50 protein-coding genes, 5 tRNA genes and 2 pseudogenes (1 of these 57 running past the window's edge) are annotated in these 55,685 nt (G+C 73.9%); 31 read left to right on the top strand and 26 right to left on the bottom strand.

Going from position 1 to position 55,685, the window contains the following annotated elements; genetic code table 11:
- Nucleotides 1–767 carry the 5' portion of a hypothetical protein gene (locus AC07BS_RS24080; protein WP_478645330.1) on the bottom strand. It extends 25 nt beyond the left edge of the window, so 767 of the gene's 792 nt are visible here — the first part of the coding sequence; the start codon lies at nt 765–767; the stop codon falls past the left edge of the window.
- A 217-nt stretch (nt 768–984) separates the two neighbouring features.
- Between AC07BS_RS24080 and AC07BS_RS24075 the strand changes: the two genes are divergently transcribed.
- Complete coding sequence (locus tag AC07BS_RS24075; RefSeq protein ID WP_478645332.1) at nt 985–1,467, top strand: ATP-binding protein; 483 nt, start codon at nt 985–987, stop codon at nt 1,465–1,467.
- Between the two features lie 106 nt (nt 1,468–1,573).
- On the opposite strand, the gene AC07BS_RS24070 is transcribed toward AC07BS_RS24075, so the two are convergent.
- Complete coding sequence (locus tag AC07BS_RS24070) at nt 1,574–3,043, bottom strand: aminopeptidase P family protein (RefSeq protein ID WP_478645334.1); 1,470 nt, start codon at nt 3,041–3,043, stop codon at nt 1,574–1,576.
- A 129-nt stretch (nt 3,044–3,172) separates the two neighbouring features.
- Nucleotides 3,173–4,615, bottom strand: coding sequence for a PP2C family protein-serine/threonine phosphatase (locus AC07BS_RS24065; RefSeq protein ID WP_478934401.1), 1,443 nt, complete (start codon nt 4,613–4,615; stop codon nt 3,173–3,175).
- A gap of 835 nt (nt 4,616–5,450) precedes the next feature.
- On the opposite strand from AC07BS_RS24065, the gene AC07BS_RS24060 reads away from it, so the two are divergent.
- Together AC07BS_RS24060 and AC07BS_RS24055 are read left to right on the top strand one after the other, a co-directional pair.
- Nucleotides 5,451–6,176 (top strand): bifunctional DNA primase/polymerase, encoded by a 726-nt coding sequence (locus AC07BS_RS24060; RefSeq protein WP_478645339.1) that lies wholly within the window; start codon nt 5,451–5,453, stop codon nt 6,174–6,176.
- Between the two features lie 371 nt (nt 6,177–6,547).
- On the top strand, nt 6,548–7,264 hold the full coding sequence (locus AC07BS_RS24055) for a hypothetical protein (RefSeq protein ID WP_478934400.1): 717 nt from the start codon (nt 6,548–6,550) through the stop codon (nt 7,262–7,264).
- 809 nt (nt 7,265–8,073) lie between these two features.
- Here AC07BS_RS24055 and AC07BS_RS24050 read toward each other — a convergent pair.
- The 3 genes and pseudogenes from AC07BS_RS24050 to AC07BS_RS24040 all read right to left on the bottom strand — a co-directional run bounded on the left by AC07BS_RS24050 (nt 8,074) and on the right by AC07BS_RS24040 (nt 10,870).
- Nucleotides 8,074–9,042, bottom strand: a complete 969-nt coding sequence (locus tag AC07BS_RS24050) for a DUF5926 family protein (protein ID WP_478645344.1) — start codon at nt 9,040–9,042, stop codon at nt 8,074–8,076.
- 187 nt (nt 9,043–9,229) lie between these two features.
- Nucleotides 9,230–9,874 (bottom strand): annotated as a pseudogene (locus AC07BS_RS24045) (ATP-binding protein).
- A 150-nt stretch (nt 9,875–10,024) separates the two neighbouring features.
- The gene (locus tag AC07BS_RS24040; protein ID WP_478934398.1) at nt 10,025–10,870 is read right to left on the bottom strand and encodes a glycerophosphodiester phosphodiesterase; all 846 of its coding nucleotides are present in this window, start codon (nt 10,868–10,870) and stop codon (nt 10,025–10,027) included.
- Nucleotides 10,871–11,068: 198 nt separating this feature from the next.
- Between AC07BS_RS24040 and AC07BS_RS24035 the strand changes: the two genes are divergently transcribed.
- The 3 genes from AC07BS_RS24035 to AC07BS_RS24025 all read left to right on the top strand — a co-directional run bounded on the left by AC07BS_RS24035 (nt 11,069) and on the right by AC07BS_RS24025 (nt 13,251).
- Nucleotides 11,069–12,643 (top strand): S1C family serine protease, encoded by a 1,575-nt coding sequence (locus AC07BS_RS24035; protein ID WP_478934396.1) that lies wholly within the window; start codon nt 11,069–11,071, stop codon nt 12,641–12,643.
- A 165-nt stretch (nt 12,644–12,808) separates the two neighbouring features.
- Nucleotides 12,809–13,024 carry a hypothetical protein gene (locus tag AC07BS_RS24030; protein WP_478645349.1) on the top strand — a complete coding sequence of 72 codons (216 nt, stop codon included), beginning with the start codon at nt 12,809–12,811 and terminating at the stop codon, nt 13,022–13,024.
- A 140-nt stretch (nt 13,025–13,164) separates the two neighbouring features.
- Nucleotides 13,165–13,251 (top strand) — tRNA-Ser (locus AC07BS_RS24025).
- Between the two features lie 74 nt (nt 13,252–13,325).
- On the opposite strand, the gene AC07BS_RS24020 is transcribed toward AC07BS_RS24025, so the two are convergent.
- Nucleotides 13,326–14,174 (bottom strand): FG-GAP repeat domain-containing protein, encoded by an 849-nt coding sequence (locus AC07BS_RS24020; RefSeq protein ID WP_478645350.1) that lies wholly within the window; start codon nt 14,172–14,174, stop codon nt 13,326–13,328.
- A 724-nt stretch (nt 14,175–14,898) separates the two neighbouring features.
- Here AC07BS_RS24020 and AC07BS_RS24015 point away from each other — a divergent pair.
- The 4 genes from AC07BS_RS24015 (at nt 14,899) to AC07BS_RS24000 (ending at nt 17,241) form a co-directional block, all read left to right on the top strand.
- Nucleotides 14,899–15,441, top strand: coding sequence for a GntR family transcriptional regulator (locus AC07BS_RS24015; protein WP_478934393.1), 543 nt, complete (start codon nt 14,899–14,901; stop codon nt 15,439–15,441).
- The gene (locus tag AC07BS_RS24010) at nt 15,438–16,217 is read left to right on the top strand and encodes a GntR family transcriptional regulator (protein ID WP_478934391.1); all 780 of its coding nucleotides are present in this window, start codon (nt 15,438–15,440) and stop codon (nt 16,215–16,217) included. The genes AC07BS_RS24015 and AC07BS_RS24010 overlap by 4 nt, the downstream gene beginning before the upstream one ends.
- A gap of 110 nt (nt 16,218–16,327) precedes the next feature.
- Nucleotides 16,328–17,095, top strand: coding sequence for an ALF repeat-containing protein (locus AC07BS_RS24005; RefSeq protein ID WP_478934389.1), 768 nt, complete (start codon nt 16,328–16,330; stop codon nt 17,093–17,095).
- 72 nt (nt 17,096–17,167) lie between these two features.
- Nucleotides 17,168–17,241: transfer RNA gene (locus tag AC07BS_RS24000), tRNA-Lys, on the top strand.
- Nucleotides 17,242–17,299: 58 nt separating this feature from the next.
- Here the strand turns inward: AC07BS_RS24000 and AC07BS_RS23995 are convergent.
- From AC07BS_RS23995 to AC07BS_RS23980, 4 genes are all read right to left on the bottom strand, one after another.
- The gene (locus AC07BS_RS23995) at nt 17,300–17,572 is read right to left on the bottom strand and encodes a hypothetical protein (RefSeq protein WP_478645354.1); all 273 of its coding nucleotides are present in this window, start codon (nt 17,570–17,572) and stop codon (nt 17,300–17,302) included.
- Nucleotides 17,569–18,252: a GmrSD restriction endonuclease domain-containing protein gene (locus AC07BS_RS23990; RefSeq protein WP_478645357.1), complete on the bottom strand. Its 684-nt coding sequence runs from the start codon at nt 18,250–18,252 to the stop codon at nt 17,569–17,571. The genes AC07BS_RS23995 and AC07BS_RS23990 overlap by 4 nt, the downstream gene beginning before the upstream one ends.
- A 135-nt stretch (nt 18,253–18,387) precedes the next feature.
- Nucleotides 18,388–19,326 (bottom strand): SGNH/GDSL hydrolase family protein, encoded by a 939-nt coding sequence (locus tag AC07BS_RS23985; protein ID WP_478934386.1) that lies wholly within the window; start codon nt 19,324–19,326, stop codon nt 18,388–18,390.
- Between the two features lie 349 nt (nt 19,327–19,675).
- A complete protein-coding gene (locus AC07BS_RS23980; RefSeq protein WP_478934384.1) occupies nt 19,676–20,335 on the bottom strand; it encodes a GGDEF domain-containing protein in 660 nt (219 codons plus the stop codon).
- Nucleotides 20,336–20,944: 609 nt separating this feature from the next.
- On the opposite strand from AC07BS_RS23980, the gene AC07BS_RS23975 reads away from it, so the two are divergent.
- From AC07BS_RS23975 to AC07BS_RS23950, 6 genes are all read left to right on the top strand, one after another.
- On the top strand, nt 20,945–21,256 hold the full coding sequence (locus tag AC07BS_RS23975) for a hypothetical protein (protein WP_478645366.1): 312 nt from the start codon (nt 20,945–20,947) through the stop codon (nt 21,254–21,256).
- Between the two features lie 157 nt (nt 21,257–21,413).
- Nucleotides 21,414–22,370, top strand: a complete 957-nt coding sequence (locus AC07BS_RS23970; protein WP_478934381.1) for a bifunctional MaoC family dehydratase N-terminal/OB-fold nucleic acid binding domain-containing protein — start codon at nt 21,414–21,416, stop codon at nt 22,368–22,370.
- Complete coding sequence (locus AC07BS_RS23965) at nt 22,367–22,822, top strand: MaoC/PaaZ C-terminal domain-containing protein (RefSeq protein ID WP_478645371.1); 456 nt, start codon at nt 22,367–22,369, stop codon at nt 22,820–22,822. Before AC07BS_RS23970 ends, AC07BS_RS23965 begins: the two co-directional genes overlap by 4 nt.
- Nucleotides 22,819–23,982, top strand: a complete 1,164-nt coding sequence (locus tag AC07BS_RS23960; protein WP_478934379.1) for a lipid-transfer protein — start codon at nt 22,819–22,821, stop codon at nt 23,980–23,982. The genes AC07BS_RS23965 and AC07BS_RS23960 overlap by 4 nt, the downstream gene beginning before the upstream one ends.
- A gap of 54 nt (nt 23,983–24,036) precedes the next feature.
- Nucleotides 24,037–24,879, top strand: a complete 843-nt coding sequence (locus tag AC07BS_RS23955) for a DUF1906 domain-containing protein (protein ID WP_478645377.1) — start codon at nt 24,037–24,039, stop codon at nt 24,877–24,879.
- A gap of 117 nt (nt 24,880–24,996) precedes the next feature.
- Nucleotides 24,997–25,539, top strand: a complete 543-nt coding sequence (locus tag AC07BS_RS23950) for a SigE family RNA polymerase sigma factor (protein ID WP_478645379.1) — start codon at nt 24,997–24,999, stop codon at nt 25,537–25,539.
- 97 nt (nt 25,540–25,636) lie between these two features.
- Here the strand turns inward: AC07BS_RS23950 and AC07BS_RS23945 are convergent, their stop codons facing one another.
- The gene (locus tag AC07BS_RS23945; RefSeq protein WP_478645382.1) at nt 25,637–27,292 is read right to left on the bottom strand and encodes a long-chain fatty acid--CoA ligase; all 1,656 of its coding nucleotides are present in this window, start codon (nt 27,290–27,292) and stop codon (nt 25,637–25,639) included.
- 234 nt (nt 27,293–27,526) lie between these two features.
- On the opposite strand from AC07BS_RS23945, the gene AC07BS_RS23940 reads away from it, so the two are divergent.
- From AC07BS_RS23940 to AC07BS_RS23920, 5 genes are all read left to right on the top strand, one after another.
- Nucleotides 27,527–27,676, top strand: a complete 150-nt coding sequence (locus AC07BS_RS23940; RefSeq protein ID WP_478645385.1) for a lasso RiPP family leader peptide-containing protein — start codon at nt 27,527–27,529, stop codon at nt 27,674–27,676.
- A 22-nt stretch (nt 27,677–27,698) separates the two neighbouring features.
- A complete protein-coding gene (locus AC07BS_RS23935; protein WP_478934375.1) occupies nt 27,699–29,546 on the top strand; it encodes an asparagine synthase-related protein in 1,848 nt (615 codons plus the stop codon).
- The gene (locus AC07BS_RS23930; RefSeq protein WP_478645391.1) at nt 29,543–29,803 is read left to right on the top strand and encodes a lasso peptide biosynthesis PqqD family chaperone; all 261 of its coding nucleotides are present in this window, start codon (nt 29,543–29,545) and stop codon (nt 29,801–29,803) included. The genes AC07BS_RS23935 and AC07BS_RS23930 overlap by 4 nt, the downstream gene beginning before the upstream one ends.
- On the top strand, nt 29,800–30,216 hold the full coding sequence (locus AC07BS_RS23925; RefSeq protein WP_478645394.1) for a lasso peptide biosynthesis B2 protein: 417 nt from the start codon (nt 29,800–29,802) through the stop codon (nt 30,214–30,216). Before AC07BS_RS23930 ends, AC07BS_RS23925 begins: the two co-directional genes overlap by 4 nt.
- Nucleotides 30,217–30,356: 140 nt before the next feature.
- On the top strand, nt 30,357–31,088 hold the full coding sequence (locus tag AC07BS_RS23920; protein ID WP_478645396.1) for a 3-oxoacyl-ACP reductase family protein: 732 nt from the start codon (nt 30,357–30,359) through the stop codon (nt 31,086–31,088).
- 105 nt (nt 31,089–31,193) lie between these two features.
- On the opposite strand, the gene AC07BS_RS23915 is transcribed toward AC07BS_RS23920, so the two are convergent.
- Nucleotides 31,194–31,655, bottom strand: a complete 462-nt coding sequence (locus AC07BS_RS23915) for a carboxymuconolactone decarboxylase family protein (protein ID WP_478645399.1) — start codon at nt 31,653–31,655, stop codon at nt 31,194–31,196.
- 171 nt (nt 31,656–31,826) lie between these two features.
- Entirely contained in the window at nt 31,827–32,474 is a 648-nt protein-coding gene (locus AC07BS_RS23910) for a TetR/AcrR family transcriptional regulator (RefSeq protein WP_478934372.1), read from the bottom strand.
- A 105-nt stretch (nt 32,475–32,579) separates the two neighbouring features.
- On the opposite strand from AC07BS_RS23910, the gene AC07BS_RS23905 reads away from it, so the two are divergent.
- Nucleotides 32,580–33,008, top strand: coding sequence for an ester cyclase (locus AC07BS_RS23905; RefSeq protein WP_478645404.1), 429 nt, complete (start codon nt 32,580–32,582; stop codon nt 33,006–33,008).
- 20 nt (nt 33,009–33,028) lie between these two features.
- On the opposite strand, the gene AC07BS_RS23900 is transcribed toward AC07BS_RS23905, so the two are convergent.
- Nucleotides 33,029–33,505 carry a nuclear transport factor 2 family protein gene (locus AC07BS_RS23900; protein ID WP_478934369.1) on the bottom strand — a complete coding sequence of 159 codons (477 nt, stop codon included), beginning with the start codon at nt 33,503–33,505 and terminating at the stop codon, nt 33,029–33,031.
- Between the two features lie 164 nt (nt 33,506–33,669).
- Complete coding sequence (locus AC07BS_RS23895) at nt 33,670–34,947, bottom strand: MFS transporter (RefSeq protein ID WP_478934367.1); 1,278 nt, start codon at nt 34,945–34,947, stop codon at nt 33,670–33,672.
- A gap of 92 nt (nt 34,948–35,039) precedes the next feature.
- Between AC07BS_RS23895 and AC07BS_RS23890 the strand changes: the two genes are divergently transcribed.
- On the top strand, nt 35,040–35,639 hold the full coding sequence (locus tag AC07BS_RS23890; protein ID WP_478645412.1) for a TetR/AcrR family transcriptional regulator: 600 nt from the start codon (nt 35,040–35,042) through the stop codon (nt 35,637–35,639).
- A gap of 42 nt (nt 35,640–35,681) precedes the next feature.
- Here the strand turns inward: AC07BS_RS23890 and AC07BS_RS23885 are convergent, their stop codons facing one another.
- Both AC07BS_RS23885 and AC07BS_RS23880 read right to left on the bottom strand, forming a co-directional pair.
- Nucleotides 35,682–39,761 carry a response regulator gene (locus AC07BS_RS23885; protein WP_478934365.1) on the bottom strand — a complete coding sequence of 1,360 codons (4,080 nt, stop codon included), beginning with the start codon at nt 39,759–39,761 and terminating at the stop codon, nt 35,682–35,684.
- Nucleotides 39,762–39,974: 213 nt separating this feature from the next.
- Nucleotides 39,975–40,445 carry an SSI family serine proteinase inhibitor gene (locus tag AC07BS_RS23880; RefSeq protein WP_478645418.1) on the bottom strand — a complete coding sequence of 157 codons (471 nt, stop codon included), beginning with the start codon at nt 40,443–40,445 and terminating at the stop codon, nt 39,975–39,977.
- Nucleotides 40,446–40,664: 219 nt separating this feature from the next.
- Between AC07BS_RS23880 and AC07BS_RS23875 the strand changes: the two genes are divergently transcribed.
- The 7 genes from AC07BS_RS23875 (at nt 40,665) to AC07BS_RS23845 (ending at nt 45,423) form a co-directional block, all read left to right on the top strand.
- Nucleotides 40,665–40,755 (top strand) — tRNA-Ser (locus AC07BS_RS23875).
- A 222-nt stretch (nt 40,756–40,977) separates the two neighbouring features.
- A tRNA-Arg gene (locus AC07BS_RS23870) sits at nt 40,978–41,050 on the top strand.
- Nucleotides 41,051–41,077: 27 nt separating this feature from the next.
- Nucleotides 41,078–41,151 (top strand) — tRNA-Met (locus AC07BS_RS23865).
- Nucleotides 41,152–41,244: 93 nt separating this feature from the next.
- Nucleotides 41,245–42,138, top strand: a complete 894-nt coding sequence (locus tag AC07BS_RS23860; RefSeq protein ID WP_478934362.1) for an amidohydrolase family protein — start codon at nt 41,245–41,247, stop codon at nt 42,136–42,138.
- 63 nt (nt 42,139–42,201) lie between these two features.
- Nucleotides 42,202–42,933 (top strand): response regulator transcription factor, encoded by a 732-nt coding sequence (locus tag AC07BS_RS23855; RefSeq protein ID WP_478934360.1) that lies wholly within the window; start codon nt 42,202–42,204, stop codon nt 42,931–42,933.
- A gap of 89 nt (nt 42,934–43,022) precedes the next feature.
- Nucleotides 43,023–44,549 (top strand): MFS transporter, encoded by a 1,527-nt coding sequence (locus AC07BS_RS23850; RefSeq protein WP_478934358.1) that lies wholly within the window; start codon nt 43,023–43,025, stop codon nt 44,547–44,549.
- A 112-nt stretch (nt 44,550–44,661) separates the two neighbouring features.
- On the top strand, nt 44,662–45,423 hold the full coding sequence (locus tag AC07BS_RS23845; protein ID WP_478645428.1) for a TetR/AcrR family transcriptional regulator: 762 nt from the start codon (nt 44,662–44,664) through the stop codon (nt 45,421–45,423).
- Between the two features lie 299 nt (nt 45,424–45,722).
- On the opposite strand, the pseudogene AC07BS_RS23840 reads toward AC07BS_RS23845, so the two are convergent.
- From AC07BS_RS23840 to AC07BS_RS23810, 7 genes and pseudogenes are all read right to left on the bottom strand, one after another.
- A pseudogene (locus AC07BS_RS23840) lies at nt 45,723–47,288 on the bottom strand (MDR family MFS transporter); the annotation flags it as partial.
- A gap of 97 nt (nt 47,289–47,385) precedes the next feature.
- The gene (locus tag AC07BS_RS23835) at nt 47,386–47,835 is read right to left on the bottom strand and encodes a MarR family winged helix-turn-helix transcriptional regulator (RefSeq protein WP_478934356.1); all 450 of its coding nucleotides are present in this window, start codon (nt 47,833–47,835) and stop codon (nt 47,386–47,388) included.
- A gap of 170 nt (nt 47,836–48,005) precedes the next feature.
- Nucleotides 48,006–48,755: a hypothetical protein gene (locus AC07BS_RS23830; protein WP_478645433.1), complete on the bottom strand. Its 750-nt coding sequence runs from the start codon at nt 48,753–48,755 to the stop codon at nt 48,006–48,008.
- Nucleotides 48,756–48,831: 76 nt separating this feature from the next.
- A complete protein-coding gene (locus AC07BS_RS23825; protein ID WP_362077087.1) occupies nt 48,832–49,665 on the bottom strand; it encodes an RNA polymerase sigma factor SigF in 834 nt (277 codons plus the stop codon).
- A gap of 188 nt (nt 49,666–49,853) precedes the next feature.
- Nucleotides 49,854–50,795, bottom strand: coding sequence for an RNA polymerase sigma factor SigF (locus AC07BS_RS23820; protein ID WP_478934353.1), 942 nt, complete (start codon nt 50,793–50,795; stop codon nt 49,854–49,856).
- Nucleotides 50,796–50,988: 193 nt separating this feature from the next.
- Nucleotides 50,989–51,282, bottom strand: coding sequence for a Dabb family protein (locus AC07BS_RS23815; RefSeq protein ID WP_478645439.1), 294 nt, complete (start codon nt 51,280–51,282; stop codon nt 50,989–50,991).
- A gap of 58 nt (nt 51,283–51,340) precedes the next feature.
- Nucleotides 51,341–51,505 carry a hypothetical protein gene (locus AC07BS_RS23810; protein ID WP_478645440.1) on the bottom strand — a complete coding sequence of 55 codons (165 nt, stop codon included), beginning with the start codon at nt 51,503–51,505 and terminating at the stop codon, nt 51,341–51,343.
- 551 nt (nt 51,506–52,056) lie between these two features.
- Between AC07BS_RS23810 and AC07BS_RS23805 the strand changes: the two genes are divergently transcribed.
- The gene (locus AC07BS_RS23805; RefSeq protein WP_478645442.1) at nt 52,057–52,431 is read left to right on the top strand and encodes an STAS domain-containing protein; all 375 of its coding nucleotides are present in this window, start codon (nt 52,057–52,059) and stop codon (nt 52,429–52,431) included.
- A 43-nt stretch (nt 52,432–52,474) separates the two neighbouring features.
- Here AC07BS_RS23805 and AC07BS_RS23800 read toward each other — a convergent pair whose 3' ends face one another.
- A complete protein-coding gene (locus AC07BS_RS23800; RefSeq protein WP_478934350.1) occupies nt 52,475–55,489 on the bottom strand; it encodes an AfsR/SARP family transcriptional regulator in 3,015 nt (1,004 codons plus the stop codon).
- Between the last annotated feature and the right edge of the window lie 196 nt (nt 55,490–55,685).

The following is a 55,685-nucleotide window of genomic DNA, read 5'->3' as shown; positions in this document are numbered from 1 at the left end:
GGACCCCGCCGGATCACGCAGTGCGTCAGAGCGGGCGCCCGTACGGGGCGCTCGTCGTCCGCGCCCGTACGGCCGCGGACCGCGGAGAGGGGCTCGGGCGCCCCGGAAGCCAGCAACAGCAGGGCGGCACCCAGCGCCCGCAGGAACGCGCTCTCGACGACAGCGACGACATCAAGGGCGGTACGCGCCGACAGCCGGACCAGTCGCCACAGCGCGGCCTCGCCGCGGCGCAGCAGCCAGCCGAGGGCGAGCGCGGCGAGCAGGTGGCCGAGCACCATCGGCAGCGACGGCAGCAGGGAGTGCGGGAGCGCGGCGGGAGCGCCGTCGCCCACGGGGGCCCCGGCACCCATCGGGTGGACCGACGGGTCGAGCCCGGCGTCGGTGATGACCCGGCGCGCCTCGGCGCCGGACATCGGACGCTGGTCGCAGAGCAGCTGCCCGGCGAAGTGGACCAGGTGGCCCTCGGAGGGGCCGCCGGCGCCGGCCGGCGGGGCCGCGACGCGCTGCCCGAGCCCGAAGAGGGCGTGCAGCGCGAGCTGACCCACGGCCAGGAAGGCCGCGATCCCCGGAAGCGAGCGCTCCCGCCCGGCCAGCGGCACGGCGACCGCGAGGACGAGGAGGAAGGCCGCGCCCAGCGTCCACACCGGAACGCTCGCGCAGGACGCCAGCACATGCCCGCCCGCGGACAGCAGAACGCAGACCGCGGTGAACACCGCGGCCCGGAGCAGTCGCAGATCGGCGCCGGCGCGCGCGACGGGGTGAGGCATGGCTGCGCCATCATCCCACCGCGCCCGTGCCTTCCCTACGGCAGGGGCTTGATCACCAGGGCCCCGCGCGGGCCGGTCCGTCACCCCTTCCCCCATACACGCCCTCACCCACACGGCGCGTCGGCCGAATGAGCGGTCTCACAGGCCCGGCAGGCTTACCGTGTGCTCCGCCCGGCTATACGTATCGGTATGTCGAGCCGCAGCCAGGAGGCTGAGCATGAGCATTTGGTGGTCACTCCACTTGCGGCGCGAGGCCGCGAGCGTTCCGCTCGCCCGGCGGCTGCTGATCGGTGCCATGGAGACGGCCGGGGTGGACCCCGAGACGTCCTACGACCTGGCGGTCGCGCTCAGCGAGGCGTGCGCCAACGCCGTGGAGCACGGTGGTGACTCCTCCACCGGCTATCGCGTCACCGCTCTCATCGACGGGGACACCTGCCGGATCGAGGTCACGGATTCCGGACCAGGGTTCGCCGATCGGGCCCGGCGGATCCCCCGCCGCCCCGGTCGCACCCCGCGCGAGAGGACCCCGGCCCCGGTCCACGAGGAACACGGCCGGGGTCTCTTCCTGATCGCCTCCCTCACCGATCACGTCCGCGTCCGGAACCGGCCGGGCAGAGCGGGTGCCGTGGTGAGCTTCGACAAGATCCTCAAGTGGCGCGACGGCTCCCCGCCGGCGGCGGCGCTGCTCAAGGCGTCGTGAGGGCTTCGCCCGAGGCGTCGTGACGGTTTCGAGGAGCGAGGCGTCGTGACGACGACGGCCGCCGCCCGCGTGGCGCGGGCGGCGGCCGGTGGTCCCGGTGTGGCGGTCAGCCCCGCAGGCCGGCCATCCAGGCCTCGACGTCGGCGGACGTGCGGGGGAGGGCGGCGGAGAGGTTCCGGTTGCCGTCCTCGGTGACGAGGATGTCGTCCTCGATGCGCACGCCGATGCCCCGGTACTCCTCGGGCACGGTGGTGTCGTCGGCCTGGAAGTACAGGCCGGGCTCCACGGTCAGCACCATTCCGGGCTCCAGGACGCCGTCCACGTAGGTCTCGGTGCGGGCGACCGCGCAGTCGTGGACGTCCAGGCCGAGCATGTGGCCGGTGCCGTGGAGGGTCCAGCGGCGCTGGAGGCCCAGCTCCAGGACGCGCTCGACCGGGCCCTCGACGAGGCCCCACTCGACCAGCCTCTCGGCCAGCACGCGCTGCGCGGCGTCGTGGAAGTCGCGGTACTTCGCGCCGGGCCGCACCGCCGCGATGCCGGCCTCCTGGGCCTCGTACACCGCGTCGTAGATCTTCCGCTGCACCTCGGTGTAGGTGCCGTCGATCGGCAGGGTGCGGGTGACGTCGGCGGTGTAGAGGGTGTGGGTCTCCACGCCCGCGTCCAGCAGGAGCAGGTCGCCGGCGCGGACCGGACCGTCGTTGCGCACCCAGTGGAGGGTGGTGGCGTGCGGGCCGGCGGCGCAGATGGAGCCGTAGCCGATGTCGTTGCCCTCGACGCGGGCCCGCAGGAAGAACGTTCCTTCGATATACCGCTCGCTCGTCGCCCGCGCCTTGTCGAGGACCTTCACCACGTCCTCGAAGCCGCGCACGGTGGAGTCGACGGCCTTCTGCAGCTCGCCGACCTCGAAGGCGTCCTTCACCAGGCGCTGCTCGCTGATGAAGACGCGCAGCTCCTCGTCGCGCTCGGCGGTGACCTTGTCGGTCAGCGCCTTCTCGACGCCGGCGTCGTGGCCGCGCACGACGCGCACCGGGCCGGTGGCCTCGGCGAGGGCGCCGGTGAGCTCGCGGACGTCCCGGGCGGGCAGGCCCAGCAGTCGCTCGGCCTCGGTCAGGCTGTGCCGGCGGCCGACCCACAGCTCGCCCTGGCCGTCGAGCCAGAACTCGCCGTTCTCACGGTCGGAGCGGGGCAGCAGGTGGATCGTCGCCTCGTGGCCGCCCTGTCCGTCCGCGCCGGTCGTGGGCTCCAGGACCAGGACGCCGTCCTGCGTCTGGTCGCCGGTGAGGTAGACGTACTCGGTCGAGGCGCGGAACGCGTACTCGGTGTCGTTCGAGCGGGTCTTCAGATTGCCCGCGGGGATCACCAGGCGCTCGCCGGGGAAGCGGGCGGAGAGCTCGGCACGCCGCCGGGCGGTCTCGGCGGCCTGGGGTATCGGCCGCAGGTCGCGGAGCTCGGTGTCGGCCCAGCCGGACTTCATGTTCGCGGCGAGCTCGTCGGAGACGGCGGGGTAGAGGCCGTTCTTCCGCTGCTTGATGGGCTCGTCACCTTCGGGGTTCTCGGGCGCGGGCTGCTCGGTCACTGGCTTTCCTCCTCGAACGGGGCCGCTTTCCATCGTATGTGCGGAGGAATGCGCCCGAGAAGGCTGTGACCGATGGCATTGGACGGCCGGGTGCGGCCGGGGCGGCGCCGAGGCGGCCCGCAAGGGTTTTCAGTCGAAGGTCGCCACCAGCAGCACCACGTCCTCGTCGGGCTCCCCGGGACCGTCGGGCAGGACCGTGCGCAGCACGTGGTCCGCGATCGCCTCCGGGTCGCGGCGGGCGGACCGGGGTACGGAGGCCGCCGCCGAGTGCAGCCGGGCGAAGGAGCGGTCCATGGCGTCGCCGGGGCGGTTGAGCAGCCCGTCGCTGTAGAAGAGGAGCGTTTCTCCGGGTGCGGTCTCGATCTCCACGCTGGGCGCCTCCCAGCAGGCGAGCATCCCCAGCGGCGCCGACAGGGAGGTCTCGACGTACTCGGCCCGGTCCGGGCCGATGATGAGCGGCGAGCAGTGCCCGGCGCCCGCGACGACCACCTTGCGGTGGGCCGGCTCGCAGTAGGCGAACAGCGCGGTCGCGGTGCGGGCCGGTTCGGTCAGCCGGAGCAGCAGCTCCAGGTCGGAGAGGACGGCGACCGGGTCCTCGCCCTCCATGACGGCGTACGCGCGCAGGGCGGCCCGCAGCCGTGCCGTCGCGGCCGCCGCGGCCGGGCCGGACTCGTCGATGCCGCCGAGCGCCAGGCCCAGCGTGCCCTCGGGCAGCGCCAGCGCGTCGTACCAGTCGCCGCCGCCGCGCGACCCGGTGCGGTGGCGGACGGCCAGCCGGATGCCGGGCACCCGGGGCAGCCGGCCGGGCAGCAGCTCCTCGCGCAGCTCGCCCAGGGTCCGGCGGGCACGGGTCAGCTCCAGGAGCCGGGCGAGGTGCTCGGTGGCGTGGCCGCAGTAGAGGTCGGCCAGGTGGCGCTGGCGCTCGGTGGGTTCGGCGGGCTCGTCGTAGAGCCAGACGGCCGCGCCGATGCGGCCGGCGCCGGGGGCCTCGCCGTCGCCGGGCGACGATTCCAGGGGGAGCGCGTAGCTGGCGGTGTAGCCGAGGCGGGCGGCGACCTCGCGGTGGCGGGGGTCGAGGTCGTCCTCGCCGGGGATGTCGGGGTGGGCCCGGCCGGAGCGGTCCCCCAGGGGCGGCAGGTCGTCGAGGAGGCGGACGTACGGGCCGGGGGCGGTGGCGGGGTCGTGCGGGATGGTCTCGATGTGCCCGATGTCGGCGTGGCCCAGGCCCAGGCCGACGGTCAGCGGGCGGCCGTCGTGGTGGTCGGGGTGGAGGGTGACCAGGCCGCGTCCGGCACCCACCAGCGAGGCGCCGGCGCGCAGGAGTTCGCGCAGCGCGGCGTCCAGGTCCGAGGTCCGGGTGAGGCGCTCGGTCAGCTCCTGGAGCGTGGTGAGGTCGGAGACCCAGCCCGCGAGACGGTCGTGCACCGGGGGCGCGGGGGCGGGGGAGACGCAGGAGCCGGGACCGGTGCCGGGGGCGGAGGGGGGAGGGGGGACTGCGGGGGCGGAAGTGTGGGCGGGCGCGGGCACCGGCGGGTCGATTCCGGCCACTTTCGGCGCATGGGGCGTGGTCATGGCCGCCCGCTCCGGACGGGCCGTGCGCGACCCTCGCGGGAACCGTGCGGACGACGGGGCCGGGGCAGCCCGCCGAGCCCGCCGGACCGGTGATGTGGCCTGGGCTTTCGGCGCAATAGCATCGCAAACCCCCTGTCGTGTTGCGTGCTATCAGTGCTCCACATGTACACGCCCGGGCAAGGGGATGTCCAGCATCGGACCCTTGGGATTGGTGGTGTCTGGTGAGGTTTCCGTATGCGTTGGGGACGCACCGAACTTTGGCCGGAAAAAAGTGCCCTGGCCCTCGATTGCGGTCGACTGGGCTCGTTCCAACAGCGCGTCACATCCGGCTCGGTGGGTACATACTCAGAAAGATCGGAAAGGCTCGGCGGAACGCAGCGGCAGTTGGGGCCGCCCCGCAACCCGGCGGCGGACCCGAGCGTCTTATCGGTCGACGGCCACGCCCATCCCCGAGCGACGTGGGGCAACCCGTGTCGCGGGCGACGGGCGCACCGGTTCAGCACGAAGCGCCATCCGCGCGCCACCCCCCGCCAGGTTTCACGCCCGGCCCGCGGCGTGATGCGCTGCGTTGTACGCAGCGATGCGTGATCCACGTGGTGTGCCGGCCCGAGGGGCCACGGCGCGTTGAGTACCGCGCCCAGCAGTGCCCGTAGTGCCATGTAGCCCTCGTGCCTCCAGGGGCTACGCGTTCCATGCAGTGCAGGCGGTTCCTGCGGTCACGCAGTCCCTGCGGTGCCCGCAGTTCATGTCAGCGTGTTCAGTTCAGTACGTGCGACACGGCCCTTGCCGACGGCAAGGACCCACCTTCGGCGTTCACGGAAAGGAACGAGCGCACATGCGCGAGATCCTCGGAAGGCGACGCAGGCTCTCCCTCCGGCGGGCCGGGCGGTCCGCGGTCCTCACCGCGGCCCTCACCTACGCCACGGAGTGGCAGTGGCCCGTGCTCCCGGGCGTGGGCCTGCGGCCCGGCAGCGGCCGCGTACGCGAGTGCGGCTGCCCCGACCCGGAGTGCGCGGTCCCCGGAGCCCACCCCTTCGACCCCGGCCTGCTGGCCGCCACCACCGACGCCCGGATGGTCCGCTGGTGGTGGACCAACCGGCCCGAGGCCCCCGTGGTGCTCGCCACCGGTGGCCGGGCACCCTGCGCGGTGAGCCTGCCGGCCGTCGCCGCCGCCCGCGCCCTGGCGGCCTTCGACCGGGCCGGCGTACGGCTCGGCCCGGTCGTGGCGACCCCCACCCGCTGGTCGCTGCTGGTCGCCCCCTACTCCCTGGAGGTCCTCGGCGAACTGCTGCACCGCCAGGACTGGGTGCCCGGCTCGCTGCGCTTCCACGGCGAGGGCGGCTACGCGGTCCTGCCGCCGTCCCCCACGGGCGCCGGGCGGGTCCGCTGGGAGCGCGCCCCGCGTCCGGCCGGTGCGGTGGCCGGCCGGGGCGCCGGGCGTCGAGTCGACGGCCTGGCGCGGCCGTGGCTGCCCGACGTGGCGACCGTCGTCGACGTGCTGGTGGAGCAGAGCGCCAACTCGGGTACCCCGGGCGGCGACGGCAGCAGGCTGGCGTACTGACCCGCCCGACCCGCCGCCGCGGCGGACGGAGCGGCCGGCACCGGGACGCGGCGCCGGGGGCGCGTACGGACGGGAGACGTCCGCGCTCTCACTCGTACGGGTGCAAGCCGCTCCGAGAACCGCAGGAAACGGGCGTGCGCGGGCGTCGGTGGAGCCGTCGTGCCCGTATGTTCGGCGTACGGCCGTTATCGGGCGCCCTCTGCGGACCGCCGGCGGCCCGGCGGCGGCATGCGCGCGTCCCGGTATTTCCGTGACCGCGCGAACCCGCCCCCTGATCGATTTTCCGTTCCGTCGCGCGAGCGCACCACGGCCCCCTCACGGCCGCGTGCGCGCTTCCGCGGCGCATCGCAGGTGAAGTGCAGGTGGGTCCCATGGTCGTTGCGTCCAGTGCCTCCGCGGCGTCCGGTACGGTCCGGCGGCGGCGCGCGGTGAACTTCCGCGTGGTCGCGCTCGCGACAACGGTGGTCCTGGCCGTCGTGCTGCCGCTGGCGGTCGCCTCGGCCGGTCCGGCCGGGCGCGGGCGCGCGGAACCGGGCACCAGCCCGGCGGGCGACGACGGCCACGAGCGCGGCGGCCCCCGGGCCGCCGGTGCCGCCCGGCCCGGCCCGTACGGCGGCGGCCCCGCCGGCATCGCGCCCGCCGGCGGCCACGGCCCCCGCGGCGGGCGCGCCGAGGACCCCGACACCGGGGACTACCTGGGCAGCCGCCTCGGCGACGACGGCCTGCTCGGCGCCGGCCCGGGCGACCGCGGCACCGCCCGCTGCGGCCCCGAACTCACCGCGCCGGAAGGCGTGGAGGCCCAGACCTGCGTCCTTGAACAGGCGGACGACACCTGGGCCAGGACCTACTACCGCAACGTCACCGGCGCCCCGCTGACCGGCGTCCTGACCCTGATGAGTCCCGGCGGGCAGACGGTGCAGGTGAATTGCCCGATGGCCGCAACCGACGATCCGGACATGTGCGAGACACCCCGTCGGCCGACGGTGCGCGGACATGGCTCGTATGCAGCGGTCGCGGAGATCGCCTCGGCCGAAGGGAAGCTCTTGCTCCGCTCCGGCAGCAACTCCCCCGAGCCCGAGGACGGTTAGCGGAACGCCCACCGCGCACCCCGCCGCGCCCCCGCCACGCACCCCGCCGCGCCCTCCGTGGCACCTTCCGCCGGTCACCCGTCCGGCGGCCCGGGCACGGCCGGTCGTACGCGCCCGGTGAGCCGTCCGTGTGCCCTCCGCGCGCCCCGCCGGCCCGGTGGGGCGGCCGGCGCGCACGGCGGGCGCACCTGGGCGTACGGGCCCCTGGACGGGAGTCGGAAAGGCCGCGCGAGGTGGCCTGGACGGCGTCGTGGCCGGGGAGTTGCGGGTGGGGCCTGCCCGGGATGGGCCCCGGCGTGTACTCGCCGCCTGCTGGTGTGTGCTCGTGGTCCGGGCCGATGCGGGGGACCATGGGGGCGGCGGCGCTGGACGACGGTCCGGGCGTCCGGAGTACGTCCGGATCACGTTCGGAGTTCGATCTGCTGTTCGTCGCGGCGGCCGGAGGGCCGGTGGGGCCGCTCGCCGCGGGTCCGGCGCGGCTCCCTGGACGGGGCCGGTCCTGGTCCGGACATGGAAACGCCCGGTCGCTGGCGACGGGGGATGCACCAGCGACCGGGCTTCTAAAACCGTAACAAGAGATCGGCGGTTCGCAAATTCGATCGTGGATTTCCGGACGCCGATTTCCGGTCCGGCAGCGGGAGTTGTGACAGGAGTCACGCGGATTGACGTGCTGTTCATCCGCGAAAAGCGCCGGAACGACGTCCTCCACCAGGCTTTCGCAGGGCGGCGGAATCGATTCGGCGCTTTTCCCGTCCCCGGGCGCCGTCCGCGTGGCCGGGTATCGCCCAACCCCGCGGACGGGAACGCCGTCAGTTCAGCGTGACCTGACGGCTGGTGAGGCCGCCGCGGGCGCGCCGCTCGTCGGCGGTCAGCGGGGACTCGTCGGCCAGCGCGCCGGCCAGGCGCTCGGCGAACGCGGCGGCGGGCTTCTCGATGTCGGCCGCGCTCATCCCGCTCGGCAGGTCCCACACCGGCACCATCAGGCCGTGCGCGCGGAACGAGCCCACCAGGCGGGTGCCCTCGCCGAGCGAGGTGCCGCCCGCGGCGTGCAGCCGCGCCAGGGCGTCCAGCAGCTTCTCCTCCGGGTGGGTCATGACCCAGCGCAGGTGGTTCTTCTCCGGGGTCTCGCACCAGTACGCGGCGTCCGGGCCGGGCAGCCGGACGGTCGGGATCGCGGCGGCGTTGGCGCGCTCCAGGGAGGCGGCTACCTCGCCGGTGGCGTTCTCGGCGTTCTCCACCCAGAACTCGAAGCCCGTGTGGACGACCGGCTCGAACGGCGCCTCGGTGTCCAGCAGGTCCTGGAGGCGCGGGCCCTCGGCGCCGGTGCGCTCCGCGGCGACCGGCGTGCCCGGCTCGGCCTCCAGGGCGCGCCGCAGCGTGTCGGCGAGGTCGCGGCTGAGGTCGCCGGTGGCCGTGTCGTTCTGCAGGCCCAGCAGGACGGAGCCGTTGTCGCGGCGCAGGGCGGGCCAGGCCATCGGCAGGACCGTCGCCAGGGTGACGGAGGGCACGCCCTCGGGCAGGCCGCCCTTGAGCTTCAGCTCCACCGTCGCGGCGGGCACCAGCTCGCGCAGGGCGACCCAGTCGGCCTCGCCGGGCAGCCCCTCGAACGGGCGCTGCACCAGCTCGGCCACGGCGTGCGAGGCCTCCCGGCCGTGGCAGGCCTTGTACCGCCGGCCGGAACCGCAGGGGCAGGGCTCACGGGCGCCGACGACGGGGATCGGGGCGTCGCTCGTCCGCGTGGCGGCGGCCTTGGTCTGGGGGCGGCGCTTCTTGGCCATGGTGTGGATGTCTCCCGATCGTGCGTCCGGCTCGTGTGCCTTGCGGCATCACTTCGTTGACGGGCGCGAGCCTAGCGCCCGGCGCACCGGGCACGGCCGGGCACGCGCGGAGCCGCGTGCGCGTCGGGGACGGGAGGGGGCGGGAGGGAACGGGAGGAGAGGGGGGAGGGGACGGGAGGGCGCGCCGTCACGCCGGTTCGTCGAGGTCGGAGTAGTCGGAGTAGGCGAGGAGCGGGTCCGCCAGGGGGGCCGTGCGGGGGCGCGTGAGCGGGTGCGCGTCGACGCGCGTAGCGAAACCGGCGCGCGCGGACAGCGCCGCCCATACGGTCACCTCGCCGGAGGCGTCCCGTACGCCCCAGTCCTGGGAGAGCGCGTTGATGATGTTCAGACCGCGGCCGCCGCGCGCCGTGACGGAGGGAGTGGCCGGAAAGGGCCGGGTCGGGCCTCCGCCGTCGGTGACCTCGACGGTGAGCCCGCCGCGTTCGTCGACGCGCCATGCGGCGCGGAATCCGCCGTCCGTCGTGCCCCGGTCGCCGTTCTCCCGGCCCAGCGGGCGCCCGTGCCGGTACGCGTTGCTGAGCAGCTCCGAAAGGATCAGTACGGCGTCGTCGATGACCGAATCCGGTACCCCCCCGGCGCGGAGTTCCTCGCGCATCCGGTGTCTCGCCTCGCCCACACCGGCGGGACCATGGGGTACGGCCATGATCGACGACGTGGGCACCTCCTGTGCCACCACCAACGCCACCCCCGAGACCTCCTTCGTCCCACGTCAGGGGATGGATGCCCCAATGGACTGGACCGGAAACCGGCCAACCTTCACCGGGTGGGGCACTCGCGCGGGTCGAATACGTACCGAACGCGCCGGTGCACTCCATGTAATGGGCGCCGGGCGGTACGGGCGGCGCGTCCCGGGTGGTACGGGCGAGGTGGGCGGCCGGTACGGGCGGCGGGTACGGGCGGCGGGGGCGCCGTACCGCCCGGCTCAGCGGCGGCCCAGCTGGGTCAGGACGGCTTTCGGCCGGTTGGTGATGACCGCGTCCACGCCGAGGCGGGCGCACAGCTCGACGTCCTCGGGTTCGTTGACGGTCCAGACGTGCACACGGTTGCCCGCGCGGTGCAGCCGGGCCACGTACTCGGGGTGGTTGCGCACGATCCGGATGCTCGGACCCGCGATGCCCACCCCCGCCGGCAGCCGGCCGTCGCGGTAGCGGGGCGAGAGGAACTGCATCAGATAGACGGTCGGCAGGCCGGGCGCCGCCGCCCGGACGCGGTGGAGGGAGCGGGCCGAGAAGCTCATCACCCGCACGGGCGAGGGCTCGTCAGGCGGCGGGTCGGCCAGGCCGAAGCGGTCGAGGAGGGCCAGCAGCCGCTCCTCCACCTGGCCGGCCCAGCGGGTGGGGTGCTTGGTCTCGATGGCGAGTTCCACCTGTCGCCCGGAGTCCGCCACCAGCTCCAGGAGGCGTTCGAGGGTGAGGACCGAGGTGCGCTCGTGGTCGCCGCGCTCGGGGTCGAGGTCGGGCGCCTCCGGCTCGCCCGCCGGGGCCTTCCACGATCCGAAGTCGAGCGCGGCGAGGTCGGCGAGCTCAAGGGTGGAGACGGCGCCGCGACCGTTGGAGGTGCGGTTGACCCTGCGGTCGTGCACACAGACCAGATGGCCGTCGGCGGTGAGCCGTACGTCGCATTCCAGCGCGTCCGCGCCGTCCTCGATGGCCTTCCGGTAGGCCGCCAGCGTGTGCTCCGGTGCGTCGTCGGAGGCTCCTCGGTGGGCGACGACGTCGAGGGGGTGGCGCTCGGGACGGTCGTTCCCGGCCGGGTACGCGTAGGTCACCGCGTTATGGTGCCACCGGCTGGCACAATCGCGCATGCGGTCCCCTTTGTCCCGGAGTAAGGGCGACCCGTCGAGGTCACAGGGTCCGCTTACGGTGGTCTGACGCGTCATGGGAAAGGCTTGGCCGAAGACATACGGCGAGCGTGGCCCCGGCGTCGCGACCGACCTGACGTGTACCTGATTGAGGAGACGACGACTGTGAGCACCGAGAACGAGGGCGCCGCCCGTCCGGCAGACGCCGGGCAGGAGAAGGCGGCTCCGTCCGGAGGCGTCACGCCGCAGGCGCCCGCGACCGATCGGACGGCGCAGCTTCCGCAGGTCCCGCAGGCCCCGGCGGAGCCGCCGGCGGCTCCGCCCACGACGCCGCCCGCGGCCCCGTCCGCCCCGGAGGCCGGCGACGGCGGCGCGGCCCCGGCCGCCGCCCCCGCGGCCGCCCCGGACCACACCGCGCAGTTCCCCGCGGCCCCGCCCGTGGCGCCCCAGGGCGCCGCGCCGGGCGCCGCACCGGACACGGCGGCCTTCGGCGCGCCCGGTGCCCCTGGCGCCCCCGGCGTTCCGCCCGTCGCCCCCGGTGGCGGCTGGTACGGCGGTGCCGACGCGCCCCCGCCCCACGGTGCCGCCGGCGCCCCCTGGGGCGCGCCCGTCCCGCCGAAGCGCAAGCGGGCCGGCGGTCTCGTCGCGGCCGTCGTCGTGGCGGCCCTGGTGGCCGGCGGCGTCGGTGGCGGCATCGGCTTCTGGGCGGCCGACAAGGGGATGGGGGAGAACTCGACGACGGTCTCGTCGTCCGGCGACCCCAAGACCGAGAGCCGTACCCCCGGCTCGGTCGCCGACATCGCCGGCAAGGCGCTGCCGAGCGTCGTGACGATCGAGGCGCAGAGCAGCAACGGCGAGGGCGGCACGGGCACCGGCTTCGTCTACGACAAGCAGGGTCACATCCTCACCAACAACCATGTCGTCGCCTCGGCGGCCGACAGCGGCAAGCTCGCGGTGACGTTCTCGGACGGCAAGCAGTACGACGCGGAGGTCGTCGGCCGCGCCCAGGGCTACGACGTGGCGGTCATCAAGCTGAAGGACCCGTCCGGCGCGCGGCTCAAGCCCCTCCCGCTGGGCGACTCCGACCGGGCGGCGGTCGGCGACGCGACGGTCGCGATCGGCGCGCCCTTCGGTCTGTCCGGCACCGTCACCACGGGCATCGTCAGCGCCAAGAAGCGCCCGGTGGCCTCCAGCGACGGCGGCAACGGCAAGGCGTCGTACATGAGCGCCCTGCAGACCGACGCGTCGATCAACCCGGGCAACTCCGGCGGCCCGCTGCTGAACGCCCAGGGCGCCGTCATCGGCGTCAACTCGGCCATCCAGTCCGCGGGCGGCGGGGGTGGGTTCGGCGGCCAGGGCCAGGCCGGCAGCATCGGTCTGGGCTTCGCCATCCCGATCAACCAGGCCAAGAACGTCGCCGATCAGTTGATCAAGTTCCGTACGCCCGTCTACCCGGTCATCCAGGCGACCGTGAACATGAAGGACACCGGCTCGGGCGCCAAGATCGACGGCAGCGGCTCGGAGGCCGTGACCGCGGGCGGCCCGGCCGACAAGGCCGGCCTCAAGGCGGGCGACGTGATCACCAAGCTGGACGACACCAAGATCGACAGTGGTCCGACCCTGATCAGTGAGATCTGGACGCACCGCCCCGGCGACAAGGTCACCGTCACCTACGTCCGGGACGGCCGGACGGCCACGGCGGAGATCGTCCTGGGCGAGCGCCGGGGCGACAACAGCTGAGACCGGGGGCGGGGCCCTCGCCGGTCACCGGCGTGCGTCTTTCAGGTGACGTCGGCCCGCCGGGCGATCACCCGGCGGGCGGGGCTGGAAGACGTACGGATGGCCCCCCTACCGGGAGGCCCGCACCGCGACCAGCGTGCCCCGACGACCAGCGAAGGCCCCGCCATGCCGATCGACGACACCGTGACCCGGTTCCTGAACGCCCTGAGCCCGGCCGACCGCGAGAGGATCCAGCAGCTGCCGCCGGCGGAGCGGGAGCGGCTGGCCGCCGCGTGGGAGGCCGAGCTGGCCCAGGACACGGACCTCGACACCCTCAGCGAGCTCTCCCCGGCGGCCGCCGAGAGCGAGGCCGCCGAACGCGTGGTCCAGGATCTGCCCTGACGCCGCGTCCCCTCCCCGCGGCCCCCGTCCCGGGTACCCAACCCGGCCCGCCCGAGGGCCATTAGCCCCGGCCGCCAGCCGAGCACGATCCCGGCACCGGGTACGCTGGTCCCTGCGCCGTCCCGCCGTGGACGACGCGGGGAGGCTTGCCCGAGCGGCCTAAGGGAACGGTCTTGAAAACCGTCGTGGCAGCGATGTCACCGAGGGTTCAAATCCCTCAGCCTCCGCCGCCGGCCGCGCGCCAGCGCGGATCGGAAGGGGTGTCCCGATGGGGACACCCCTTTTCTCGTGATCGCCCTCGCTAGAACATCTCGCGGTACTCGTTGAAGCCCGTGCCGATTTTGGCCTTGGACTTGAACGGCGCGGAGTCCTTGCCCGTGCCCTTGTACAGGTACAGGTCGCCCTTGGGGTCGCGGGCGAGCAGGTCGCTGTGGCCGTCGCCGTCGACGTCGCCGGTGGCCACCAGCTTGTTGAACTGGTTCCAGGCGGGGCCGACCCGGAGGCGGGGGGCGAACGGCTTCCGCGCGTCGCCCGTGCCCTTGTACAGCCAGAGGACGCCCTGCTTGTCGCGGGCGACGATGTCCGCCTTGCGGTCGCCGCTCAGGTCACCGAGGCCGGTGATCTGGGTGTACTGGTTCCAGCCGGGCCCGACCTGGACGCGCGACTCCAGCGTGCCGTCGGTCTTCGTCCGGAAGCGCCACAGGACGCCCTGCTTGTCGCGGGCCAGCAGGTCGGGGTGGCCGGCACCGGTGAGGTCACCGGGCGCGAGGACGGCGTCGTACTGTCCCCAGCCGGTGGACACCTTCTTCAGCTTCGCGTCGCGCCACAGGTTCAGCGTGCCGTCGTCCATGACGTGGTACGCGCCGTCCTGGTAGCCGGTCAGCTTGAGGTCGATCGACACCCCGAACCGGAAGTGCGGCCACATGTACGCGCCGGACCGGGTGTCGAAGCCGCCCTTGCCGTCGGGCATGTACGCGTACATCTGACCCGACGGCAGGATGCCGGACAGGAAGTAGAACGGCGCGGCGGGAGTCGGCTTCCGCTCCGCGGCACCGGCGGTACCGGCGGCGGTACCGACCAGGGTGACGGCGATCGCCGACGTGACGAGACGCGACAGGGTACGACGGCCTCGCCGGGAGGACTGGGTCACGCAATGGCTCCATGAGGTGTGCGGCATCAGATCGGGGGCCTCCACGCGTGGGGAGGCCCGCACCATTGTCCGGATCTTTGCACGTGTGTCCCAGTGGTTTTGTGGCGGGGGTACCGGAATGACTGATTCCGCCCGGGGGTTGGAGCGGAGGCCTCGCAGTGCCCGAGCCCTCGCCGGTGTCGGCCGGCGGAGCCTCTTCCGTCCTGCCTTTGCCGAGGGTCGGGGGAGTAGTACGCGCGCGTGGCCGCGGGGGTGCGGGTAGTTGGTACCGACGGAGGGCCGGAGGAGTGCGGAAGGAGGAGCAGCCGGTCGCGGCCCGCACTTCCGGCCTGCTGATTTCCCTCGGCGGCAGGCCGGCGCGCAGCTCCGCTCGGCGATCGTTCCGCGCGAGCCGACCGTCTCCGCATGACCCATGCGATGGCCCTCATCCGTGGACCTCCCGCTGGTGCACTCCCATGCGCGTGGTCGAAGCCTCCATCTGATCAAGGTCACCACGTTCGACCGCGGTACGTCGGGTGTGTTTGATGGCAGCGCATTCCGAACAGCGGTCTGGGTTCTGGTCATTCGTCGCCATGAGGAACCTCCGAGTGAGGGGACTCGACCACGCGCGACCGTACTGCTATTCGCGAAAGGCGGCAAGATATCGGAGGGGTGACCCGGGTTCGCCGGGTTGCCTACTGTGTGAGGCGTCAAGAACGCGAGGCCGAGACGGCAGGAGGCCGTGGTGAGCACCAGCGAGTGGGTCAGCACGTCGGTGCCCTACCTGACGCCGCGCAAGAGCGGCGAGCGGGACGCATGGAGCGACGAGGTCGCGGCGAAGGGGAAGCGAGGAACGCAGCGCATCGTCCAGGCCGGCGACGTGGTGCCGCCGCCCGCCGTGGGCGAGCTGCTCGGATGCCCGGAGGGTGGCACGGCCGTCGTCCGCCGACGGGTCATGTACCTGGACGACCGGCCGATGGAACTGACCGACACCTACTACCCCTCGGACATCGCACGCGGTACGCCCCTCGCGGAGAAGGCCAAAATCCCCGGTGGCGCGGTGACCCTGCTGGCGCGCCTGGGGATCGTCGGCGAGCGCGTTCGTGAGGACGTCCGGGCGCGGATGCCCGACGCTCAGGAGCGGGAGACGCTGGCGATGGACGAGGGCGAGCCCGTTCTCTGTCTGACGCGGGTGACCCTGGACGCTGGCAGCCGCCCCGTACAGGTGGATGTGATGACGATGCCCGCGGGGCGACAGAGCCTGCGGTACGAGCTGAAGATCGGGTGACTGTGTCCCAGGCAGCGGACGGTGGCGACATCGACAGGAGGCCGCTCCACGAGCGCATCGCGGCGGACCTCCGGGACGAGATCATGTCCGGCGAACTCGCGCCGGGCGGCAGGGTTCCTTCCACCCAGCGGCTCAAGGACCGCTTCGCGGCCTCGAATGCGACAGTGCAGAAGGCCCTCCAGGTGCTGAAGGCCGAAGGCCTGGTCGTGGGCCGTGCGGGCTCGGCCGTGACGGTCCGCGAACATCGCCAGCGAACCGTGCGACCCGCGTCCTTCCTGACTCCCGCGGAGCCCGGGCAGCCCTACCGATGGATCACCGAGTCGGAGAGCCGGGGCGTGCGGGCAGGCAGTCGGCTGCTGGATGTCGCCGAGGTCGCGCCGCCCCGGGATGTCGCCGAGGCCCTGGGGCTGGGTGAGGACGGTACGTGTGTGATGCGTGCCCAGATCCTGTTGTTCGACGACGAACCGGTTGAGCTCGTCAAGTCCTACTACCCGCTCGCGATCGCCCGGGGCACCGCGATGACGGAGCGCCGGAGGATCCGGGGCGGCACTCCCCGGCTGCTGGCCGACCTCGGCTACCCACCGCGCCGCTGCGTGGACCGCGTCTCGGCACGAGTGCCCACGCATGAGCAGTACGTGGCCCTCGCGCTGCCGACCGATCTTCCGGTCCTGCGCACCTTGCGCGTCGTGTACAGCGACGGAGACGTCCCCATCGAGGTGACGGTGATGGTGAAGGCGGGCCACCTCTACGAGCTTCAGTACGACTTCTCCGACTGAGGCTGCCGGGGGGACGGAGCCGGCGGGTGGGCCCCTCGGTGGGGGTGTTTCATGATCGGCGTAGCATGCGAATCGCGTTTTATCGGGCTTCGGGAAAAGTAGGTACAGCTATGAAGTTGGCCCGTATTTCGGCGATCGTGGTGGCCTCGGCGATCGTTCCGACCGTCCTCCTCTCCTCCCCCGCCCTCGCCGCCGGCGACGCGCGGCCGGGTGCCGGTGCTGTGGTGGGAGCGCCCGCCGACGCGGCCGGTGAGCGGGACAGGGCGGCCATCCTCGCGATGCTCGACGACAAGAACACCGGTGACGTGCTCCGGGAGGAGGCGCGGAAGGCACTGGGCGGGAGCGCGCAGGACATGCGCGCGTTCCTCGAGACCGGTCAGTTCAACGCCCGGCGTACCGATGACCGTATTCGTGCCACCCGCATCATGGGGTCCGGCGGTCCCACGCTGAAGGAGGCCGCGATGGCGGCGCTCCGGGGGAGCGATGCGGACCTGAGGAATTTCCTGGACGAGGGGCAGTTCGCCGCCCGTCGCACCGACGACCGGATACGTGTCACCCAGATCATCGGTTCCGGCGGCCCCGCGATGAAGGAGGCGGGGATGGCCGCCCTCCGGGGCACGGACGAGGACCTGAGGAAGTTCCTGGACGAGGGTCAGTTCGCGGCCCGTCGTACCAACAACCGCATTCGTGCCACCCAGATCATGGGATCCGGCGGGCCCGCTCTGAAGGCTGCCGCGATGGCGGCCCTGCGGGGGAGTGACGCGGACGTCGAGCGCTTCCTGGAGAAGGGGCAGTACGAGGCCCGCGCCAAGGACGAGGCCGCCTCCAAGGCGAAGCCGAAGCCGGCGTCGAAGCCCAAGGCCGCCGGTCGGCGCTAGCGCTGCCTCCGCGACGCGTTTTCCCTGGTCACCCCCGTCACCCCACTGCTGCGGTCGTGTAATATTCATTTCGCGCCGCTAGCTCAGTTGGTTAGAGCAGCTGACTCTTAATCAGCGGGTCCGGGGTTCGAGTCCCTGGCGGCGCACAGAACGAGAAGGGCGTCCCCGTCGAGGGGGCGCCCTTCTCGCATGTGGCCGTACCGCTCAGCGCGGCGCCTCCGCGGCCCCGCCCGCGCGGACGCGGGCGAGGACCTCGTCGTGCAGGGCCGTCAGGCCGCCCGCCGGGATCGGGGCCGGACTGCCGGTCAGGACGTACCACTCCTCGGCGCCGGTGTACTGGATGTCGACGCGGGCCCGGTCGGCGCCGGGGGCGGCCGACGTGGCGACCGTGAGGTCGCCGGTGATGACGCCGACCTCGTCGGTCATGGCGCCGCCAGGCCCCGCGGTGACGTGGTCCACCAGGCGCTCGACGGTCATTCGCAGGTGTCCAGCATGGTGTAGAGGGCCACCTTCTCGGTCGGGGTCACGTGGAGTCGGTAGAGGTGCTTCACATGCGTCCAGGCGCGGGCGTACGTGCACCAGTAGGTGCGCAGCGGGGGCTTCCACTGGTCCGGGCCCTGGTCGCCCTTGCTGCGGTTGGAGGACGCCGAGACGGCGATGAGCTGGGAGTGCGTCAGGTCGTTGGCGAACGCCTTGCGGCGCTCGGTGTCCCACCCGTCGGCGCCCGAGCGCCAGGCGTTGGCCAGCGGGACCATGTGGTCGATGTCCACCTGGGACGCCGAGTTGGCGACCTTCCCGTCGTAGGCCGAGGTCCAGGTGCCGGCCTGGGCGCGGCACTCGTTGTCGGTCGTCACGCCCATCCCGTCGCGCGCGAGCACGACCTCGCGGGTGTCGCACGTGCCCATCTGACGGATCCAGTGCGGGAACTTCGCGCGGCTGTAGCCATCCATCGAGTGTGGCCCCTCGGCGACCAGGTCCGCCAGTTCCTCGCGGACGTCGGGCGCGGAGGGCGGTTCGGGCAGGTCGCGGTGGAGGACGTTCGCCGGGGGAGGGACCGCCACCGGGGCGGGGGTGGCGGCCGGGGCGGTGACGGCCGAGAGGCAGAGGACCGCGGCGGCGACGGTGGCGGCACGGAGCCGCCCGTTGGTTCTGATCACAGGCCCAACGGATACCGGTTGGCCGCCGCGGTCCCCCGGAACGTCACCCTCACCGGGGCGTGCCGGGAATGCCGTCATTGACCGGAAGAGGACACTCCAGGGCTCCGGGGAGGAACCCCGCGCCCGGCCGTCCTCTCAGCGCTTCGGGCCGAAGATGAGGGCGTCCAGCACGGCCCGCGCCATCGCCTTCTCGCCGAGCGCGTTGGGGTGGAAGGCCGCCGCCGGGCGCGTGCGCATGTCGGGCCGGATGCCCTCGATCCAGCGCTCGGCGAACGGGCGGCAGGCGTCGTGGGCGGCCGTCGTGGCGTTGGTGTTGACGTAGAGGTCGCCGAGGGCGCTCGCCTCCCGGCGCAGCATCGCGTTCAGGCGGCGTACGGTGCCGCGCAGATAGGGCACGTCCCCGTCCGCGATGCGCAGGGACTCGCGGCAGCCCTGGACGTCGTCGCCGATGATCGCCGGGTAGCCCACGACGGCCACGCGGGCGCGTGGGGCGCGCTCGTGGACGGCTTTCAGCAGGCGGGCGATCCCGGGCGCGGCGGCGTCGATCCGCCGGTCGAGCCCGTCACTGCCGTCGATGCGCGAGAAGTGCCGCTGGCAGGGGTTGTCGGCGGGGACGGCCCGGTCGGGGTACGTGCACCGGCGCTGGATCTCGTCGAGGCCGATGTCGCCGGCGCCGACGGTGATCGTCACCAGCCGGGTGTTCCGGTCGACCGCGTCGAGCTGGGGGCTCCGGCCGGTGCCGGGCTGACTGCGCCACATGTCGGCGGTCGTGGCGCCCGTGCACGTCACGTCGCGGACGTCCGACAGTTCCAGCTCGCCGCGGACGAGGGAGGGATAGGCGGCGTTGGAGCGCAGGCACGTGGGGTCGGCCTGCCAGGGGATCAGCGGGCCCGACGCGTAGGAGTCGCCCAGGGCCACGTAGCGCTGGTCGCGCTGTACGGGCGCGGAACGGGGCTCCGGTGTGGTGGCCGCGGCGGGTGTCAGCGCGGCGCCGGAGACCAGTGTGGCGGCGGCGCCGAACGTGGCGAGGGCCGCGCGGATTCTGTTTCGTCCTGTACGAGCTGTACGAGCCATTTCTTGCTCCTCATACGGGAAGTTCCGTGGAAGTCGGCGCCACCATCGGGGTGACCGCGGGGCGGCGTCAATCGCATGCCCGGGATGTCCGTCCTTCCTGACCGAATACCGGAGCCCGGCGTCCGGTGAGCCGGGCTTGACGGCCGAGGGGAAACGTTCCGCTTCTGTCACGGACTTCACGGAACGGCCGCCATCACGCATCAGGGACATTCCGCGACGCCGGATCGGACTGACATGACCGGTTCACGCCCCTACGCTCGCGGAGGTGTCGAACGCCGGGCGGTGGCCAACCGCCCGGCGGGCGCGCGGCTGTTGGGGCAGCCGGCGGGCACGGCTGTTGGGGCAGCCGTCACGACGCCTTCCGCCACACCGGTGTGAGCAGGGTCAGGTGGGGACCCTGCCGCCCGGTGCGACGACCGTGAGCGGTGCGGGGCGCACCGGTGGCCCCCGCGGGCCGCCAGTGGTCCCCGCACCGCTTCGCCGCGTACATGGCCTCGTCCGCGCCGCGCAGCAGGTCGGACAGCGCGGCGCCCGGCCGGTAGGCGGTGTGACAGAGGCCGATGGAGGCCCGCGGCGACAGGGTCACGCGGCCCGCGTCCAGGGGCCGCGACAGCCTGGCCGACAGTCCGGTCATCTCCGCGTCCGCGTCGGCGTCGGGTGCCAGGCGCACCAGGGCCGTGAACTCGTCCCCGCCCAGCCGCGCGGCGAAGCCGCCGCGCTCCCGGCTCCAGACCCCCAGCCGACGGCCGACGGCCGCGATGACCTGGTCGCCCGCCTCGTGCCCGTGGGTGTCGTTGATCTGCTTGAAGCCGTTGAGGTCCAGGAGCAGGACAGCGGTGTGCGGGTGCCGGACCGCCCGCTGGGCGCGGGCGGTGAACTCCTCGCGCCGCATCAGCCCGGTCAGCCGGTCCGTGCGGGCGCTGCGCAGCCGGCGGATCAGGAAGACTGCGTGCACGGCCCAGCCGAGGGTGGGAGCGGCGACGGGGAGGGCCTGGAGTATGAGGTTCATCGGTACCTTCCTGTGATGCCGAGGACGGTCGTCGGGTGGTCGATGGCGCCTCGCGGTCAGGGGGCCCGGGCTGTCTGTGGTGCGGTCGACTCGTGGTCCGTCGGTCCGTCGGTCCGCTGGCCGCTGGTCCGGCCGGTCCGTCGTCCCGTCGGCCTGGGGCCCCGGTGATTCACGTGACCTCGGTGGCGCCTGGTGCGTCCGCGTCAACTGCGCCTCGTGGGGCGCCAGTAGCGGAGGGGCGGCCCGGTCCACCGCCCGTTGGGACCGAGCGGTGGATCGGGCCGTCAAGCAAGGACGTCCCCCGTTTCCGGCGGGCGGGAGCGGAACGGGAGCCGGCGGGTGCCGGAGGCGCGCTTTTCTGCCGAAACGGTTCACCTTGTGGTGCGCATGGGGCCGGAGGGTGTCGAGAGGGGTCCGGTGCGGCCGATGCGCGGCTTTTCTATGAGGAAGCGGTTTAAGTCCGGGACATCATGCTTGCGAGGGAATGGGGACGGGCTGGGGGTTCGGTGGAGATTCGGTGGGCAAGTCTGGAGGCGCGACGTCGAAGAAGCGCCGGGGCGGTCGGCCAACCTCCTGGCAGAAACCGGTAGTTCTCAAGGAGGAACCGACATGGCAAGCATCCGCACCGCCGCCCGCGCCTTCGCCGCTCTCGTGGCCCTTCCGATGGCCGCCCTGCTCTTCTCGGGCGTGGCCTCCGCCGACGACGGCGGTCAGCTCGCCAACCGGGGGTCGAACGCGGCCGCCGCCGGCATCGTCGGCAGCGGCATCACGGGCAAGAACCACGGCAACAGCACCACCACGCTGCAGCAGGCCACCGGCAGGCATGCCACGAACCAGGCGAATACCGCCAGCGTCAACGGCTCCGGCCATACGATGATCCGCCAGGACAACATCCGGATCACCTTCACCCAGCTCTGGTGAGCCGGGCCCTGTGCGGCCGCCCCGTCCCCGGGGTGCCCCACAGATGACGTGGTGAGATGTGGACTGGGTCTGTACGGACCGAACGGCGGCACTCCGGTGCCGCCGTTCGGTGTTGAGGGCGTTGACACCCGCGCGTACCTGACGGACAGTCAGATGTGTGAGGGACGACGACGACCCCGCCCGTGAACTCCACGAGCTCCACGCGCGTCTCAGGTCCTACGAGGGTCGTCCGGCCGTCGTGTCCGGACGCGGCCCCGATCCCGTCAACTCCGCGATGATCAGGCACTGGTGCGAGGCCCTGGGCGACACGAACCCCGCCTACACCGGCCCGGACGCCGTCGCCCCGCCCACCATGCTCCAGGCCTGGACGCTCGCCGGCCTGGGCGGCGGCCCGGACGGTCCAGCGCGGCGCACCCGCCCCTACGACGACCTGCTGTCCCTGCTGCGTTCGGCGGGCTGTACCGCCGTCGTGGCCACCGACTGCGAGCAGGAGTACCTGCGACCGCTGCGGCCCGGGGACGTGATCACGTACGACGAGGTCATCGCGTCCGTCTCGCCCCGCAAGACGACCCGGCTGGGGACGGGGTACTTCATCACCACGCGCACGGAGATCCGCGCGAACGGCGAGCTCGCCGGGACGCACCTGTTCCGCGTCTTCCGGTACGCGCCCGCAGCCGCGGCCCCACAGCGGGCCGTGGAACCCCCCGCCCCGCGCCCGCGCCCCGTGATCAACCGCGACAACGCCGGTTTCTGGGAGGGCGTCGCCGCCCGCAAGCTGCTCCTGCAACGCTGCGACGCCTGCGGGACCCCGCGTTTCCCCTGGCTGCCGGGGTGCGGCGGCTGCGGTTCGCCTGCCTGGTCGGCGGTCGAGGCCTCGGGCGCCGGGACGGTCTTCTCGTACGTCGTCGTGCACCATCCGCCCTTCCCGGCCTTCGACCCGCCGTACGTGGTCGGGCTGATCGAACTGGCCGAGGGCGTAAGGATGATCAGCAACGTCACGGGTGTGGCGCCGGAGGAGGTGCGGGTGGGGATGGCCGTCGCGCTGGAGTTCGTACAGGTGGACGACGGGCTGGTGCTGCCGCTGTTCCGCGCCGGTGGGGAGGCGGCCCGATGACGGCCGCACGGCCCGTCCCGGCCGACCCGCCGGTGTTCGCCCCCGGTGACGCGCTGGAGCCGCTCGTCGTCCCTGTCACCCGCACCCTGATCGTCGCGGGGGCCATCGCGTCCCGCGACTACCAGGACGTGCACCATGACGCCGAGGCCGCACGGGCCAAGGGCGCCCCGGACATCTTCATGAACATCCTCACCACCAACGGCCTCGTCGGCCGCTACGTCACCGACCGTCTCGGTCCGGGCGCCGTCCTGCGGCGGGTCGCCATCCGGCTGGGCGCCCCCAACCACCCCGGCGACACGCTGGAGTTGACCGGAACTATTACCTCCATATGTGCGGACGAACGCATCGCCGAGATCGCCGTCGTGGGGGTCGGCGACCGCGGCCGGCACGTCACGGGCACCGTCACCGTCACGCTCCCGCCGGCCCCGGAAGCCCCCGAGGCGTCGTCGTGAGCGCCCTCGCCGCCGGCATCGGCGGACGGGCCGCCGTCGTCGGCATCGGCGCGACCGCCTTCACCAAGGACTCCGGCCGCAGCGAGCTCGCCCTGGCCGCCGAGGCCGTACGGGCCGCCCTCGCCGACGCCGGGCTCGGTCCCGGCGACGTCGACGGCATGGTCACGTTCACCATGGACACCAGCCCCGAGATCACCGTCGCCCAGGCGGCCGGCATCGGCGAGCTGTCCTTCTTCTCGCGGGTCCACTACGGCGGCGGCGCCGCCTGCGCCACCGTCCAGCAGGCCGCCCTCGCCGTCGCGACCGGCGCCGCCGAGGTCGTGGTCTGCTACCGCGCCTTCAACGAGCGTTCCGGCCGCCGCTTCGGGGCCGGGACGGCGCGGCGTGAACCCTCCGCCGAGGGGGTCGCGCTCGGCTGGGGCATGCCGTTCGGTCTGCTCACCCCCGCCTCCTGGGTGGCCATGGCGGCCCGGCGCTACCTCCACGCGTACGGCCTCGGGCCCGAGGTCTTCGGCCACGTCGCCGTCACCGCCCGCCGCCACGCCGCGACCAACCCCGCCGCGTACTTCCACGGCCGTCCCATCACCCTCGCCGACCACGCCGCGTCCCGCTGGATCGCCGAGCCGCTGCGGCTGCTCGACTGCTGCCAGGAGACCGACGGCGGTCAGGCCCTGGTGGTCACCGGCGTCGAGCGGGCCCGTACGCTGCGGCATCCGCCCGCCGTGATCACCGCGGCCGCGCAGGGCGCCGGCCGCGCCCAGGAGCAGATGACCAGCTACTACCGGGACGGGCTGACGGGTCTGCCCGAGAGCGCCGTCGTCGCCCGGCGGCTGTGGGCCGCCGCCGGCCTGCGCCCCGGGGACATCGACGTGGCCGTGTTGTACGACCACTTCACGCCGTACGTGCTGACGCAACTGGAGGAGTTCGGTTTCTGCGGGCCCGGCGAGGGCGGGGACTTCGTGGCGTCCGGCGCGCTGCCGCTCAACACCCACGGCGGGCAGCTGGGGGAGGCGTACCTCCACGGCATGAACGGGATCGCGGAAGCGGTCCGGCAGGTGCGCGGCACCGCCGTGAACCAGGTGCCGGGTGCCCGGCACGTGCTCGTCACCGCCGGTACCGGCGTTCCCACCTCGGGGCTCATTCTCGGCGCAGACGGATGAAACCAGGGCGTGTCATCCCATAGGGGTGGTCTTCCGGCACCTTGACTCGGCCGTATGGACCCACGGAAGAAGATCATCGGATATCTCGTCGCCCTGATGGCGGCGCTGGCCCAGGTGGTCGTCCTCGCACTGCCCGCCCCCGCCGTGTCCGGCCCGGCCCCCGAGGCGGCCGGCCCCAGCGTCTACCGGGGCCGGGGCTTCGACACCTGTCAGGCCCCGTCGCTCACCACGCTCGGCGCCTGGGGGGCGGCCACGTCCTACGGAGCCGTGGGCGTCTACTACGCGGGCCGCGCCCGCGCCTGCCCCCACCAGCGCTACCTCAGCCACCGCTGGCTGACCGGCGCCCGCGACCTGGGCTGGCGGGTGCTCCCGGTCTTCGTCGGGTCCCAGTCGCCGTGCGTCGGCGCGTCCTCCAAGGAGGGCTACCCCATCGGCGACGACCCCTGGGGACAGGGCGTGGACGAGGGCCACGAGGCCGTGCACAGCGCCGCCGAACTGGGCATCGGCAAGGGCAGCCCGCTCTACTACGACATGGAGGCGTACGACGTCGGCGACTACGACTGTGCCGACATCACCCTGACCTTCATCCAGGCCTGGAGCTCCACGGTCCGCCGCAACGGCTACATCCCCGGCTTCTACAGCAGCGCCGCCTCCGGGGTGCGCCACATGGAGATCGCCCGGCGGGCGGGGGAGCACGACCTGCCGGAGATCCTGTGGTTCGCCCGCTGGCGCGTCCCGGCCTCCACGGAGCGTGAGCGGGTGCTGTCCACCGGCGCCTGGTCGCCGCACCGCCGCATCCACCAGTACGCGGGGAACGTCACCGAGACCCACGGCGGCCGGAAGCTGACCATCGACCGCAACCTGGTCGACGCGCCGGTGGCCGTCATCCGTGACTGACCTCCCCCCTCCCCCTCCGGGAGGTGGGGCCGTCCCCCCGGGTACGACCTGAGGGGGACGGTTCTTCGGCACCTCCGGCCGATCCGCCGGGCGGTCGCCCGCTCCTAGCGTGGAGACATGACAGCAACCACGACGTCTGTGTGCGTCAGCGCCTCCACCGCCGCCGTGTACCCGTCGTTCTCCACGTACGTACGGGCCCGCGGACAGGCGCTGCAGCGCACCGCCCGCTCCCTGACCGCGAACCCGTGCGACGCCGAGGATCTGCTGCAGACGGCCCTGACCAAGACCTATCTGGCCTGGGACCGCATCGAGGACCACCGCGCGCTGGACGGCTACGTCCGCCGCGCGCTGGTCAACACCCGCACCTCCCAGTGGCGCAAGCGCCGCGTCGACGAGTTCCCCTGCGACGAGCTCCCCGAGCGCGAGCCGGCCCACCCCACCGACCCCGCGGAGGCCCAGGCGCTGCGCGACGCCATGTGGCGGGCGGTGCACCGGCTCCCCGACCGTCAGCGGGCCATGGTCGTCCTCAGGTATTACGAGGACCTCACCGAGGCGCAGACCGCCGAGCTGCTCGGCGTCTCCGTGGGCACGGTCAAGAGCGCCGTCTCCCGGGCCCTGGGCAAGCTGCGCGAGGACCCGGAGCTGGCCGAGGCGGCGTGACGGCCCCGGCGGCTCCTCGGTCCCGTGACGGCACCCAGGGGTCTCGTGACGGTTCCCAGGGGTCTCGTGACGGTTCCCAGCGGTCTCGTGACGCCTTTCAGCCCAGCGTGGTGACGACCAGCTCGCCGTCCGCGTACTGCTTGCGCAGCACCTTCTTGTCGAACTTGCCGACCGACGTCTTGGGGATCGCCGGCACGAGCACCCAGCGCTCCGGGAGCTGCCAGCGGGCGACGCGCTCGCCGAGGAAGGCGCGCAGGGACTCGTAGTCGACGGCGTAGCCGTCGCGGAGGACGACGGCGGCCAGGGGCCGCTCGCCCCACTTCTCGTCGGGCACGGCCACGACGGCGGCCTCGGCGACCTCAGGGTGGGCCATGAGGTGGTTCTCCAGCTCGACGGAGGAGATCCACTCGCCGCCGGACTTGATGACGTCCTTGGCGCGGTCGGTCAGGGTCAGGAAGCCGTTCGGGGTGATCGTGCCGACGTCGCCGGTGCGCAGCCAGCCGTCGGGGCTGAACTTGTCCTCGGGGCGGTACGGCTCGCTGCCCGCGCCGCCGTGGTAGGCGGCGGCGATCCACGGCCCGCGGACCTCCAGCTCGCCCGCCGACGTCCCGTCCCAGGGCAGCACCTCGCCGCGCGGGCCGATCAGCCGGGCCTCCACCCCGACGGGCATCCGCCCCTGGGTGACGCGGTACGGCCACTCCTCCTCGGGGCTCAGCCCGGCGGGCGGGTAGGCCACGGTGCCCACCGGCGAGGTCTCGGTCATGCCCCACGCCTGGACGACGGTGAGTCCGTGGCGTTCCTCGAAGGCCTTCATCAGAGCGGGCGGGCAGGCCGAGCCGCCGCTGACGACGGTCCGCAGGGACGACACGTCGCGCGGCCTGGCGTCCAGCTCGCCGAGCAGGCCCTGCCAGATGGTCGGCACACCGGCGGTCACCGTGGGGCGCTCCGCCTCGATCAGCTCGGCCAGCGGCGCCGGCTGCAGGAAGCGGTCGGGCATCAGCAGGGAGGTGCCGGCCATGAAGGCGGCGTGCGGCAGGCCCCAGGCGTTGACGTGGAACATCGGTACGACGGGCAGGCAGACGTCGCCCGGCGTCAGGCCGAAGGAGGTGGGCGCGCAGACCTCCATCGCGTGGAGATAGATCGAACGGTGGCTGTAGACCACGCCCTTGGGCTCGCCGGTCGTGCCGGAGGTGTAGCAGAGGGCGGCGGCCTGGCGCTCGTCGATCTCCGGCCAGGCGTAGTGGTCGGCGGGCCGGCCGTCGAGCAGCCGCTCGTAGTCGTGCACCTCGGGGCGCAGGCCCTCCAGGACGGAGGTGTCGCCGGGGCCGGAGACGATCACGTGCTCGACGCAGTCCAGGTGCGGCAGGAGGGGCGCGAAGAGCGGGAGCAGCGAGCCGCTGACGATGACGACGCGGTCGGCGGCGTGCCGGACGATCCAGGCCAGCTGCTCGGGGGGCAGCCGGAGGTTGAGGGTGTGGAGCACGGCGCCCATGGAGGGGACGGCGAGGTAGGCCTCCAGGTGGTCGCCGTTGTTCCACATGAGCGTGCCGACGGGGTCGCCCTCGGCCACGCCGAGGGCGCGCAGGGCGTGCGCCAGTTGGACGGCGCGGCCGCCGACCTCGGCGAACGTGCGGCGCTGCGGCGCCGCCCCGTCCCCCGTCCAGGTGGTGACCTGCGCACCGCCGTGGACCCGGGACCCATGGGCCAGGATCCGGGTGACGGTCAGCGGGACGTCCTGCATCGTGCTCTGCACCGGTGGCCTCCCAAGTCCGCGCGCGGGAACGCGACATAGTTCCCGGCGATTGTGCTGGGGTATCCGCTGGTAAGTCACTAGCCGGACGAAACGAGTCCGCCACACTTCGCGGTCGTACGCCCTGGGCGTACGGGCGCCGGGGGGCGCGCGGCGTTCGCCGTGGTGAGCGCCGAGACCCCGCGCGCCCCCGGCTCGTGTTGTCGCGTAATCAGTCGATTACGTAGAGTGATTGCCATGGAACAGCCAGTGGACGCCATCCCCCAGGACGTCGTCGACGCCCTCGACTACGACCCCCCGGAGCTCGTCGAGGTCGGCTCCTTCGCCGAGCTCACCCTCGGCGGCGGCGACACCGACCCCGAGGCGCTCCCCGGCCTGGACGACTGAGCGGCGGCGACCCGTGTCCGTCATGACCTCCGACTCCCCCGACGTGTCGTTCGTCGCGCTGCCCGACAGCGCCGCGGGCAGCGCCGCGGCGGCCGCCGTGCCGGCCCCCGGTCCCCGGGTCGTCAATCACGCCTCCGGGCGCCCCTGGCTGCTGGGCCGCTGGCCCGCCGACGCGGTCAAGGTCGCCACCGCCGGCCGCACCCGCGTCGTCGTCGCCGGCTGCTGTCCGCTCACCACCGCCGAGCTGGCCGCCTTCGCCGCCCGGTTGACCGCCGTCTCCGGCCTCGACGACCTCGCCGTCCGCCTGCGCGGCAGCGCCCATCTGATGGCCTCCGTCGGCGGCCGGGTGCGGGTGCAGGGCGGGGTGGCCGGCGTCCGCTCGGTCTATCGCGCGCGGATCGCCGGGGTCACCGTCGCCGCCGACCGCCCCGACGCCCTCTCCTCGACGGCCGGCGCCTCCGTCGACGAACGCCTCGTCGGCCTCCGCCTGTTGTCCCCCTTCGTGCCCCATCCGCTCCGGGAGCGCACGCCGTGGTGCGGCGTCGACGCCGTCCCGCCCGGCAGCTATCTGGCCATCGAGCCCGACGGCACCGCCCGTACGGTCCGCTGGTGGACCCCGCCCGAGCCGGAGCTGTCCCTCGGCGAGGGCGCCCCCGCCGTGCGCGACGCCCTGGCCGAGGCGGTCCGCGCCCGGGTGCGCGGCCTGCCCGGCGGCGAGGGGTCCGCCGTCGCCGTCGCCCTCGCCGGCGGCATGGACTCCGCAGTCCTGGCCCACCTCGCCGCCTCCGGGGACCACCGCCTCATCACCCTCCGCACCGCCCGCCTCGACCCCGCCGGCGACGACACCCCCTGGACCCGCCGCGTCTCCGCCCGCCTCCCCCGCGCGGAGCACGTGGTGGTCCCGTACGACCGCGCCCCCGCCCTCTACGCCGGGCTGGACCGGGGCTCCGGCGTCCTCCCCGCCGAGCCCCCGCACCGCGTCCGCGCCGGAGCCCGCGGGGAGCACACCGCGCGCCAGCTGCTCACCCGGGGCTCCCGCCTCCACCTGTGCGCCCATGGCGCGGCCGAGCTGTTCACGCCCCCCGCCGCGTATCTCCACACCCTCGCCCGCTCCCGCCCCCTCGCCGCCCTCCGCCGCATCCGCGGCCGAAGAGCCCTGACCCGCTGGTCCCTCGCCGCCACCTGCCGGGCCGTCGCCGATTCCCGGGGCTTCCCGGCCTGGCTCACCCACTGCGCGGTGCGCCTGACCGCCCCGCCGCCCCGCCCCCGCCATCCTCAGCTGGGCTGGACGGCGGAGCTGCGGATGCCGCCCTGGGCCACGGCCGACGCCGTCGACGCCGTGCACGAGATGATCACCGACGCGTCGTACGAGCCCCTCGCCCCCGACCGCGGCGCCCATGGCGCCCTGGACGCCCTCCGCCGCGCCGGCGCCGCGACCGGCTACGCCACCCGCCTGATGGCCGCCCACGGCGTCGACCTGGCCGCCCCCTATCTGGACGACCGCGTCGTCGAGGCCGCCCTCGCCGTCCGCCCCCACGAGCGCGGCGCGCCCCCCGGCGGCAGCGGGCCGCTCCTCGCCGAGGCCGTGCGCGACCTCGTCCCCGACGACGTCCTGGGCCGCACGCCCCGGGGCCACTACGGCGAGGACGTCATGGACGGCATGCGCCGCCACCGCCGCACGCTGCTGGGGCTGTTCGACGGTTCGGAGCTGGCCCGGCTGGGGCTGGTCGACGACGCCGCCGTCCGTGCCGCCCTCCGCGCCACCCACACCACCGTGGCCCCGCTGCTCGCCCTGGAGCCGACCCTCGCCTGCGAGGCCTGGCTGCGCACCCTGCCCGCCGGCCGGCCCCGGGAAGGAGCGTCCCCGTGACCGCGTTCGCCCTCCGCCGCCATGTGACGGCCACGGAGACCGAACACGCCACCGTCCTCTTCGACCAGCGCCGCGGCCGCTACTACCAGCTGAACCCCACCGGCGCCCTGGTCCTGCGCGTGCTCCTGGACGGCGGCGGCCTCCAGGGCGCCGCGCGCGCCCTCCGTGAGCGGTACGGCATCCCCGAGGCGCGGGCCGTCGCGGACGTGACATCCCTGATCGACACCCTCCGCACGACCCGGCTGGCCGAGCGATGACCGCCCCCGCCGCGCTCTGGGAGCCGATGCCGCTGCGCACCCGCGCCGGGGCCCATCTCGCCGTCGCCGCCGCCCGGTTGCTGGCCCTGCTGCCGCCCTGCCGCATCCGCGCCGTGCTGCGCGGCGTCCGTCGCGGCGCGGCCCCGGCCACCCTCGCCGAGGCCCGTACGGCGCGCGAGGCCGTGGTCCACGTCAGCACCCGCTGCGCGGGCCGCGCCTGCCTCCAACGCTCGCTGGCCGTCGCGCTGTTGTGCCGCCTGCGCGGCGTATGGCCCACGTGGTGCACGGGCGTCCGTACGTCCCCGTTCCGGGCCCATGCCTGGGTGGAGGCGGAGGGCCACCCGGTGGGCGAGGCCGAGCCGCCGGGGTACTACACGCCGACTCTCGTGGTCGGTCCGGGAGGTGGGGTGTAACGGGTGGGGCGAGGCGGGGTATTGGGAGGGTGACAGGAGGGCGGGGAGAGGCCGAACGCGAGGACCGATTTCCGCCAGCGACGCCTCGTTCGCGCCAGTTTCATTGAACGCGCAACGAAGTTCGACCCGAGGAGAACGCGATGAACGGCAAGGTGGCTCTGGTGACCGGTGGCAGCCGGGGCATGGGCGCGGCGATCGCGCTACGGCTGGCGGCGGAGGGCGCCGATGTGGTGATCACCTATGTGTCCGACGAGGCGGCGGCCCGTGAGGTGGTCCGCAAGATCGAGGCGGAGGGCCGGCGCGCCCTGGCGATCAGGGCCGACGCGGGGGACGCGGCCGACGCGGTGGGCGCGGTGGAGAGCACCGTGGAGGCCTTCGGCCGGCTGGACGTGCTGGTCAACAACGCGGGCTTGGGCATGCTCGGCCCGATGGAGGGCTTCACCCCGGCCGACGTCGACCGGGTGCTCGCGGTGAACGTGCGCGGCAGCTTCCTGGCCGCCCAGGCCGCCGCTCCGCACATGACCCGGGGCGGGCGGATCATCACCATAGGCAGCTGTGTGACCCAGCGGGTCCCCGCTCCCGGCGCCACCCTCTACGCCATGAGCAAGGCCGCCCTGACGGGCCTGACCAAGGCGCTCGCGCGGGAGCTCGGCGGGCGGGGCATCACCGCCAACGTGGTCCACCCCGGCCCCGTCGACACCGACATGAACCCGGCGGACAGCCCGTACGCCGCCTCCCAGAGCGCGATGACCGCGGTCGGCCGGTACGGGACTCCCGAGGAGATCGCCTCGACCGTCGCCCACCTCGCGAGCGACGAGGCGAGCTACATCACCGGCGCCGAGATCTCCGTGGACGGCGGCCACGCGGCCTGATCCCCGGCCCCGATCCCCGGCTCGATCCCCGGTCCGGTCCCCGGCTCGATCCCCGGCTCGATCCCCGGCTCGATCCCCGGCTCGATCCGCGGCCGGGGGCTTCGGTCAGCTCCACGTCGCGCCGGCCGGCTCCTGGAGGGTCGCGTTGAGGCGGTTGAAGAAGTTGGTCAGCGCGATCATGAGGAGGATGGCGGAGAGCTGCTTCTCGTCGAAGTGCTCGGTGGCCGTGTTCCAGACGGCGTCGGGCACCGCCTGGCCGGTGCGGTCGGCGAGCCGGGTGGCGTGCTCGGCCAGGTCGAGCGCCGCCCGCTCGGCGTCGGTGAAGAAGGGGGCCTCCCGCCAGACCGCCACGGAGTGGAGGCGCTCGTCGGTCTCGCCGGCCTTCTTGGCGCTGTGCACACCGCCGTACACACAGGCGCTGCACCCGTTGATCTGGCTGGCGCGCAGGTGGACGAGCTCCAGGGTCGCCTGCGGGACCCCGCCCTGGGCGGCGGCCTTGTAGATGTTCTGGATGCCCTTCATGGCGTCGGGCAGGACCATCGCGGGGTTGGTCATACGAGCTTCCATGGTGTCTCTCCCGTCTGGTGGACGGTGCTTCCCGCACCGCCGTTCGCGTCCGTTCACTGACATGACGGAGCGCGCGACACGGATGTGACGGACGGGCGAGATTTTTTCGGGGCGGCTCCGGCGGGGCGGTTCCGGCGCGGCGGCTCCGGTGGGACGGCTGCGGGCGGCGGGTCAGGCCGTCCGGAGTCCACCGAGCAGCGCGTCCAGGGCCAGGTCGAAGCGGGCCTGGTGGTCGGCGGGGGTGCCAAGGCCGCCGGCCACCGCCGCGGCCAGGGTGGGGAAGGCCGAGAGGTCGAGGTCGTCGTCCGGCTCGTCCGGGTGCCCCGGCGTGGAGGCGGCCTCGGCCAGGCAGTGCCCGATCACCAGGGTGGACAGGGCGTTCACGATCCGCAGCGCGTGGACGGGGCCGATGCCGGCCGCGCCCAGGGCGGCCGCGGTGTCCTCCACGGCCCGCAGCGCCTCGGCCGACCGCGCGGGGCGCGTGGCGACCAGCGGGATGACGCCCGGGTGGCGCAGCAGTTCGTCCCGGAAGGCCGCGGCGAACTCCCGCAGCCGGCCGGGCCACGCGTCCGCGTCCCCGGCGGCGTCCCTCTCGGCATCGAAGCGCGGCCGGACGGCGGAGACCACCTGCTCGACGAGGCCGTCGAGCAGGGCCGCCTTGTTGGGCACGTAGTGGTACAGCGTCATGGCCTCGACGCCCAGTTCCGCGCCGAGGCGGCGCATGGAGAGCTTCTCGACGCCGTCGCGGTCGACCAGGTCCAGGGCCGCGCGCAGCACCTTCTCCCGGGTCAGTCCGGCCCGCCTGGCGGTCGTGTTCATCGCTTCTCCCGGTCCCTCGCGCCCTGTGCCGCTTGACTTTCTTACAGCGTAAGGAAAGAGTACCCCGCAGCGAACTCTTACGGCGTAAGGAAAGGTCTTCCGGGCATGCGTACCGACACCCACAAGCAGCTGGTCACGGCGTTCTTCGCCGCGCTCAACGATGCCCGCACGGCGGACCTCGCCGACTTCCTCGCCCGCGACGTGGTCGACCACAACAAGATCATTCACGGCGAGCCGGACGAGCCGGGCGCGGCCTTCGCCGCCATCGAGCAGCAGCTCACCGCGCTCGCGCCGTACCACGCCCGCGTCGACGAACTCATCGCCGAGGGCGACAAGGTCGTCGCCCGCATCACCCAGAGCGGCGTCAGCTCCGGTGCCCACCCCCGGATGCCGGTGCCGACCGGTCGCCGCTTCGAGAACGAGGCGATCTTCGTCTTCACGATCCGCGACGGCCGCATCGGTGAGATCCGCGGAGTCTCCGACCGCCTGGGCCTCTTCCTCCAGCTCGGCTGGGACTGGCCCGAAGCCGCGTGACACCACGACCTCCGGAGGGGCTACGACGCCCCCGGCGCGTCGGCGACCCCCGGCGGAACGTCGTCGCGGTCGAGGACGGAACCGGCCGGGCGCCAGCACTCGTGGGAGATCTCCCGGCAGATCAGCCCGGCCCGCAGCTGGAACATGGCGAGCTTGCGCACGGAGAGCTTCGCCCCGGGCGGCTGGTCGAGGCCCGGCAGCCGACCGCTCAGGGTGACGAGGAGCAGTTGGTCGTCGAAGACCCAGTCCTCGGTGGCCTCGCGGCGCAGCGCGGTGGCGCGGTCCACGGTCAGGGACGCGAACAGCTCGCGGTAGGCGGCCTTGATGCGCTCCCTGCCGCGCAGGACCACGCCCCGGGCGGGCGCCTCCCAGACCACGTCGGGGGTGTAGAGCTCCATCGCGCGGTCGAGGTCGCGCACCTCGCGCTCCATGTGCGCGGCGACCACGGCCAGGTTGGCGGCGATGGTCCGGGCGCGGCGCTCCTCGGTGTCGCCCACGGCGGATCACGTCCTCGGGCTCGCGGGCCCCGGCCGGGTGCCGGCGCCGCCTGCGTCGTGCGCGGCTCTCATGCTGGCAGCCCGCCCGCGACGCGGGCACGGCGCGATTCGGACGGGCGTGGCGCCCAAGCGGGGACGGGCGCGGCGCCCAAACGCGGGCGGGGTCAGCCCTTGGCGCGCTGCCGGGCCGCGAAGGCGCCGGCGGTCCAGCCCACCGCGACCCACGCCGCGGCGATGGCGCAGACGCCGCTCCAGCCCCACTGGCCGAACGCCGGGCCCGCGACGGCCGACGCGCTCGCGGCGCCGATGAAGCCGCAGACGACATAGGCGGTGTTGGCCACGGCCGGCTTCGACGTGGCGCCCAGGGCGCGGGTCTGGTTGGCGACCTGACCGGCCATGAGGCCCGCGTGGATGAGCACGGCGGCCACGCACAGCGCCCACAGGCGGTCGCCGCCGAGCAGGAAGAACGGCAGGGACGCCGCCACGGACAGATAGGCGGCGGTGACGACGCGCACGGCGCCGAAGTGGTCGATGAGGCTGCCCGAGACGGGCGCGACGGCGGTGGAGACGAGACCGAAGAGGCCGAACAGGCCCGCCGTGCCGGGGGAGTAGTGGTACGCGCCGGTGGTGCTGGTGAGCAGCAGGGTGAGCGTGGTCCACAGGGCGCTCCAGGCGCCGAAGATGCCGCCCTGGCGGAGGCACGCGGCGCGCAGCCCGGGCGACGAGGCGATCAGGCGCGGCAGCCCGGCGATGGTCCGGAAGGGGTTGGTGGCGCTGCCGCGCGGGCGCCGCTCGGCGGGGAGGACGAGGGCGGTCACCAGGCCGATCGCGACGGTCAGCGCCGCGGCGCCCCAGAACACCACGCGCCAGCCGTACGCCTGGCCGACGAGCCCACCGGCCACGCGTGCGGCGACGATGCCCGTGAAGAGGCCGGCCACCACGGTCGCCACGTGCCGCCCCCGCCGGTCGGCGGGCGCCCGCTCGGCGACGAGGGGGACGAGCAGCTGGGGCACGACCGTGGCGGCGCAGGCCACGACCACGGCGGCGGCCAGCGCGGGCAGTCCGGGGGCGAGCGCGGCGGCGACCAGGGCGGCGCCGGCGACGCCGCAGAGGACGGCGACCAGGCGGCGCCGGTCGGCGGTGTCGCCGAGCGGGGCGAAGAACAGCAGGCCCAGGGCGTAGCCGAGCTGGGAGAGGGAGGCGATCCAGCCGGCGGCCGACGTCGAGGCGCCGAACTCCTGGGCGATCAGGCTCAGGAGCGGGGCCGCGAGGTAGATGTTGGCGGCGGTGACGGCCGTGCACAGGGCGATGACGCCGAGCAGCGTCCCGGGCCGGGGGCCGGTCCCGGCGCCCGCCGCCGCGGCCGGCGTCCCGGGCGTCGTTCCGTGCCCTGTCGCCGGGCCCGCCGCGTTCTCCGCCTGATGCGGACGGGTGATGGTCATGGTCGTGAGCCCCCCTTGTAACCAACTGGTTGGTTACAAAAAACCAGACCGCGCGCACGCCTGTCAACCAGTTAGTTGGTTACGCTGGGTGCATGGGAGCAGTCAGGGACCCCGAGGCCACCAAGGCGCGCATCTTCGAGGCGGCGACGGCGGAGTTCGCCGCGCACGGCATCGCCGGTGCCCGCATGGACCGCATCGCGCGCGAGGCATGCGCCAACAAACAGCTGATCTACGCGTACTTCGGCAACAAGGCGGAGCTCTTCTCCCAGGTGCTGGAGCGGCGGCTGATCGAACTCGCCGCCGCCCACCCCGTCGACGCCGAGGACGTCGACGGCTGGATCGACCGCCTCATGGCGTACCACGCCGCCAACCCGGAGCTGATCCGGCTCGTCTTCTGGGAGGGCCTGGAGTACGGCACCGGGAGCATCCCGCGCGAGGAGGAGCGCCGGCGGCACTACGCCCGCAAGGCCGCCGCCTTCACCGCGGCGCAGGAGAAGGGGATCATCGACTCCACCATCCCGGGCACCGACCTGCTCTTCATGCTGATCGCCCTCGCCTCCTGGCAGACGGTCCAGCCGCAGATGCGGCGCATCCTCGTCGGCGACACCGACGAGGACCGCGCCCGTCTGCGCGCGTCCGTACGCCTGGCGGCACGCCGCATCACGGGCACGGACCGGCCGGAAGCGACCTGACCGGCACCGGCCGGCCGACCGTGGACCGACGGCCTCCGGCCGTCAGTTCGTGCCGATCTTCGCCAGCAGGTCCACGATCCGGCCCTGCACCTCGGCGCTCGTCGACCGCTCCGCCAGGAACAGCACCGTCTCGCCCGAGGCCAGCCGCGGCAGCTGGGCCGGGTCGATGTCGGCGGAGGTGTAGACGACCAGCGGCGTACGGCTCAGCGAACCGTTGCCGCGCAGCCAGTCGACGATGCCCGCGCGCCGGCGGCGCACCTGCATCAGGTCCATGATCACGAGGTTCGGGCTGGTCTGCGCGGCGAGCGTCACGGCCTCCGAGTCCGTCGCCCCGCACACCACGTGCATGCCGTGCCGCTCCAGGGTCGCGGTCAGGGCGTTGGCGATCGGCTCGTGCTCCTCGACCAGCAGCACCCGCGGCGGGTGCATCTCGCTGTCGCGCGGCGCCAGCGCCTTCAGCAGCACGGCCGGGTCCGCGCCGTACGCGGCCTCCCGCGTCGCGTGCCCCAGGCCCGCCGCCAGCAGGACCGGCACCCCGGCCGTACCCGCCGCCTCGCGCAGCGACTGCAGCGCGGCGCGGGTGATCGGGCCCGTCAGCGGGTCGACGAACAGCGCCGAGGGGGACGCGGAGATCTGCTCGTCCACCTCCTCGCGCGACTGCACGATCACCGGCCGGTAGCCGCGCTCGGTGAGGGCCTTCTCCGTGGACTCGTCCGGCGCCGGCCAGACGAGCAGCCGCCGCGGGTTGTCGAGCGGCTCGGGCGGCAACTCGTCGTCCATCGGCGGCCGTACGGGCTCCACGACCTCGACCGCGCTGTTCGGTCCGTCGAGCGGCTCGGGCCCCTCGGCGCCCTCGTCCGGTGCCCCTATGGCGAAGGCGCGCACCTCGGGCGCCCCCAGCAACGGCTGCGGGTGCGGATGCGGGCGCGCGGCACCGGCGGCCGCGGTCTGCGCCTGGGCGGCCTGCGCCAAGGCCTGTGCCTCGCGCTCCCCCTCGGCGGGGTTGGCCAGCCTGCGCCGCCGGCCGGAGCCGGCGGTCGGCGTACCGCCCGGCGGGGTGTCGTTCGCGCCGGGCCCCTGGCCCAGCGTGCGCACGCTGATCGCGCGCGGTCCGGCGCCCGGCGCCTGACCGGCCGCGCCCGGCTCCTCGGCGAGTGCCCGGCGGGCCCGCCGCCGCCCGGTCGCCGGCGGCTGCGCCGGTTCCCCGTCGGGGGCGGGCTGGGCCTCGGCCCGGGTCCGGAGCTGGGCCTGGGCCTGAACCTGGGCACGGCTCTGTCCCGGGTCCTGCTCCTGGCTCCGTTCCTGGACGTGCGGTGCCGCACCGGCGTTGCCCGGGGCGGGCCCGGCGCCGTCCGGCGAGGCCTCGCCGGCGGGACGCGGGGCGGACGCGGTCGGGCCGTCCGGCCGGTGGTCGCGCGCGGGGTACGGGCCCGCGGGGCCCACGTCCTGGCCGGCGGGGCCACTGTGACCGACGGCCGCGTCAGGACCGTTCCCGGGACCGCCGGGGGCTCGCACCGGTGCCGGGCCCATGGCGATGGCCGGGCCGGCGGCCTCGGGCCGGGGCCCGTCCGGGCCGGCCTCGCCGCCCCGGCCGTACGCGCCACCGTCGCCGCCGGGGGCACCCGCACCGCCCTGCGGCGGAACGGCGACCGGAGCCGGGGACGGAACCGGAACCGGAATCGGAACCGGACTGGAGGGCCGGGGGTCCTGAACGGGCTGCACCGGCGGGACCGGCTGCACCGGCGGGACCGGCTGCACCGGCTGCACCGGCTGCACCGGGGGAACCGGCGGGACGGGCTGAACAGGTCGGGCGGCCGGCGGAGCCACCGGCATCGGCGGCGCCTGCGGGACCGGCGGCGCCTGCGGTACCGGCGGCGCCTGCGGTACCGGCGGCGCCTGCGGTACCGGCGGCGCCGCGGGGGCGTTCCGCGGGCCCCGCTCGCCACCGCCACCGCCGTCGTCGTCCGTCCCCGGGGCGCGGTCCGCGTCCGCCGGGGGCAGGGCGAAGGCCGTGCGCGGCACGGCCGGTTCGTCGGTCGCCTGGCCCGGGATCTGGCCCGGGATCTGGCCGGGGATCTGGTGCTCCGCCTCGGCGACGGCGCGTCGCGCGCGGCGGCCCGTCGGACGGCCGGCGGCCTCGGGGGAGCCCGCGGCGCGGTCGGCGTCGGCGGGCGGCAGGGCGAACGCGGTGCGGGCCGCCTCGGGGCCCTCGGCGGCCGCGGCCGACGCGGCCTCGCGGCGCGCCCGGCGCCCGGTCGGGGCGGTTCCGGTGGGCTGGGGCGGCACCAGGCCGGTGCCGGGGCGGCCGGCCGCGGTGTCGTCGGCGGACCCCTCATCGGCGCGCGCGGGACCCCGCCGGCGCCCGGTGGGCTGCGGTACGGGGGCGGCCGCGTCCGTACCGCCCTCCGGGCCCGGGCCGACGGGCGCGGCGGGCCCGGCCGGTTCGGCGCCGGACGGCGCGGCGGCACCCGGGGCGCCGCCCTCGGCCGGTGCCCCGGCCCGCCGGCGGCCGCCGCTCTGCGCGGGGCCCTCCGGGGCCGCCGCGTCGGGGCTGGTGCCCCGGCCGCGCTGGGTGGGCATCGGCATGACGGTCGTCAGGTTCTCGGTGTCCGGACCGCGCCGCTCCGCGGACGGCGGGACGGGCCCGGCCTCCGCCGACACCGGCACTTCGAGGACGTACGCCTGCCCGCCCGAAGCGCCCGGCACCTCGTGGGTCTGGAGCACGCCGCCGTGCCGGCGCACGATGCCGCGCACCAGGGGGCCGTGCACCGGGTCGCCGCCCGGGTAGGGGCCGCGCACCTCGATGCGGACGACCTCGCCGCGCTGCGCCGCCGCGACCACGATCGTCGAGTCGCCTATGGCCGAGGCCCTGCCGGCGGCGGAAACGGAAGCGGAAGTGGAACCCGTGGAGTCGACTCCGGCGACGTCCGCGATCAGATGCGCGAGCGCCTGGGCGAACCGCTCGGGGTCCACCTCGGCCTCGATCGCCGGGGCGTGCACGGCGAACTGCGCCCGCCCGGGGCCGATCAGCTCGACCGCGCCGTCGACACCGGCGGCCACGACCTCGTCGAGCGCGACCTTCTCGCGGGAGAGCTTGTCCTGTCCCGCGTCCAGTCGCTGATAAGCCAGCACATTGTCGACAAGGGTGGTCATCCGGGCATATCCGGCGGCCAGGTGGTGGAGGATCTGGTTGGCCTCGGGCCACAGCTGCCCGGCCGGGTCGTCCGCCAGGGTGCCCAGCTCGGCACGGAGTTGGTCCAGCGGCCCGCGCAGGGACTCGTCCAGCACGGCCACCAGCTGCGCGTGCCGCGCGGCCAGGGCGTCGTAGGGACGCCGGTCGGTGAAGGTCATCACCGCGCCCACGAGCTGGTCGCCGTCACGCACCGGGGCCGTCGTCAGGTCGACCGGTACGGCCCGGCCGTCCTTGGCCCACAGCACCTGGCCGCGCACGCGGTGCTTGCGCCCGGAGCGCAGCGTGTCGGCGATGGGCGACTCCTCGTACGGGAACGGCGTGCCGTCCGCCCGGGAGTGGTGGATGAGGGGGTGCAGCTCGCGGCCGCCGAGGTCGCTGGCGCGGTAGCCGAGGATCTGCGCGGCGGAGGGGTTGACCAGGACGACCTTGCCGGCGGTGTCCACGCCGACGACGCCCTCGGAGGCCGCGCGCAGGATCATCTCCGTCTGGCGCTGGGAGCGGGCGAGTTCGGCCTCGGTGTCCATGGTGCCGGTGAGGTCGCGCACGACGAGCATCAGCAGCTCGTCGTCGTAGGAGGCGCTCGGCTCGGCGTACGGCGTACGGCCGTCGAGATTGGCGCTGGTGACCTCGACCGGGAACTGGGTGCCGTCGGTCCGCCGGGCGATCATCCGGGTGGGCCGGGTGCGGCCGCCGTCCGGGTCGTCGCGCGGCGGGCGGAGGCCGCCCGGGATGCGCCGGGAGTCGAACTCCGGCAGCAGGTCGAGCAGGCCGCGCCCGACGAGACCGGTGCCGGGCACCTCGAAGGTCTCGAGCGCGATGTGGTTGGCGTTGACGACCGTGCCGTTGCAGTTGACGAGCAACAGCGCGTCGGGCAGGGCGTCGAGTATGGCTGCGAGGCGAGCAGCGCCTCGGGATGGCCTGCTGCTCACGACGACGCTTCCTCCCTGGTTACCGCATGGTGCCGACCGCTGGGGGCGGTTTCCTGCCGCCCCTCGGCGTGTCATCGAGGGGAAGTCTACGGGCTGGCGATGCGGGCGCCACTGCCGACGAGAGGTGTGGCGACGCCCCTCGCGGGGCCTCTCCAGGGCGTCTCGGGCAGGCCGGACATGCCCCTCGTGTCCCCCTTCGTGGCGACCTTCCGGTCAGCTCCTACCACCCACCGGGGAGGTTTTCTTCGGCAAGCCCTTCGACTGTCCGAACAGAGTGGAGAAGCGGTTCCAGCGGGCCGTCTCGCAGCCGTTCGTCCTGCTGAAGCGGGCGTCGACCGGTCGCCCGGCCCAGGTGCCGGTCACCCGGGCGCGCTCCGGGCCACCGTAGAGCTGGGTGCAGTTCGCGTCCTTCGGTACGGGCGCGAAGAGGTCCCGGCCGAAGCGCGTCTCCTTGTCGAGCTGGTCACACGCCTCCAGGGCGCGGGGGTGGGTGCCGCCGGCCGGGTGGCAGTACAGCTCGTGGGTGCCGTCCCGGTCGCCGGAGTCCGTGACGGTGATCGTGAGGTGGTCGGCGGCCCGGGACAGTCCCTCCTCGCCGCCCAGCGGCAGCGGGGCGGCGAGGGCGGCGGGCGCGGCGAGGAGCGGGGCCAGCGCTGCGGCGAGCGCGAGGCGGCGGAGCGACATACGGGGACTCCCGGGGGTGCGGCGACAGGGCTCGGGGCGCGGCCGGAAGCACGGCGGAGCCCCTCGTCCGAACTAACGCTCCGGAGCGCCCCGCGTTGCGCGCCGGGAAGGCCTTTGCCCAGGGCACCCAAAGCCCGGTACCGTAGGGTGCGATTGGTGAGCAGCCGCGAGACTGTGTCATCATCTGCACGCGACACTCGCGCTTCGCGCGGGTGTGCTGGAGGCGTCGCCTAGTCCGGTCTATGGCGCCGCACTGCTAATGCGGTTTGGGCCTTAAAGCCCATCGAGGGTTCAAATCCCTCCGCCTCCGCAGCCGAGCCCCGGTCGTCCTTGTGACGGCCGGGGCTTTCGCATGTTCGGCCTCGGTGCGGCCCAGGGATCGTCCGGCGGTCCCCGGAAGTCGCCGACGATCCCGCCGAAATGGCGTTTCCGCAGGTCAGAGTGGGTGACGGCAATGGATTTCGTCTGACGGCGAGGTTCATGTAATGTTGTTCCCGCAACGCCGACCGGCACGAAAGAGCCGGGAAGCCGAGCGCTCGTAGCTTAACGGATAGAGCACTTGACTACGGATCAAGAGGTTGCAGGTTCGAATCCTGCCGAGCGCACAGCCGAGAGTTTCGACTCTCGACCGTCGCGGGGTGGAGCAGCTCGGTAGCTCGCTGGGCTCATAACCCAGAGGTCGCAGGTTCAAATCCTGTCCCCGCTACTAAGACCACAGGCCCGGTACCCCAGGTACCGGGCCTGTGGCGTATCCGGATGTCTCCGGGGCGCGTCCCCGGCGGGGAAAAGGGGCGGGCGCGTGGACGACGACGGGGTCATACCGTTCCAGCGGGCCCTGGGCCTGCCGGGGCTGATCGACGTCCACACGCACTTCATGCCCGGCCGGGTGCTGGACAAGGTCTGGGCGTACTTCGACGCCGCCGGGCCGCTGATCGGCCGGCCCTGGCCGATCACCTACCGGCACGCGGAGCTGGAGCGGGTCGCCCTGCTGCGCGGCTTCGGGGTGCGGGCCTTCACCTCGATGATCTACCCCCACAAGCCCGGCATGGCCGCCTGGCTCAACGGCTGGGCGGCGGACTTCGCCGCCCGTACGCCCGACTGCCTCCACACCGCGACGTTCTTCCCCGAGCCGGAGGCGGCGGGCTATGTGCGCCGGGCGCTGGACGCCGGGGCGCGGATCTTCAAGGCGCACGTCCAGGTGGGCGCGTACGACCCGCAGGACCCGCTGCTGGACGGGGTGTGGGCGGCGCTGGCGGACGCCGGGACGCCGGTCGTGATCCACTGCGGTTCGGGGCCGGTGCCGGGGAAGCACACCGGGCCCGGCCCGGTGGCCGGGGTGCTCGCCCGCCACCCCCGGCTGCGGCTGGTGATCGCCCACATGGGGATGCCGGAGTACACCGACTTCCTGGACCTGGCCGAGCGGTATCCGGGCGTGCACCTGGACACGACCATGGCGTTCACGGACTTCTCCGAGCGGATCGCGCCGTTCCCGCCGGGGGAGCGCGGGCGCCTGGCGGCGCTGGGGGACCGCGTCCTCTTCGGCAGCGACTTCCCGAACATCCCGTACGGCTACGGCCACGCGCTGGAGGCGCTGACGCGGCTGGGCCAGGACGACGACTGGCTGCGGGGCGTGTGCCACGACAACGCGGCGCGGCTCTTCGGTCTCCGAGCCGGGGCGTCCGAACCGGCCTGATTCTCAGACGTTTCACAGGGAGCCGCAAGGGCACTCTCACGCGCCCCGCCCACCATCTCGGGCATGACCATCGCCGAGCTCCACGGGGCCGCCCCGCTGCCGCCCGCCACGCCGTCGTCGGCCGTACACGTCCTGGTCGTCGGTGACGAGGCCGCGCTGACCGATCTGCTCTCCCTCGCCCTGCGCTACGAGGGCTGGGACGTACGGTCGGCCGCCGACGTCACCGAAGCGGTGGGCGCCGCCCCGGACTTCCGGCCGGACGTCGTCGTCCTGGACGCGCCCGGCGCCTCCGGTGCCGACGCGGCCGGCCGGCTGCGGCAGGCACTGCCCGGGGTGCCGGTGCTCTTCCTCACCGGCGTGGACCGGGTGGCCGGGCTCGTCGCCGGCGGGGACGACTGCGTGGCCAAGCCGTTCGGCGTCGAGGAGGTCGTCGCCCGGCTGCGCGGGCTGCTGCGACGGTCGCGGGCCGCCGGGCCGCGCGCCGGTTCGGTCCTGACCGTCGGCGACCTCGTCCTCGACGAGGACAGCCGCGAGGTCTCCCGCGGCGGCGAGGACATCCGCCTGACCGCCCGCGAGTTCGAGCTGCTGCGCTTCCTGATGCGCAACCCCGGGCGGGTGCTCAGCAAGCCGCTGATCCTCGACCGGGTCTGGTCGTACGAATTCGGCGGCCGGGTCAACGTCGTGGAGCTCTACGTCTCCTACCTCCGCCGCAAGGTCGACGCCGGACGGCCGCCGATGATCCATACCCGGCGAGGGGCCGGATATCTGATCAAACCAGTGGATCTCGGCAGATAGGGGAGGAATGGAAAACCGCCTTGTACGGCGTAGAAGTTCTCTTGTACGGTGTCCAAGACATCAGACGTACACCGTACAAGGGGGACCCCATGGCATCGCCGACCACCGCATCACCGACACCCGCCGCCGCGGGCCCCGGCGGGGTCGGCGACGTCCAGCGGAACCCCACGCGCTGGATCGTCCTGGCCGTCATCTGCCTGGCCCAGCTCACCGTCCTGCTGGACAACACCGTCCTCACCGTCGCGATCCCCTCCCTCACCGAGGACCTGGGCGCCGCGACCTCCGACATCCAGTGGATGATCAACGCCTACTCGCTGGTCCAGGCCGGCCTGCTGCTCACGGCCGGCAGCGCCGCCGACCGCTACGGGCGCAAGAAGCTCCTCGCCCTGGGCCTCGCCCTCTTCGGCCTCGGCTCCCTGGGGGCCGCCCTCTCCGGGACCACCGGGCAGCTCATCGCCGCCCGCGCCGGCATGGGCATAGGCGGCGCGCTCCTGATGACGACCACCCTGGCCGTCGTCGTCCAGGTCTTCGACGAGGACGAGCGCCCCAAGGCCATCGGCCTGTGGGGAGCGGTGGGCGCGCTCGGCTTCGCCGGCGGTCCGATCGTCGGTGGCGCCCTGCTCAACCACTTCTGGTGGGGCTCGATCTTCCTGATCAACCTGCCCGTCGCCGTCCTCGGTCTGCTGGCCGTGCTGAAGTGGGTCCCGGAGTCGAAGAACCCCTCCGGCGACCGGCCCGACCTGCTCGGCGCCCTCCTCTCCACCATCGGCATGACCGGCATCGTCTTCGCGATCATCTCCGGCCCCGGGCACGGCTGGACCTCCGGCCGCGTGGTCACCTCCGCCGCCGTCGGCGTCGTCACGCTCGCCCTCTTCGCCCTGTGGGAGGTGCGCTGCCCCTACCCGATGCTCGACATGCACTTCTTCCGCAACAGCCGCTTCGTCGGCGCGGTCTCGGGCGGCATCCTCGTCGCCTTCGGCATGGGCGGCTCGTTCTTCCTGCTCGGCCAGCACCTCCAGCTCGTGCTCCACTACGACCCGCTGGAGACCGGCCTGCGCATGACGCCGCTGGCCCTGTGCATCGTCGTCCTCAACTTCACCGGCGTCGGCGCCCGGCTGCTGCCGAGGATCGGCACCCCGGCCGCCATCGCGGGCGGCATGGGCCTGCTGGCCGCCGGACTGGCGACCATCGCCACCCTCGGCGCGCACGGCTACGGCGGGGTGCTGCTCGGCCTGATCCTCATGGGCATCGGCATCGCCATCAACATGCCGGCCATGGCCAACGCCGTCATGTCCGCCATCCCGCCGGAGAAGGCCGGCATCGGCGCCGGCGTCAACGGCACGCTGACGGAGTGCGGCAACGGCCTGGGCGTGGCGGTGCTGGGCGCCGTCCTGAACTCCCGCTTCACCGCGCTGCTCCCCACCGTGGCGGCGGGCGCGGGCTCCCTGCCGGAGGCGCTGGGCCGCGCGGGGTCGGCCGCGGACCGGGAGAAGATCTCGGACGCGTTCGCCTCCGGTGTGCAGGCGAGCCAGCTGGTGGGTGCCTGCGCGGTGCTGGCCGGTGGCGTGCTGGCCGCGGTGCTGCTGTGGCGTGCCGAGCGGGCCGACAAGGCCTGACGCCGTAGGGGAACAGCCGTAGGGAAACAGCGGAACCAGCGGGGCCACCGTCGTACCGGTGGCCCCGCATAGCATCGGATACGTACGCAGACAGCGGAAAGCGAGAAGTCACGTGGCGAGCACCCCGCGGACGACCAGTGTGTGGCTGGCCCAGGAGGGCGGGGCCAGGGCCCCGAAGCGCAAGGCGGCGGAGCCGGGCGGCGGGGGGAGCCTCGACCGGGACCGGATCGTGGCCACCACCGTGCGGATGCTCGACGCCGAGGGGCTGGCGAATTTCTCGATGCGCCGCCTCGCCGCCGAGCTCGGCGTGACCGCCATGTCGGTCTACTGGTACGTCGACAACAAGGACGACCTGCTGGAGCTGGCCCTGGACCAGGCGTCCGGCGACATGCGGATCCCGGACGAGGACGCCGACTGGCGCGACCAGGTGCGGGCGCTGGCCGCGGAGTACCGCACGATGCTCACCACCCACCCCTGGGTCGCCCAGCTCGTGGGCCGGTACCTCAACGTCGGTCCGAAGGCGATGGCCTTCTCCGAGGCCGCGCTGCACCTGATGCGGCGCATCGGGGTGGACGCGTCCGGGGCGCTCAACGCCGTCTTCCAGTTCGTCTACGGCTTCGCGACGGTCGAGGCGCTCTACCAGGAGCGCTGCCGCCAGGCCGGTCTGTCCGAGGACGAGTACCTCAAGCAGGTCATGGGCGTCATCACCGAGCGGCCCGAGTTCTCGGACGTCCACAAGGAGGCCGCCGAGCTGTTGGAGGCCCGTAGCGCGGACTCCGTCGCCGTCATGCGTGAACGGGACTTCGCCTACGCGCTGGACGTGCTGATCGCCGGCGTCGAGGCGATGCGGAACCGCGCCCCGGAATCGACCTGAGGGCCCTGCCCGTAAAAGACGGAAGCGCCCCTGTAAGGCGAGGCGCCCTTGTAAGGCGAGGCGCCCTTGTAAGGCGAGGCGCCCTTGTAAGGCGAGGCGCCCCTGTAAGGCGAAGCGCTCCTGCAAGACGAAGCGCCCCGGCCACGGGCCCGCACGACCGGCCGTCCCCTGCCGTGTGGTGTGCGGGCCCGTCGCCGGGGCCATGGGCCCGGGAACCGTTCATGCCGTTCCGGTTCACGGGCTAACCGGCGGGCGGGAGGTGCATGACCCGCCCGCCGGAGCTTTCGTCGGGGTCAGCCGGCCTGCGCGGCCGGCTCGCCCTCCGTCTCCTTCGACGGCGTCGCCGCCGTCTTCGGGGCCTCGCTCGACTTCAGCGCGACCTCCTTGATGAAGAGCGTCACGATGAACGCGATCAGCGCGCACGGGGCCGCGTAGAGGAAGACGTCGCCCACACCGTGGCCGTACGCGCTCTCGACGACGGTCCGGATCGGCGCCGGCATGGCGTCGAGGTCGGGGATGCCGCCCCCGGCCGTGCCGTGGCCCATCGCGGCGGCGGCCTTCGGCCCGAGGGCCGTGATGCCGTCCTTGACGTAGTCCGGGACCCGGGTGGCCAGGACGGCGCCGAGCGCGGAGACGCCCACCGCGCCGCCGAGGGAGCGGAAGAAGGTGACGACGGAGCTGGCGGCGCCGAGGTCCTTGGGCTCGACCTGGTTCTGCGCGGCGAGCACCAGGTTCTGCATCATCATGCCGATGCCGAGACCGGTGAGCGCCATGTAGACGGCCAGCTGCCAGTACGCGGTGTCGTAGCGCATGGTGCCCAGCAGGCCGAGACCGGCGGTGAGCAGGATGCCGCCGCTGAGCAGCCAGGCCTTCCAGCGGCCGGTCTTGGTGATGATCTGACCGGAGACGGTGGAGGAGATGAAGAGGCCACCGATCATCGGGATGGTCAGCACACCGGACATGGTCGGCGACTCGCCGCGCGCCAGCTGGAAGTACTGGGAGAAGAAGACGGTGCCCGCGAACATCGCCACGCCGACGAAGAGGCTGGCGAGGGAGGAGAGGGCGATCGTCTTGTTGCGGAACAGCCGCAGCGGGATGATCGGTTCGGCGGCGCGGGCCTCGGTGAGGACGAACAGCACGCCGAGGAGGACGGAACCGCCGACCATGACCGCGGTCTGCCAGGACAGCCAGTCGTAGTCCTTGCCCTTGCCGGCCCGGGTGACCCAGATGAGCAGCAGGGTGACCGAGGCGGTGATGAAGAAGGCGCCGAGCCAGTCGACCTTCACCTTGCGCTTGACGACCGGCAGCTTGAGGGTCTTCTGGAGCACGAACAGCGCGATGATCGCGAACGGCACGCCGACGTAGAAGCACCAGCGCCAGCCGAGCCAGTCGGTGTCGGTGATGACGCCGCCGAGCAGCGGGCCGCCGACGGTGGCGACGGCGAAGGTCGCGCCGAGGTAGCCGCTGTAACGGCCGCGCTCCCGCGGAGAGATCATGGCGGCCATGATGATCTGGGCGAGGGCGGAGAGACCGCCCACACCTATGCCCTGGACGACGCGGCAGGCGATGAGCATGCCGGTGTTCTGGGACAGGCCGGCGACGACCGAGCCGGCCACGTAGACCACCAGGGCCAGCTGGACCAGCAGCTTCTTGCTGAAGAGGTCGGAGAGCTTGCCCCACAGCGGGGTGGAGGCGGTCATCGCGAGCAGCGATGCGGTGACCACCCAGGTGTAGGAGGACTGGCTGCCGTTGAGGTCGTGGATGATCTCCGGCAGGGCGTTGGAGACGATCGTGGACGACAGGATCGCCACGAACATGCCCAGCAGCAGGCCGGACAGCGCCTCCATGATCTGACGGTGCGTCATGGGCGCGCCGGAGGGCGCCCCGGCGTCGGCCTCGGCGGCGCCCCGCACACCCGCGGATGCGGACTTGGCCATGGACTTCCTTTTCTGGTGGGGGATTTCAGGATGATGTACGGGGGATCCGGCACTCGCCGAAGCTGTCGCGGAGTCGCTTCATCAGGTCGATGAGCCGGCCGACGTCGTCGTCGGACCAGTCCCGCAGGCAGTGGGCGAGCGCGTCGGTGTAGCGCTCGCCCACCCGGAGCAGCATCTCGGTGCCGCCGGGGGTCAGGCTCAGCCGCCGCGACCGCTTGTCCAGCGGGTCGGGCTGCCGGTCGATCCAGCCGCGGTCGGTGGCGTGGGCGACGTGCCGGCTGGTGACCGAGGCGTCGATGCCCATCAGTTCGCCGAGCCGGCTCATCCGCATGTCGCCGTGCTGCTTGAGCAGGGCGAGGAGCATGGCGGTGGCGGGCGGGCAGTCGTGGGGCAGGGCGCGACTCAGGCCGCGCTTGACCGCCCCGATGGCGCTGAGCTGTTTGGCCAGTTCTTCGTACTGTTCCTGTGCCGCCACGGCCTCGGCTCTCCTCGACTCCGGACGTAGGTTGCTTAGGGCAACCATAGAGACGATTGGTTGCTGAAGGCAAATGAAAATCGTACAAATCAGGTCAAGGAATCCCCAAGGGATGCCCGGCGGCCCGTAAAACGGCAGGTCAGGGCCGGTCGAGGCGGGCCGGGGTCGCCTCAGCGCCAGTCCGTGGAGACGTCGCGCGTCTCCAGCCGCAGCCCCGGCGGCACGCGCCAGGCGTCGGTGCACACCGTCCAAGCGGCGTCCGCGCTGCGCCCCGGGGCGATCGGGGTGGGGAGGGGGTGGGTGGAGGTGAACGCCCACCAGCTGGTGCCCCACGCGCCGACGACATGGGTGCCCAAGGTGACGGTGCCCGCGGTCACGGGGGAGCGGCCGGCGTTGGTGAAGGTGAGGGCGACGCGTTCGCACCAGCGGTCGTCGGCGGCCTCGTGGCGCGGGGCGCTCACCTCCAGTACGGAGGCCGGGGGCCGCGGCGCGGGGGTCGGCGGTTCCGGCGCGGGGGCCGGGGGTTCGGGCGCGAGCGTACGGGAGGGCGGCCGCGGCGGGAGGGGTGAGGGGCGCGGCGGGCGCGGGGTGTCGCCGCCGCCGCTCGGGCCGGCCGCGCCCGCGCTCGTGGCGGGGGCGGGCCGGGGGGTGCGCGCGCTGTGCGGCGTCGCGGTGTTCCCCGGTGGGGCGGAGGGGGTGGGGGATGTGGAAGGTGAGGGGGAGGGGGTGCCGTGCGGGCCCTCCAGCGGTACGAGCCGTACGCCGCCCCGGGGCGGTACCGGCCCTGGCCCGGACGCACCGCGTCCGGCGGCTTCCGTGGCGACGTGGCCGTCGCGTCCGCCGCCGCCGCACCCCGTCAGCGACGCGCTCAGGAGGAGAGCGCAGAGCGCCGTGGCGGGGGCGTGCCTCGTCCGTCGCATCGGCCCAGTGTTGCTGACGGTCCGTCAGGTGTACAGGGTTCCGGGCCGATGGGGCGGCCGGTGGGCCGGTCGCCGGTCAGTCGGCGATGAGCCCCTCGCGCAGCTGTGCCAGCGTGCGCGTGAGCAGCCGGGAGACGTGCATCTGGGAGATCCCGACCTCCTCGCCGATCTGGGACTGGGTCATGTTGGCGAAGAAGCGCAGCATGATGATCTGCCGTTCGCGCGGCGGCAGCTTGGCCAGCAGGGGCTTGAGCGACTCGCGGTACTCCACGCCCTCCAGGGCCGTGTCCTCGTAGCCCAGGCGGTCGGCCAGCGAGCCCTCGCCGCCGTCGTCCTCGGGGGAGGGGGAGTCCAGGGAGCTGGCGGTGTAGGCGTTGCCGACCGCGAGGCCGTCGACCACGTCCTCCTCGGACACGCCCAGGCACACGGCCAGTTCCGGGACGGTCGGCGAGCGGTCGAGCTTCTGGGCGAGCTCGTCGCTGGCCTTGGTGAGGGCCAGCCGCAGCTCCTGCAGCCGGCGCGGCACCCGCACGGACCAGCTGGTGTCCCGGAAGAAGCGTTTGATCTCGCCCACGACGGTCGGCATGGCGAACGTCGGGAATTCGACCCCGCGTTCGCAGTCGAACCGGTCGATCGCCTTGATCAGGCCGATGGTGCCGACCTGGACGATGTCCTCCATGGGTTCGTTGCGGCTGCGGAAGCGGGCCGCGGCGTAGCGCACGAGGGGGAGGTTGAGCTCGATGAGGGTGTCGCGGACGTACGTACGCTCGGCGCTGTCCCGCTCGAGCGTGGCCAGCCGCAGGAAGAGGGAGCGGGAGAGGGTGCGGGTGTCGATGGCTTCGCAGTCGTCGAGCACGGCGTGCGGTGCGTCGTTGGCGAGCACCTTCGCGCTGCCCAGGTCTACGGACATGCCACCCCCTTGAGGTCGCGGACGGGTCACAGCAACCCCCTCGTGCGGGGGTTCAGCCTCCACCTGAATACCGGAGGCTGCGCTGTGGCAAACGCAGTTCCAGCAGAATGTCACATGTCGGCAACACGCTGTAGCGTCAAGTCGACTTATCTTCCCCATGGCAGTGGGGGAGGGGTCACCCGCAGGAGTTAGGCGTCGATTCGATTTGCGGAGCGCAGCCGGGCGAAGCTCCGTGAGAGTAGCCGGGACACATGCATCTGCGACACCCCCAGCTCCGCGCTGATCTGCGACTGCGTCAGATTGCTGTAGTAGCGCAGCAACAGGATGCGCTGTTCGCGCTCCGGCAGCTGTACGAGCAGATGGCGTACGAGGTCACGGTGCTCGACGCCCGCCAGCGCGGGGTCCTCGTAGCCCAGCCGGTCCAGGAGTCCGGGCAGGCCGTCGCCCTCCTGGGCGGCCTCCAGCGAGGTGGCGTGGTAGGAGCGGCCGGCCTCGATGCAGGCCAGCACCTCCTCCTCGGCGATCTTCAGCCGGTCGGCGATCTCGGCGGTGGTCGGGGACCGGCCGTGGAGCACGGTCAGGTCCTCGGTCGCGCCGTTGACCTGCACCCACAGCTCGTGGAGGCGGCGCGGGACGTGCACGGTGCGGACGTTGTCGCGGAAGTAGCGCTTGATCTCCCCGACGACCGTCGGCATGGCGAAGGTGGGGAACTGCACGCCCCGGTCGGGGTCGAAGCGGTCGATGGCGTTGATGAGGCCGATGGTGCCGACCTGGACCACGTCCTCCATCGGCTCGTTGCGGCTGCGAAAACGCGCCGCGGCGTACCGCACGAGGGGAAGGTTGGCTTCGATCAGGGCGGCGCGCACGCGGGCGTGCTCGGGCGTGCCCGGTTCGAGCGCGGCGAACTCCTTGAAGAGCACCTGGGTCAGGGCCCGGGCGTCGGCTCCCCGGTTCTCCCGGGCGCGCGCGGCGGCCTCGGCGAGGTCCCCGGCTCCGGGGTCCTCGGCGTCGTCGGCCCGGCGGGGCTCGTCGGCCGGGCCGGACGACGACCCGGCGGTCGGGACGGACGCCGGGACGGCGGTCGGGTCGTCGCTCCGGAGGGGGGCTTCGGGCGCTGTACGGGCCGGCACGGTCACCACCCCTTTTCGGTCAACTCATCCGGCAAAAGCGGTCATAGCATCACAAGACATGTGCACTGTGTGCAAGCACCGTATAACGCCGTGTTGACGTAAAAAGGAACCCCCCACCGCGAGGGTGAGGGGCGGTTCCACCGGGCCGTACGGCGCCGGGCGGGAGGTGGTCGCCGGGTTCCCCGGCGGCGCGTCAGAACGGGTAGTCGGCGATCACCCAGGTGGCGAATTCGCGCCACTGGGCGACGCCCGCCTGGTGGTCCGGGTGGTCGAGGTAGCGCTGCAGCGCGTCGGTGTCCTCGACGGCGGAGTTGATGGCGTAGTCGTAGGCGATCGGCCGGTCGGAGATGTTCCAGCCGCACTCCCAGGCGCGCAGCTCGGGGATCTGGTCGCCGAGCGCCTCGAACGCGCGCACGCCGGCGGCGACGCGCGGGTCGTCGCGGTCGACGCCCTCGTTGAGCTTGAACAGGACGAGGTGGCGGATCACAGGCTGCCCTCTTCGCTTCGTCGCGCCGACCCGCCGCGGGGCCGGCGGGTCCGGTCCGTCAGCTGATCAGCTGGGTCATGAACTCGCCGATGTTCTTGGCGGCGTCCGAGATCCCTTCGAACCCTATCTGCACCAGCTCGGCCGCCCGGGCGGGGGAGTGGATGATCGTGTAGGCCACGAAGATGCCGACCGCCCAGAGCGCCACCTTCTTCGTCTGCACCATGACGCGCTGCCTCCCCTGCTGTCCCGTGCGCGATCGCGAGAGTCTATCCGTGCATGCGTACGAACGGATGGATGTCCGAAAGGCGTGGGCGCGTCGCCTGGACGACGGCATGCGGAACAGCGTGCGGAACGGCGTGTGGAACAGCGTGTGGAACTCTTCACACCCTTCACGCGGACTTTAAGGACCTTCGGCCCTGTGATGGGGGTCGTTCGCCGGTCCGCGGCGCCGGCGCCGGGGCGGAGGATGGGGATGTGCCCGCGGATCTGGCAGGAATCCCGCGGGCCCGGGATACGGAACCTCACTGCGGGGTCCGGGCCGTGCTTCCCCCCGACCGCGGCCCGGACTTGAGTCCGTGTCCTCGCCGGGGGAGGCGGTTGTCCCCCCGATGCCGCCTCCCCCGTCCTGCGCAAGCCGGAAGCCCCGGCTCCGGACCAACGCGCACAGGTCCGGGGCCGGGGCTTTTCGTGTCATCACGGGTGCGTGTCGGAGGTGATATCGGACCCCCGCCGGGGCACCAGAAAGGCACACGATATGCCCGATGAGGGAGGGCGGTGAGGTTCGCCATGGGCGTGTACGAGCTCGCCTTCACCATGCGGGAGCGCGTGGCCGGGGGCGCCGTGGTCGTCGAACTGATCGGCGAGATCGACATCTTGGCGGAACACACGCTGGGGCCACGGATCGAGACACTGGCGGGGCGGTGCCGGGGGGATCTCGTCATCGACCTGCGCGGAGTGACCTTCTTCGACGCCAGCGGGGTACGGCTGCTGCTGCGCGCCCGCGGCCGGGCCGCCCTGGGCGGGGCGCGGCTGCGGATCGTGCGCGGCGGGGCGATGACCTCGAAGGTCATCCGGATCGCGGGCGTCGAACCGGCGTTCACCTGGATCGACGCGTTCCCGCCGGCGGCGGTGGGCAGCGTGCCGGCCTGACCGCCGGGCCCGGAGCGCGGTCGCGGCCTCCGCTCACGGCCCGTCAGGAGCGCCGGGCCCCGGGCCGGTCCGGGAACTCCTCGTCCAGCAGGGCCCGTACGGCCTCCGCCTCGGCCGCGCCGCGCCGGGACAGCACGTCGTGGGCCTCCTCCAGGCAGCCCAGCGCGAGGCGCGGTTCGCCGAGGGCCGGCAGGGCGCGGCCGCGCGCGGCCAGCGCCAGGCCCCGGCAGTACGGGTCGCCGAGCCCGGCCTCCGCCTCCAGGGCCCGGTCGGCCGCGGTCACGGCCTCGCGGTGCTGGCGCTGGTCCAGCCGGCACCGCGCCAGGTGCGCCCACAGCAGGGCCGTCCGGCGGGGGTCGGTCTCCAGGCGCAGGGCCTCGCGCAGCCGGTCGGTGGCCGTCGCCGCGCGGTCCGCCGCCAGCAGGGTGCGCGCCGCCTCGGCCAGGACGCGGGGCAGTGCCGCGGCGTGCTCCTCGGCGCGGGCCTCCTCGGTCGCCCCGGCGGCCGCCGCCAGCGCCTCCTCGGCCCGGCCCAGTCCGATGTACGCGCGTGCCGCGTGGGCGCGCGCTTCCAGCGCGTCGGTCGTGGCGCCCTCCTCGCGCAGGTGTTCCTCCGCCAGGAGGAGCGGGGGCAGCGCGTCGCCGGGCCGGCCCAGGGCCAGCAGGACCACGCCGAGTTCGGCGGAGGCGAGGGTGAGCGTGAGCGGGTCGCCGGCCGTCTCGGCCAGCCGCAGGCAGGCCCGCAGGTCGCGTTCGGACCGCTCGTAGGTGTCGGGGCCGAAGCCGGGCGCGGCCAGGACGCGCAGGGCGCGCGCGGCGCTCGCTTCGTCGCCGGCCCGGTGGGCGTGTTCGAGCGCGCGGCGCGCCGGCTCGTGGAGGTCGCGCTGCCGGGCGGTGCCCGTCGTCAGCCGGTCCCAGACGGTGAGCAGGTCGGTGGCCGGGCGCGCCGCCTCGGGGATGTCGAGGCCGAGGACCTGTGCGGTGAGCGCGAGCAGGTGCGGGTGGGCCTCGTGCAGCCAGGAGCGCGCCGCCGCCGCGTCGGGCAGGGGGCGCCCGGTGGTGGTGAGGCGGTGGCGCAGGCGGCGCGGCACGGGGCTGTCGGGGCGTACGCGCCGGAGCGCGGTGACGGCGGTGGCGAGGTGGTGGTCGAGCAGCCGGAGCAGCGCCGCGTCGCGTACGGGCGGGCTGTCGGTGCGCTCGCCCTGCCGCCGGGCGAAGGCGCGGAGCGGGCCGGGGAGGCGGTGGCGGCCGGGGCCCGCCGGTTCCAGCAGGCCGGCGGTGGTGAGCGCGGTCAGTGCGGCCGCCGGTCCGGCCGGGTCGTCGTCGGGGACGTCGAGGAGGTCGAGGACCGCGGCGGCCTCGTCGGGCGCCAGGCCGGGGACGTCGGGGAGGGCCAGGAGCCGGAAGGCGCGGGCGGGTTCGGGGTCGAGGGCGTCGTAGGCGACGCGGAAGGCGGCCTCGGTGGCGAGGTCGCCCGGGTGGGCGTCGCCGGAGTGGAGCCCCTCCAGCCGGTCGCGTTCGTCGCGCAGCCGGGCGGCGAGGTCGGCGGGGGTCCAGAAGGGCGGGGCGGTGAGCCGGGCGCCCGCGACGCGCAGGGCGAGCGGCAGCGTGCCGCAGGCGGCCACCACGGTGCGGGCGGCCCCGGCGGCGTCCTGGCCGGGGTCGCCGGCGGTCGCGGCGAGCATCGCCAGCGCCTCCTTCTCCTCCGGCGCGGTCACCTCGACGCGCTGTCCGCCCGGCATCCCGGTGTCCGCGTCCGGGGCGCGGCTGGTGACGAGGACCGCGCAGCCGGGAGCGCCGGGGAGCAGCGGCGGCAGTTGCTCCGGGCCGGCGGCGTCGTCGAGGAGGAGCAGCGCGCGGCGTTCGGCGAGCAGGGAGCGGTAGAGCGCGGTGCGCCGGGCGGTTCCCTCGGGAAGGGCGCCGTCGGTGACGCCGAGCGCGTGGAGGAGCCCGTCGAGGGCGGCGTCGGTGCCGAGGGGCGCGGGGTCGCCGCCGCGCAGGCCGAGGACGATCAGGCCGTCGGGGTAGTGGGCGCGGACGGCGTGGGCGGCGTGGAGGGCGAGCGCGGTCTTGCCGGTGCCGGCGGGGCCGGTGAGGGTGACGGCGGGGGCGGGCCGTCCGGGGGCGGGGGTGAGGGCGTCCCGGAGGGTGGCGAGGAGTTCCTCGCGTCGGGCCATGGGGTTTTCTCCTGTGCCGTCGGTGTTCTCCCAGGCCTGGGGGGCGGGTGCGGCGGGGGGTTCGGGGGCGGCCGCCGGGGAGGGTGCGGCGGGGGTGGTGAGGGCGGGGTCGCGGGCAAGGACCTGTTCGTGCATCCGGCTGAGTTCGGGACCGGGGTCGTGGCCCCGTTCGCGTTCGAGCGCGCGCCGGGCGCCGGTGAACACGGCGAGGGCCTCGGCCTGCCGTCCGGCGCGGTGGAGGGCGTGCATGAGCAGGGCGTGGGTGCGTTCGCGCAGGGGGTGTTCGGCGGCCAGGGTGCGCAGCGCGGTGACGGCGCCCTCGTCGCGCCCCAGCGCGAAGGCGCAGGCGAAGAGGTCCTCCTGGGTCTCGATGCGCAGGTCGGCAAGGCGTGCGCGCTCGCGTTCGGCGTACGGGCCGGGCAGCGCGGCGAGCGGGGCGCCCTCCCACAGGGCGAGCGCCGCGGTCAGCTGCTCGTGCGCCCCGTTGAGGTCGCCGGCCGCCCGGGCCGCGGCGGCGGCCTCCCGGCGGCGGGCGAAGACGGCGGCGTCCACGGCCCCGGGGTCCACCCGCGCGGCGTAACCGCCGCCGGTCGAGAGGAGGAGCCCGGAGCGCTCCCCGGGCGCGCGGTCGGGTTCGAGGGTGGCGCGCAGCCTGGCGACGTAGCCGCGGAGGGTCTGCACGGCGCGCGCGGGCGGGGCGTCACCCCACACCGCGCCGACGAGCTCGGTGGTGGTGAGGGGCCGGCCGGCGCGGAGCAGCAGGACGGCGAGGAGCGCCCGCTGTTCGGGGGAGCCGAGGGGCAGCGGTCGTCCGTCCAGGTCGGCGCGCACGGGGCCGAGCACGTGGAACCGCAGGCGCTGGGTCTCCTCGACGGCGGGCACGGCGTGGGCTCCTCGCGTGGTGGTCGGAATGAGTCAGGATCAGGGGGTATTGATCTGAATTGTCCGACTAGCACAGTACTAGCGCGAACGGGCCCGGGGGGGGGGGGGGGGGGGGGGGGGGGGGGGGGGGGGGGGGGGGGGGGGGGGGGGGGGGGGGGGGGAGGGAGGAAGAGAGGCAAGAGCGCAACCGCAGCGG

This window comes from Streptomyces sp. NPDC044063 (assembly GCF_056434285.1).
This window is presented reverse-complemented; position numbering and strand designations above follow the sequence as displayed.

What these genes read in the sequence shown, in the direction of transcription:
- AC07BS_RS24075 (WP_478645332.1), top strand. Translation starts at nt 985, where the DNA reads ATGAGCATTTGGTGGTCACTCCACTTGCGGCGCGAGGCCGCGAGCGTT.
- AC07BS_RS24065 (WP_478934401.1), bottom strand. Translation starts at nt 4,615, where the DNA reads ATGACCACGCCCCATGCGCCGAAAGTGGCCGGAATCGACCCGCCGGTG.
- AC07BS_RS24060 (WP_478645339.1), top strand. Translation starts at nt 5,451, where the DNA reads ATGCGCGAGATCCTCGGAAGGCGACGCAGGCTCTCCCTCCGGCGGGCC.
- AC07BS_RS24055 (WP_478934400.1), top strand. Translation starts at nt 6,548, where the DNA reads ATGGTCGTTGCGTCCAGTGCCTCCGCGGCGTCCGGTACGGTCCGGCGG.
- AC07BS_RS24050 (WP_478645344.1), bottom strand. Translation starts at nt 9,042, where the DNA reads ATGGCCAAGAAGCGCCGCCCCCAGACCAAGGCCGCCGCCACGCGGACG.
- AC07BS_RS24030 (WP_478645349.1), top strand. Translation starts at nt 12,809, where the DNA reads ATGCCGATCGACGACACCGTGACCCGGTTCCTGAACGCCCTGAGCCCG.
- AC07BS_RS24005 (WP_478934389.1), top strand. Translation starts at nt 16,328, where the DNA reads ATGAAGTTGGCCCGTATTTCGGCGATCGTGGTGGCCTCGGCGATCGTT.
- AC07BS_RS23995 (WP_478645354.1), bottom strand. Translation starts at nt 17,572, where the DNA reads ATGACCGTCGAGCGCCTGGTGGACCACGTCACCGCGGGGCCTGGCGGC.
- AC07BS_RS23985 (WP_478934386.1), bottom strand. Translation starts at nt 19,326, where the DNA reads ATGGCTCGTACAGCTCGTACAGGACGAAACAGAATCCGCGCGGCCCTC.
- AC07BS_RS23980 (WP_478934384.1), bottom strand. Translation starts at nt 20,335, where the DNA reads ATGAACCTCATACTCCAGGCCCTCCCCGTCGCCGCTCCCACCCTCGGC.
- AC07BS_RS23975 (WP_478645366.1), top strand. Translation starts at nt 20,945, where the DNA reads ATGGCAAGCATCCGCACCGCCGCCCGCGCCTTCGCCGCTCTCGTGGCC.
- AC07BS_RS23965 (WP_478645371.1), top strand. Translation starts at nt 22,367, where the DNA reads ATGACGGCCGCACGGCCCGTCCCGGCCGACCCGCCGGTGTTCGCCCCC.
- AC07BS_RS23955 (WP_478645377.1), top strand. Translation starts at nt 24,037, where the DNA reads ATGGACCCACGGAAGAAGATCATCGGATATCTCGTCGCCCTGATGGCG.
- AC07BS_RS23950 (WP_478645379.1), top strand. Translation starts at nt 24,997, where the DNA reads ATGACAGCAACCACGACGTCTGTGTGCGTCAGCGCCTCCACCGCCGCC.
- AC07BS_RS23940 (WP_478645385.1), top strand. Translation starts at nt 27,527, where the DNA reads ATGGAACAGCCAGTGGACGCCATCCCCCAGGACGTCGTCGACGCCCTC.
- AC07BS_RS23935 (WP_478934375.1), top strand. Translation starts at nt 27,699, where the DNA reads ATGACCTCCGACTCCCCCGACGTGTCGTTCGTCGCGCTGCCCGACAGC.
- AC07BS_RS23925 (WP_478645394.1), top strand. Translation starts at nt 29,800, where the DNA reads ATGACCGCCCCCGCCGCGCTCTGGGAGCCGATGCCGCTGCGCACCCGC.
- AC07BS_RS23920 (WP_478645396.1), top strand. Translation starts at nt 30,357, where the DNA reads ATGAACGGCAAGGTGGCTCTGGTGACCGGTGGCAGCCGGGGCATGGGC.
- AC07BS_RS23915 (WP_478645399.1), bottom strand. Translation starts at nt 31,655, where the DNA reads ATGGAAGCTCGTATGACCAACCCCGCGATGGTCCTGCCCGACGCCATG.
- AC07BS_RS23910 (WP_478934372.1), bottom strand. Translation starts at nt 32,474, where the DNA reads ATGAACACGACCGCCAGGCGGGCCGGACTGACCCGGGAGAAGGTGCTG.
- AC07BS_RS23905 (WP_478645404.1), top strand. Translation starts at nt 32,580, where the DNA reads ATGCGTACCGACACCCACAAGCAGCTGGTCACGGCGTTCTTCGCCGCG.
- AC07BS_RS23895 (WP_478934367.1), bottom strand. Translation starts at nt 34,947, where the DNA reads ATGACCATCACCCGTCCGCATCAGGCGGAGAACGCGGCGGGCCCGGCG.
- AC07BS_RS23890 (WP_478645412.1), top strand. Translation starts at nt 35,040, where the DNA reads ATGGGAGCAGTCAGGGACCCCGAGGCCACCAAGGCGCGCATCTTCGAG.
- AC07BS_RS23880 (WP_478645418.1), bottom strand. Translation starts at nt 40,445, where the DNA reads ATGTCGCTCCGCCGCCTCGCGCTCGCCGCAGCGCTGGCCCCGCTCCTC.
- AC07BS_RS23855 (WP_478934360.1), top strand. Translation starts at nt 42,202, where the DNA reads ATGACCATCGCCGAGCTCCACGGGGCCGCCCCGCTGCCGCCCGCCACG.
- AC07BS_RS23850 (WP_478934358.1), top strand. Translation starts at nt 43,023, where the DNA reads ATGGCATCGCCGACCACCGCATCACCGACACCCGCCGCCGCGGGCCCC.
- AC07BS_RS23830 (WP_478645433.1), bottom strand. Translation starts at nt 48,755, where the DNA reads ATGCGACGGACGAGGCACGCCCCCGCCACGGCGCTCTGCGCTCTCCTC.
- AC07BS_RS23825 (WP_362077087.1), bottom strand. Translation starts at nt 49,665, where the DNA reads ATGTCCGTAGACCTGGGCAGCGCGAAGGTGCTCGCCAACGACGCACCG.
- AC07BS_RS23810 (WP_478645440.1), bottom strand. Translation starts at nt 51,505, where the DNA reads ATGGTGCAGACGAAGAAGGTGGCGCTCTGGGCGGTCGGCATCTTCGTG.